The 56,216-nt window shown below is 72.7% G+C and carries 53 protein-coding genes (1 of these 53 running past the window's edge); 25 read left to right on the top strand and 28 right to left on the bottom strand.

Annotated features, from left to right (window positions below):
* The 3 genes from ACX6XY_RS16660 to ACX6XY_RS16650 all read left to right on the top strand — a co-directional run.
* Positions 1-419, top strand: the end of a protein-coding gene (locus tag ACX6XY_RS16660; RefSeq protein WP_460331126.1) for an MFS transporter. Its footprint begins 1,168 nt before the window's first position; the window shows 419 of its 1,587 coding nt (coding positions 1,169-1,587); the start codon falls outside the window, past its left edge; the stop codon is at positions 417-419.
* Positions 420-509: 90 nt separating this feature from the next.
* Positions 510-1,310, top strand: coding sequence for an NAD(P)H-dependent oxidoreductase (locus ACX6XY_RS16655; protein WP_460331124.1), 801 nt, complete (start codon positions 510-512; stop codon positions 1,308-1,310).
* A 238-nt stretch (positions 1,311-1,548) separates the two neighbouring features.
* Positions 1,549-2,880 carry a radical SAM protein gene (locus tag ACX6XY_RS16650; protein ID WP_460331121.1) on the top strand — a complete coding sequence of 444 codons (1,332 nt, stop codon included), beginning with the start codon at positions 1,549-1,551 and terminating at the stop codon, positions 2,878-2,880.
* A gap of 51 nt (positions 2,881-2,931) precedes the next feature.
* Here the strand turns inward: ACX6XY_RS16650 and ACX6XY_RS16645 are convergent, their stop codons facing one another.
* Positions 2,932-4,308 (bottom strand): aminopeptidase P family protein, encoded by a 1,377-nt coding sequence (locus tag ACX6XY_RS16645; RefSeq protein ID WP_460331119.1) that lies wholly within the window; start codon positions 4,306-4,308, stop codon positions 2,932-2,934.
* Positions 4,309-4,441: 133 nt separating this feature from the next.
* Between ACX6XY_RS16645 and ACX6XY_RS16640 the strand changes: the two genes are divergently transcribed.
* Both ACX6XY_RS16640 and ACX6XY_RS16635 read left to right on the top strand, forming a co-directional pair.
* Positions 4,442-6,814 (top strand): collagenase, encoded by a 2,373-nt coding sequence (locus ACX6XY_RS16640; RefSeq protein WP_460331117.1) that lies wholly within the window; start codon positions 4,442-4,444, stop codon positions 6,812-6,814.
* A 228-nt stretch (positions 6,815-7,042) separates the two neighbouring features.
* On the top strand, positions 7,043-8,542 hold the full coding sequence (locus tag ACX6XY_RS16635) for a PP2C family protein-serine/threonine phosphatase (protein WP_460331115.1): 1,500 nt from the start codon (positions 7,043-7,045) through the stop codon (positions 8,540-8,542).
* 75 nt (positions 8,543-8,617) lie between these two features.
* On the opposite strand, the gene ACX6XY_RS16630 is transcribed toward ACX6XY_RS16635, so the two are convergent.
* Positions 8,618-10,114: a DNA-binding protein NsdB gene (locus ACX6XY_RS16630; protein WP_460331112.1), complete on the bottom strand. Its 1,497-nt coding sequence runs from the start codon at positions 10,112-10,114 to the stop codon at positions 8,618-8,620.
* A 235-nt stretch (positions 10,115-10,349) separates the two neighbouring features.
* Here ACX6XY_RS16630 and ACX6XY_RS16625 point away from each other — a divergent pair, with 235 nt between their 5' ends.
* Both ACX6XY_RS16625 and ACX6XY_RS16620 read left to right on the top strand, forming a co-directional pair.
* Positions 10,350-11,486, top strand: coding sequence for an aminoglycoside phosphotransferase family protein (locus ACX6XY_RS16625; protein WP_460331109.1), 1,137 nt, complete (start codon positions 10,350-10,352; stop codon positions 11,484-11,486).
* A 194-nt stretch (positions 11,487-11,680) separates the two neighbouring features.
* Positions 11,681-13,693, top strand: coding sequence for an N-acetylmuramoyl-L-alanine amidase (locus tag ACX6XY_RS16620; protein WP_460331106.1), 2,013 nt, complete (start codon positions 11,681-11,683; stop codon positions 13,691-13,693).
* 6 nt (positions 13,694-13,699) lie between these two features.
* Here ACX6XY_RS16620 and ACX6XY_RS16615 read toward each other — a convergent pair whose 3' ends face one another.
* From ACX6XY_RS16615 to ACX6XY_RS16585, 7 genes are all read right to left on the bottom strand, one after another.
* Positions 13,700-14,200, bottom strand: a complete 501-nt coding sequence (locus ACX6XY_RS16615) for a hypothetical protein (protein WP_460331103.1) — start codon at positions 14,198-14,200, stop codon at positions 13,700-13,702.
* A gap of 50 nt (positions 14,201-14,250) precedes the next feature.
* Complete coding sequence (locus ACX6XY_RS16610; protein ID WP_460331100.1) at positions 14,251-14,847, bottom strand: CGNR zinc finger domain-containing protein; 597 nt, start codon at positions 14,845-14,847, stop codon at positions 14,251-14,253.
* Between the two features lie 74 nt (positions 14,848-14,921).
* Positions 14,922-15,164: a DUF397 domain-containing protein gene (locus ACX6XY_RS16605; RefSeq protein WP_460331097.1), complete on the bottom strand. Its 243-nt coding sequence runs from the start codon at positions 15,162-15,164 to the stop codon at positions 14,922-14,924.
* 122 nt (positions 15,165-15,286) lie between these two features.
* Positions 15,287-16,453, bottom strand: a complete 1,167-nt coding sequence (locus ACX6XY_RS16600) for a thiolase domain-containing protein (RefSeq protein ID WP_460331094.1) — start codon at positions 16,451-16,453, stop codon at positions 15,287-15,289.
* Positions 16,450-17,514, bottom strand: coding sequence for a thiolase domain-containing protein (locus tag ACX6XY_RS16595; protein WP_460331091.1), 1,065 nt, complete (start codon positions 17,512-17,514; stop codon positions 16,450-16,452). The genes ACX6XY_RS16600 and ACX6XY_RS16595 overlap by 4 nt, the downstream gene beginning before the upstream one ends.
* Positions 17,515-18,483 (bottom strand): Zn-ribbon domain-containing OB-fold protein, encoded by a 969-nt coding sequence (locus ACX6XY_RS16590; protein WP_460331088.1) that lies wholly within the window; start codon positions 18,481-18,483, stop codon positions 17,515-17,517.
* A 30-nt stretch (positions 18,484-18,513) separates the two neighbouring features.
* On the bottom strand, positions 18,514-19,314 hold the full coding sequence (locus tag ACX6XY_RS16585; RefSeq protein WP_460331085.1) for a crotonase/enoyl-CoA hydratase family protein: 801 nt from the start codon (positions 19,312-19,314) through the stop codon (positions 18,514-18,516).
* 176 nt (positions 19,315-19,490) lie between these two features.
* Between ACX6XY_RS16585 and ACX6XY_RS16580 the strand changes: the two genes are divergently transcribed.
* From ACX6XY_RS16580 to paaK, 3 genes are all read left to right on the top strand, one after another.
* A complete protein-coding gene (locus tag ACX6XY_RS16580; protein WP_460331082.1) occupies positions 19,491-21,116 on the top strand; it encodes an acyl-CoA synthetase in 1,626 nt (541 codons plus the stop codon).
* Positions 21,117-21,221: 105 nt separating this feature from the next.
* Positions 21,222-21,467, top strand: a complete 246-nt coding sequence (locus tag ACX6XY_RS16575; protein WP_460331079.1) for a hypothetical protein — start codon at positions 21,222-21,224, stop codon at positions 21,465-21,467.
* Positions 21,468-21,650: 183 nt separating this feature from the next.
* The gene (paaK, locus tag ACX6XY_RS16570; protein ID WP_460331076.1) at positions 21,651-22,934 is read left to right on the top strand and encodes a phenylacetate--CoA ligase PaaK; all 1,284 of its coding nucleotides are present in this window, start codon (positions 21,651-21,653) and stop codon (positions 22,932-22,934) included.
* Between the two features lie 46 nt (positions 22,935-22,980).
* Here paaK and ACX6XY_RS16565 read toward each other — a convergent pair whose 3' ends face one another.
* Complete coding sequence (locus ACX6XY_RS16565) at positions 22,981-23,883, bottom strand: peptidoglycan recognition protein family protein (protein WP_460331075.1); 903 nt, start codon at positions 23,881-23,883, stop codon at positions 22,981-22,983.
* A 219-nt stretch (positions 23,884-24,102) separates the two neighbouring features.
* Between ACX6XY_RS16565 and ACX6XY_RS16560 the strand changes: the two genes are divergently transcribed.
* The 4 genes from ACX6XY_RS16560 to ACX6XY_RS16545 all read left to right on the top strand — a co-directional run bounded on the left by ACX6XY_RS16560 (position 24,103) and on the right by ACX6XY_RS16545 (position 27,758).
* Positions 24,103-24,912 carry an SAM-dependent methyltransferase gene (locus tag ACX6XY_RS16560; protein WP_460331072.1) on the top strand — a complete coding sequence of 270 codons (810 nt, stop codon included), beginning with the start codon at positions 24,103-24,105 and terminating at the stop codon, positions 24,910-24,912.
* Between the two features lie 243 nt (positions 24,913-25,155).
* Positions 25,156-25,626: a cation:proton antiporter regulatory subunit gene (locus tag ACX6XY_RS16555; RefSeq protein WP_460331069.1), complete on the top strand. Its 471-nt coding sequence runs from the start codon at positions 25,156-25,158 to the stop codon at positions 25,624-25,626.
* A gap of 2 nt (positions 25,627-25,628) precedes the next feature.
* Complete coding sequence (locus ACX6XY_RS16550) at positions 25,629-26,849, top strand: cation:proton antiporter (protein WP_460331067.1); 1,221 nt, start codon at positions 25,629-25,631, stop codon at positions 26,847-26,849.
* A gap of 132 nt (positions 26,850-26,981) precedes the next feature.
* The gene (locus ACX6XY_RS16545; RefSeq protein ID WP_460331064.1) at positions 26,982-27,758 is read left to right on the top strand and encodes a mechanosensitive ion channel family protein; all 777 of its coding nucleotides are present in this window, start codon (positions 26,982-26,984) and stop codon (positions 27,756-27,758) included.
* Between the two features lie 106 nt (positions 27,759-27,864).
* Here the strand turns inward: ACX6XY_RS16545 and ACX6XY_RS16540 are convergent, their stop codons facing one another.
* Entirely contained in the window at positions 27,865-28,176 is a 312-nt protein-coding gene (locus ACX6XY_RS16540) for a DUF6401 family natural product biosynthesis protein (RefSeq protein WP_460331060.1), read from the bottom strand.
* A gap of 245 nt (positions 28,177-28,421) precedes the next feature.
* On the opposite strand from ACX6XY_RS16540, the gene ACX6XY_RS16535 reads away from it, so the two are divergent.
* On the top strand, positions 28,422-29,303 hold the full coding sequence (locus tag ACX6XY_RS16535; RefSeq protein ID WP_460331058.1) for a S1 family peptidase: 882 nt from the start codon (positions 28,422-28,424) through the stop codon (positions 29,301-29,303).
* A 229-nt stretch (positions 29,304-29,532) separates the two neighbouring features.
* Here ACX6XY_RS16535 and ACX6XY_RS16530 read toward each other — a convergent pair whose 3' ends face one another.
* The 7 genes from ACX6XY_RS16530 to ACX6XY_RS16500 form a co-directional block, all read right to left on the bottom strand.
* Positions 29,533-31,155: an acyl-CoA synthetase gene (locus ACX6XY_RS16530; protein WP_460331055.1), complete on the bottom strand. Its 1,623-nt coding sequence runs from the start codon at positions 31,153-31,155 to the stop codon at positions 29,533-29,535.
* Between the two features lie 11 nt (positions 31,156-31,166).
* Positions 31,167-32,285, bottom strand: coding sequence for an NAD(P)H-dependent flavin oxidoreductase (locus ACX6XY_RS16525; RefSeq protein WP_460331053.1), 1,119 nt, complete (start codon positions 32,283-32,285; stop codon positions 31,167-31,169).
* Positions 32,286-32,339: 54 nt separating this feature from the next.
* Positions 32,340-33,947, bottom strand: coding sequence for a phytoene desaturase family protein (locus ACX6XY_RS16520; protein WP_460331051.1), 1,608 nt, complete (start codon positions 33,945-33,947; stop codon positions 32,340-32,342).
* Positions 33,948-34,066: 119 nt separating this feature from the next.
* Positions 34,067-34,702 (bottom strand): MBL fold metallo-hydrolase, encoded by a 636-nt coding sequence (locus tag ACX6XY_RS16515; RefSeq protein ID WP_460331049.1) that lies wholly within the window; start codon positions 34,700-34,702, stop codon positions 34,067-34,069.
* Positions 34,702-35,790 carry an S-(hydroxymethyl)mycothiol dehydrogenase gene (locus ACX6XY_RS16510; RefSeq protein ID WP_460331047.1) on the bottom strand — a complete coding sequence of 363 codons (1,089 nt, stop codon included), beginning with the start codon at positions 35,788-35,790 and terminating at the stop codon, positions 34,702-34,704. The genes ACX6XY_RS16515 and ACX6XY_RS16510 overlap by 1 nt, the downstream gene beginning before the upstream one ends.
* A 171-nt stretch (positions 35,791-35,961) precedes the next feature.
* Positions 35,962-38,301 carry a serine/threonine-protein kinase gene (locus ACX6XY_RS16505; protein ID WP_460331045.1) on the bottom strand — a complete coding sequence of 780 codons (2,340 nt, stop codon included), beginning with the start codon at positions 38,299-38,301 and terminating at the stop codon, positions 35,962-35,964.
* A 75-nt stretch (positions 38,302-38,376) separates the two neighbouring features.
* Entirely contained in the window at positions 38,377-39,192 is an 816-nt protein-coding gene (locus ACX6XY_RS16500; protein WP_460331178.1) for an oxygenase MpaB family protein, read from the bottom strand.
* An 89-nt stretch (positions 39,193-39,281) separates the two neighbouring features.
* Between ACX6XY_RS16500 and ACX6XY_RS16495 the strand changes: the two genes are divergently transcribed.
* Complete coding sequence (locus tag ACX6XY_RS16495) at positions 39,282-39,770, top strand: GNAT family N-acetyltransferase (protein ID WP_460331175.1); 489 nt, start codon at positions 39,282-39,284, stop codon at positions 39,768-39,770.
* A gap of 58 nt (positions 39,771-39,828) precedes the next feature.
* On the opposite strand, the gene ACX6XY_RS16490 is transcribed toward ACX6XY_RS16495, so the two are convergent.
* From ACX6XY_RS16490 to ACX6XY_RS16480, 3 genes are all read right to left on the bottom strand, one after another.
* Positions 39,829-40,581 carry a GNAT family N-acetyltransferase gene (locus ACX6XY_RS16490; RefSeq protein ID WP_460331042.1) on the bottom strand — a complete coding sequence of 251 codons (753 nt, stop codon included), beginning with the start codon at positions 40,579-40,581 and terminating at the stop codon, positions 39,829-39,831.
* A 286-nt stretch (positions 40,582-40,867) separates the two neighbouring features.
* Positions 40,868-41,005: a hypothetical protein gene (locus ACX6XY_RS16485; RefSeq protein ID WP_460331039.1), complete on the bottom strand. Its 138-nt coding sequence runs from the start codon at positions 41,003-41,005 to the stop codon at positions 40,868-40,870.
* A gap of 42 nt (positions 41,006-41,047) precedes the next feature.
* Positions 41,048-41,290 (bottom strand): hypothetical protein, encoded by a 243-nt coding sequence (locus ACX6XY_RS16480; protein ID WP_460331037.1) that lies wholly within the window; start codon positions 41,288-41,290, stop codon positions 41,048-41,050.
* Between the two features lie 115 nt (positions 41,291-41,405).
* Here ACX6XY_RS16480 and ACX6XY_RS16475 point away from each other — a divergent pair, with 115 nt between their 5' ends.
* Positions 41,406-41,987: a TetR family transcriptional regulator gene (locus ACX6XY_RS16475; protein ID WP_460331036.1), complete on the top strand. Its 582-nt coding sequence runs from the start codon at positions 41,406-41,408 to the stop codon at positions 41,985-41,987.
* Between the two features lie 112 nt (positions 41,988-42,099).
* Here the strand turns inward: ACX6XY_RS16475 and ACX6XY_RS16470 are convergent, their stop codons facing one another.
* Positions 42,100-43,290, bottom strand: a complete 1,191-nt coding sequence (locus tag ACX6XY_RS16470; RefSeq protein WP_460331034.1) for an acyl-CoA dehydrogenase family protein — start codon at positions 43,288-43,290, stop codon at positions 42,100-42,102.
* A 123-nt stretch (positions 43,291-43,413) separates the two neighbouring features.
* Between ACX6XY_RS16470 and ACX6XY_RS16465 the strand changes: the two genes are divergently transcribed.
* Together ACX6XY_RS16465 and ACX6XY_RS16460 are read left to right on the top strand one after the other, a co-directional pair.
* Positions 43,414-44,007 carry a DedA family protein gene (locus ACX6XY_RS16465; protein ID WP_460331032.1) on the top strand — a complete coding sequence of 198 codons (594 nt, stop codon included), beginning with the start codon at positions 43,414-43,416 and terminating at the stop codon, positions 44,005-44,007.
* Positions 44,008-44,411: 404 nt separating this feature from the next.
* Positions 44,412-44,843 carry a subtilase-type protease inhibitor gene (locus ACX6XY_RS16460; protein ID WP_460331030.1) on the top strand — a complete coding sequence of 144 codons (432 nt, stop codon included), beginning with the start codon at positions 44,412-44,414 and terminating at the stop codon, positions 44,841-44,843.
* Between the two features lie 144 nt (positions 44,844-44,987).
* On the opposite strand, the gene ACX6XY_RS16455 is transcribed toward ACX6XY_RS16460, so the two are convergent.
* Complete coding sequence (locus ACX6XY_RS16455) at positions 44,988-45,572, bottom strand: ankyrin repeat domain-containing protein (protein WP_460331173.1); 585 nt, start codon at positions 45,570-45,572, stop codon at positions 44,988-44,990.
* A gap of 460 nt (positions 45,573-46,032) precedes the next feature.
* Between ACX6XY_RS16455 and ACX6XY_RS16450 the strand changes: the two genes are divergently transcribed.
* From ACX6XY_RS16450 to ACX6XY_RS16435, 4 genes are read left to right on the top strand one after another with little or no spacing between them, the layout of a single operon-like run.
* The gene (locus ACX6XY_RS16450; RefSeq protein WP_460331028.1) at positions 46,033-46,434 is read left to right on the top strand and encodes a DUF488 domain-containing protein; all 402 of its coding nucleotides are present in this window, start codon (positions 46,033-46,035) and stop codon (positions 46,432-46,434) included.
* Positions 46,435-46,492: 58 nt separating this feature from the next.
* A complete protein-coding gene (dhaK, locus tag ACX6XY_RS16445) occupies positions 46,493-47,485 on the top strand; it encodes a dihydroxyacetone kinase subunit DhaK (RefSeq protein ID WP_460331026.1) in 993 nt (330 codons plus the stop codon).
* Positions 47,486-47,506: 21 nt separating this feature from the next.
* A complete protein-coding gene (dhaL, locus tag ACX6XY_RS16440; protein WP_460331023.1) occupies positions 47,507-48,103 on the top strand; it encodes a dihydroxyacetone kinase subunit DhaL in 597 nt (198 codons plus the stop codon).
* On the top strand, positions 48,100-48,510 hold the full coding sequence (locus tag ACX6XY_RS16435; protein WP_460331021.1) for a PTS-dependent dihydroxyacetone kinase phosphotransferase subunit DhaM: 411 nt from the start codon (positions 48,100-48,102) through the stop codon (positions 48,508-48,510). The genes dhaL and ACX6XY_RS16435 overlap by 4 nt, the downstream gene beginning before the upstream one ends.
* A gap of 176 nt (positions 48,511-48,686) precedes the next feature.
* On the opposite strand, the gene ACX6XY_RS16430 is transcribed toward ACX6XY_RS16435, so the two are convergent.
* Together ACX6XY_RS16430 and lnt are read right to left on the bottom strand one after the other, a co-directional pair.
* Positions 48,687-49,172 (bottom strand): NUDIX hydrolase, encoded by a 486-nt coding sequence (locus ACX6XY_RS16430; RefSeq protein ID WP_460331018.1) that lies wholly within the window; start codon positions 49,170-49,172, stop codon positions 48,687-48,689.
* A 317-nt stretch (positions 49,173-49,489) separates the two neighbouring features.
* Complete coding sequence (gene lnt / locus ACX6XY_RS16425; protein ID WP_460331015.1) at positions 49,490-51,103, bottom strand: apolipoprotein N-acyltransferase; 1,614 nt, start codon at positions 51,101-51,103, stop codon at positions 49,490-49,492.
* 240 nt (positions 51,104-51,343) lie between these two features.
* Between lnt and ACX6XY_RS16420 the strand changes: the two genes are divergently transcribed.
* Positions 51,344-52,357 (top strand): O-antigen ligase family protein, encoded by a 1,014-nt coding sequence (locus ACX6XY_RS16420; protein ID WP_460331013.1) that lies wholly within the window; start codon positions 51,344-51,346, stop codon positions 52,355-52,357.
* A gap of 426 nt (positions 52,358-52,783) precedes the next feature.
* On the opposite strand, the gene ACX6XY_RS16415 is transcribed toward ACX6XY_RS16420, so the two are convergent.
* Both ACX6XY_RS16415 and ACX6XY_RS16410 read right to left on the bottom strand, forming a co-directional pair.
* Positions 52,784-53,341 (bottom strand): hypothetical protein, encoded by a 558-nt coding sequence (locus ACX6XY_RS16415; protein ID WP_460331011.1) that lies wholly within the window; start codon positions 53,339-53,341, stop codon positions 52,784-52,786.
* A 75-nt stretch (positions 53,342-53,416) separates the two neighbouring features.
* Positions 53,417-54,202, bottom strand: coding sequence for a glutamate racemase (locus ACX6XY_RS16410; RefSeq protein ID WP_460331009.1), 786 nt, complete (start codon positions 54,200-54,202; stop codon positions 53,417-53,419).
* Positions 54,203-54,279: 77 nt separating this feature from the next.
* Between ACX6XY_RS16410 and ACX6XY_RS16405 the strand changes: the two genes are divergently transcribed.
* Positions 54,280-55,470 (top strand): glycosyltransferase, encoded by a 1,191-nt coding sequence (locus ACX6XY_RS16405; protein ID WP_460331006.1) that lies wholly within the window; start codon positions 54,280-54,282, stop codon positions 55,468-55,470.
* A 46-nt stretch (positions 55,471-55,516) separates the two neighbouring features.
* Here the strand turns inward: ACX6XY_RS16405 and ACX6XY_RS16400 are convergent.
* A partial coding sequence (locus tag ACX6XY_RS16400) for a TerD family protein (RefSeq protein ID WP_460331004.1) occupies positions 55,517-56,216 on the bottom strand: 700 nt, incomplete at its 5' end.

Here is a 56,216-nt window from a genome sequence, read left to right as displayed (position 1 = left end):
CGGCCACGGTGCTGGCCTCGGTGGACACCGCGCGGGCCGGTCTCGCCAGCGGGATCAACAACGCGGCGGCCCGCGCGGCCGGGCTGATCGCGGTCGCCGCGCTGCCCCTGCTGGTCGGCATGGGACCCGAGGCGTACCGCTCGGCCGACGCGTTCGGTGCGGCCTTCCGGCGCGCGATGCCGCTGTGTGCGGGGGTGCTGGCACTGGGGGCGCTGATCGCCTGGGTGACCGTGCGCAGGCCGGTCACGGGCGCGGCCGAGCCGTGCCACCCGGAGTGCCACACCAACTGCGCGGCGGCGGCCCCGCCGCTGGAGCAGCCGTCGCCCCCGGCTCAGCGGCCTGAACCGTCCGGGCCGTCCGAACCGCCTGGGCCGCCGGAGTCACCGGAGTCGCCGGAGTCGCCCGCGCCGCCGCGCTGACGCGCTGTGACACACGGCTGGCCAGATGCTTTCGTTTCATGTCCGCCTGGCCACTGGTCGCCTCGTGCGCGGCCGCGCACGATCGAGGGCATGAGAATTCTTTGGATCTTCGCGCACCCCGACCGCGGCTCCCTCAACGGCTCGCTGCTCACCGAAGGACTGCGCGCCCTGGACGAGCTGGGGCACCAGCACCAGGTATCCGACCTGTACGCGATGGGCTTCAAGGCCGTACTGGACGCCGACGACATGAACGGCGCCGACCCCGGACGGCTGCTGGTCGGCGCCGAGCAGGAACGCGCCTTCCACGACGGCGGCCTGAGCCAGGACATCCTGGCCGAACAGGCGAAGATCGCCTGGGCCGATGTGCTGGTGCTGCAGTTCCCGCTGTGGTGGTTCGGGCCGCCGGCGATCCTCAAGGGCTGGTTCGACCGCGTCCTGGTCCAGGGCTTCGCCTTCGGCCTCAAGGACGCCGACGGACGCACCCCGCGCTACGGCGACGGCGGCCTGGCGGGCAAGCGCACGCTGGTCGTCACCTCGGTCGGCGCGCGGGAGTCCGCGTTCGGGCCGCGCGGCATCCACGGGCAGCTGGACGAGGTGCTCTTCCCGGTGCTGCACGGCGTGTCCTGGTACACGGGCATGGCGGCGCTGCCGCCGTTCGCGGTGTACGGCGCCGACCGGCACACCGCGGCGGACTTCTCCCGTGCCGCCGACGCGCTGCGCGCGCGGCTGCGCGCTCTGGACAGCACGGACCCGCTGCCGTACCGGCACGAGAACGGCGGCGACTACGACGAGAACCTGGTGCTGCGCCCCGAGGTCGCGCCGGGCCGCACCGGCATCGCGGCGCAGCTGGCGAACGAGCCGCACGCGCTCCCGTACGCGGCGGTGGCGTGACGGGGGCGCGAGCGGCCCGGCCTCGCGGCTGTGATCCAATGTCCGCAGGGCATTTGTCGCGCCCGCCCTGGGATGGAGCAGCAGGTGACTCCGCTCCCCGCCTGAAGGAGGGGGCTTCCAACCCGAGGGTTGCGGTCCAGCCCGAACCGGCCCCTCACGGGGTGTGACGAGATCATCACAGGCCAGGGAAGCGATTCCCCCACCGGCTGAAGCCGGTGGTCCCCTCGCTAGGAGACTGATGGAGACCCGGAGTCGTACCGCGCTGGTCGAGGAGCTCATGGAGCGCTTCGCCCATGTGCCCCGAGAGGCCGTGATCAAGGAGGACCTGCTGCGCGGCGGCATGGCCTTCGACGAGTCGGCGCTCAGCGGCAGCGCCGAGGGCGCGGCGGGCGAGGGCGACGTCAAGCCGAAGTCGTACTTCATCTTCTCCTTCGACCACCGCACGCTGCCGGAGCTGGGCGCGGCGGCGCTGAACCGGCCGCCCGAGGAGATCGTCCTCACCGGCGGCCCGTACGACCTGCGCCGCACGGTGGTGTCCGTACGCGTCAACCCGGAGTCCCCGTACCGGGTGCGGGCCGGTGAGGACGGCGCGCTCGGGCTGTACCTGGACGGCGCGCGGATCGCGGACGTGGGGCTGCCGCCGATGCCGGAGTACTACCGGCACAAGCTCTCGAACGGCAAGTCGGTGATGGAGGTCGCGCCGACGATCCAGTGGGGCTATCTCGTCTATCTGACGGTGTTCCGGGTCTGCCAGTACTTCGGCGCCAAGGAGGAGTGCCAGTACTGCGACATCAACCACAACTGGCGCCAGCACAAGGCCGCGGGCCGCCCGTACACCGGGGTGAAGCCCTCGGACGAGGTCATCGAGGCGCTGGACATCATCAACCGGTACGACACCGACCGCGTCTCGCAGGCGTACACGCTCACCGGCGGCTCCATCACGTCGACCGTCGGCGGCCGCGACGAGGCGGACTTCTACGGCAGTTACGCCAAGGCCATCGAGGAGGCCTTCCCCGATCGCTGGATCGGCAAGGTCGTGGCCCAGGCGCTGCCGCGGGACGACGTGCAGCGGTTCCACGACTACGGCATCAAGATCTACCACCCCAACTTCGAGGTGTGGGACCGGCGGCTGTTCGAGCTGTACTGCCCCGGCAAGGAGCGCTATGTCGGCCGCGACGAGTGGCACCGGCGCATCCTGGACTCCACCGAGGTGTTCGGCGCGCGCAATGTGATTCCGAACTTCGTGGCGGGCGTGGAGATGGCCGAGCCGTTCGGCTTCACGACGGTGAAGGAGGCGATCGACTCGACCACCGAGGGCCTGCGGTTCTTCATGTCCCACGGCGTGGTGCCCCGGTTCACCACCTGGTGCCCGGAGCCCACGACCCCGCTGGGCAAGGCGAATCCCGAGGGCGCGCCGCTCGAGTACCACATCCGGCTGCTTGAGTCCTACCGGGCGACGCTGGAGGAGTACGGTCTGACCTCGCCGCCGGGGTACGGTCCGCCGGGGCCGGGGCGGGCCGTGTTCTCGGTCAGCTCGTTCATGGACAGCATCCCGGCACAGGACGACTGACGGGCGACTGGCTGACGGCCGCTCGGCGGGCGCCTCGCCTCAGCGGCCGGTTCAGCAGTCGGTTCCGCCTTCGGCGAGTTCGCCCATCCACGCCTCGATCGCGTCGGGGGTGCGCGGCAGCGCGCCCGACATCAGCTGGGCGCCGTCGGCCGTGATCACCAGGTCGTCCTCGATGCGGACGCCGATCCCGCGCAGTTCGGGCGGGAGGGTCTCGTCGTCGGGCTGGAGGTAGAGGCCCGGCTCCACGGTGAGGACCTGGCCTTCCTCCAGTACGCCGTCGAGATAGACGTCCGCCCGCGCCTGGGCGCAGTCGTGGACGTCGAGGCCGAGCATATGCCCGCTGCTGCACAGGGTGTAGCGCCGGTGGAAGTCGCCGTCCGCGTGCTTCAGCACGCCCCATTCGGTGAGGCCCTCCGCGATGACCCGCATCGCGGCGCGGTGGAAGTCACGGAAGCTCGCGCCGGGCTTGAGCGCGCCGATCCCGGCCTCCTGGGCCGCCAGGACCAGGTCGTACACCTGCCGCTGGACCGGTGAGAACCGTCCGGACAGCGGCAGGGTGCGGGTGATGTCGGCGGTGTAGAGGCTGTCCGTCTCCACGCCCGCGTCCAGGAGCAGCAGGTTTCCGGGGTCCAGCGGGCCGTCGTTGCGTATCCAGTGCAGGACGCAGGCGTGGGCGCCGGACGCGGCGATGGTCTCGTAGCCGGTGCCGTTTCCCTCGGCGCGGGCGCGCAGGCCGAAGACGCCCTCGATCCAGCGTTCGCCGCGCGGGTGCGCGAGCGCGCGGGGCAGCGCGCGCACGACGTCCTCGAACCCGGCGGTGGTGTGGTCCACGGCGAGTTGCAGCTGACCGACCTCCCAGGCGTCCTTGACCAGGCGCAGTTCGCTGAGCGCGGCGGCGAGTTCGGCGTCGTCGGCGGCGTCGCGGCCCTCGGTCGGCAGGCCGTCCAGGGGCGCGCAGCGGACGCCGGTCATCCGCTCGGCCTCGGCGAGGTCGGCACGGCGGCCGACCCAGAACTCGCCGTAGCGCCGGTCCCGGTAGAACGCGTCTTCGGTGCGCGGCGACCTCGGCCGCAGATACAGCACGGCCTCGTGCCCCGCCGGGCCGTCGGGCTCCAGGACGAGGACGTGGCCCGCCTGGTCCTCGCCGGTCAGACCGGTGAGCCAGGCGTACCCGCTGTGCGGCCGGAAGCGATGGTCGCAGTCGTTGGAGCGGACCCGCAACTCGCCCGCCGGGACGATGAGTCGTTCGCCGGGGAAGCGTGCGGAGAGCCGGGCGCGGCGTGCGGGCGTCAGCCGGGCGACGGGCAGCCGGATGTCGTCGGGCAGCGGAGTCGCGGCCCAGCCGCCCGCCATAAACGCCTCGAACTCCCCTGAAACGGGCAGGTCGTGGCTGACGGTGCGGGGCGCGGTGGTCCGTGGATTCTGCACGAGGTTCCTCCTCGGTCTTGTCAGTGCAATTTCACATTACTACGTTACGCATGACATGGCGTCGAACGGCCCATCGAACCACGGACCACAGAGCCGTTGGCGCCACCCTGCCCAGACCCCCACGGAGACCTCAGTGTTCCTGTCGAGAACCCTGCTCAGACCCCTGGTCACGGTGACGACGGCGGTGACGCTCTGCGCCACGGCCGTCTCGTCGTCGGCGGCGTTGACCCCGTCGGCTCCCGCCCCCTCGTCGCTCCCGGCGGCCTCGTCGGCCTCGTCGCCCTCGTCGCCTTCGTCGCCTTCTTCGGCGGCGCGGGGCTCCGCCGCCCCCGACCCGACCGACACGGTCGAACGGCTGGCCAGGGCGCCCAAGCCCGGCAGCGTGAAACTCCCCGCGCCCGACGGCCTGACGGACGGCCGGGTGCCGGGACCGGCCACCGACACGCCGGGAGTCACGGCCAGGGCCCAGCGGGCGACCGTCGCACCCTGCACCCTCGACGGCGTCACCGGGCTGTCCCCCGAGCAGCTGGCCGACTTCCTCGCCGATCCGGCCGTCACCGCCGACGGATGCCTGCGCACGCTGATCTGGACCTGGGACCAACGGCTGGCCCCCGTGATGTCGCGGGAGCACGTCCAGGCCGTCGCACAGCGCATATCGCGGCTCGCCAGCGCCCACGACGGTAAGAACGGCAGCCATCTGCTGGAGATGTTCACCTATCTCCACGCCGCCTGGTACCACGACTTCGCACGCGACGAGATCGACCTGAGCGACCCGCAGACCGTGGCCGCCCTGCGCGAGGCCATCGACGCCTACGGCTCGGCCGCCCGCACCTTCGACGCCACCGACGCCAACGCCGCCACTCTCCGCGAGGCGCTCTACACCGGCACCATGCCCGGACTGCGGCAGCACCAGCTCCCGCTGGTCAAGCGGGTCCTGAAGACCATGGACGCCGCGCACCCGGACACCGCCCTGGACACCGCCTGGGCCGGGAGCGCACTCGCCGCCCTCTCGCTCAACTACCTCGGCGTCTACCCCGGCAACCGGGACACCGCCTTCCATGACGCGGTGGCCGCCGACGCCTCCTACCGGGCCGCCTTCAAGGCCTTCGCGGGCCACACCCACCTCAAGGACACGGCCAACGCCTGGGTGGTGCGCGACGCGCTCAGCGAGTACGGCCGGATGGGCCAGATCGACTCGCTCAACCGCGAGATCGTCACGGGCCTCGGCGGCCTCCTGGACACCACGACCCGCAACTTCGGCGAGGGCAGCGCCCCTTGGGCGAAGCTCGCCGCCTGGCTCATCTTCTTCGAGGCCTGCGCACCGTACGACGTGTGCAAGGACGACATCGAGCGGCGCATCTTCCCGCACACCTACACTTACGACCGGGGCGGGATCACGGTCCGCACCGCGCTCGACCGGGACACCGTCGACCAGCTCTACTACGCGAGCAAGCAGGTCAAGGCGCAGTTCCACCGGGTCATCGGCACGGACGAGCCGCTCGCGGACGACCCCAACTCCAGCCTCACCACGGTGCTGTACGCCTCCCGTGCCGACTACGAGAACTACCACCCGCTGCTGACCGGCATGGGCACCAACAACGGCGGCATCTACATCGAGCGGGGCGCGACCTTCTACACCTACCAGCGCCGGGTTCCGCAGGACTCCCGGCTGACGCTGGAGGAACTGTTCCGGCACGAGTACACGCACTACCTCAACGGCCGGTGGGCGGTGCCCGGTTTCTTCGGCGAAGGGGCCTGGTACGAGGACGACCGGACCACGGCGATGGACGAGGGCACCGCGGAGTTCTTCGACGGCGCCACCCGCGACGACGGCGTCAAGGTCCGCAAGTCCCTGGTCCAGAGCATCATCAGCGACACCGCGGGCGGCGGACCGCGGATGACCGTGAACGAGCTGCTGCACGCCACCTACGACGGGGACGGCTTCCGCTTCTACTCGTACGCGGGCACGTTCTTCGAGTTCCTGTGGCTCGAACGGCCCTCGCTGCTCCAGGAGATGTACGGCTATCTGCGGGCCGACGACCCGGCGGGCTTCGACGCCTGGCGGGCCCGGCTCGGCAAGGACGCCGGACTGCAGCGCGCGTACGACGCCTTCCTGGACGAGCAGATCAAGAATGTCGACGACCTGTTCGTCCCCGACACCTCCCACACTCCGGTGAACGAGCTGCGCGAGCGCTCGGCCTCCCGAGTCCAGTCCGCCTTCGCCGCGTCGACCGGGGCCACGCCCGACTGCACGTCCGTCAACGCGCCGCAGCGCCCGCGGTTCGTCTGCACCGGGAAGGTCACGGCACGCCTGAGCGACGCGGGCGACGCCGACCGCGTCTTCAAGGACATGTCCGAGACGGTCGACTACTTCCTCCTGGAGCGAGCGGGGAAGTGGACCAATAACCTGGCCGACATGAACTGCTCGTTCGGCCCGGTGGACATCTGGTCCGACGGGCGTGGCGGGACGTCGGACTACCGCTGTGAGGGGCCGTTGCGGAGCTGATCCGCCGCGCGCGCCGCACGAAGGTCACCGGTGCCCCGCCCCCTGGGCGGGGCACCTCGCGCCGTAAGGACTCTGGCATATGACATAAGCACCACCGGATCGTGTGTTGCCAAATGGCTTACAGGGCTCCGCAGGCTGTGCAAGAGTCGTAACCGGTCCTCCGTCAGACTTGTCCGAGCTGTCAGGGCTTTCAGAGCTGGTCGTACCGCGCCTGTATCGGAGTACGTCATGCCGTCGTCCCCCCCTTACGCGGAGCCCCCCGCACCGCAGCCGCCGGAGCGCGGCACAGTCGACGCGCTCATCTCGCAGACCCGGCAGCTGCGCGGCGGCGTCGACGCCGTACGCCAGGACGCCGTGCTGGACGACGACGACCCGCAGGTGCGATGGCAGCGTGCCCTGTGCGAGCTGGCGATGCATCAGCTCGACGACCTGGACGGCCACCTCGGCCAACTGCGCGAAGGCCTGCCCCCGCAGAACTCCACGGACACCTCGGACACCTCGGACGCCTCCGACGCCTCGGAATCCGCGCGGGCCGCGGGCGCTCAGGCCGCACCCCGCGCCGCGTCCCGGCTCAGCGCTGTACCCGAGCAGCGGCGCGGATCGCTGCTCAGCCGGGTGGGCAGTGCGGACTGGAACCTGCTCACCGACGAGGTCAGCTGGTCGGCCGAGCTCTACCAGATCTTCGGGCGGGACCCCGAGAGCCCGGCCCCGACCCTGGACGAGCTGCCCGCCCTGGTTCTCCCCGACGACCAGCCTTTACTCACCACGATGGTGACGGACTGCCTGGTCGACGGCAGGCCCATCGACGGCGAGTTCCGCATCGTACGCCCCGACGACACGCTGCGTACGGTGCATATGACGGGCGAGCCCGTGCTCGACGCCGACGGCTCCACCGCCTCGATGTGGGCGGTCCTGCGGGACGTCAGCGAGCTGCGCCGCAGCCAGCTCGCGGTGCGCGAGACCCGTGACTCCCTACGACACCAACGGCACCTCGCGCAGACGGAGCACCGGCTCGCGGTGGAGTTACAGGAGGCCGTGCTGCCGCCGTGGCGCGGCGCCCCGCGGTTCCCGCACGGCGGGGCGCACGCTCTGGACCTGGCCGCCCACTATCTGCCGTCCGCCGACAGCGCGCTGATCGGCGGCGACTGGTACGACGCGATGCAACTCCCGGACGGCGAGTCGCTGCTGAGCGTCGGCGACCTCACCGGACATGGCGTCACCGCCACATCCGGGATGGCGACGCTGCTCGGGGCGCTGCGCGGGATGGCCATCGCCGGCGCCCGGCCAGGGCCGCTGCTCGGCTGGCTGAACGACCTCCTCGACGCCTCGGCGCAGCCCTCGCTGGGCAGCGCGGTGTGCTGCCGCTACCGCCCCGAGGATCACACCCTGACCTGGGCGCAGGCCGGACACCCCGCCCCGCTGCTGTTCCGCGACGGGACGGGGCGCGCGCTCACGCCACCGGACGGCGTCCTGCTCGGCGCGACCTCGGGGGCTCGCTACGGCCAGTCCGTGGAGCGCCTCGAGCCCGGCGACCTGCTGTTGCTGCACACCGACGGCCTGGCGCCACGGCGCGCCGGAGGCGATGCCGTGGGCCGACTGCTCGCGCTCGCCCCCCGGTTCGCCACGGCCAGGTCCGCGCAGGACTGTGTGCGCACGGTGGTCGAGGCGTTCGATGAGACCGAGCGGGAGGACGACGCCTGTGTGCTGATCGCCCGGATCGACGCGTAGGCGTTCCCCCTGTCGCGGGGGCTGTACGTGATGGGCTCACGTACAGCCCCCGTCAGGTGGGTACGGCGGACTCGGTCATGCCTGGTCAGCGCCTCCCCTCGTACGGGACGGGGCCTTGGGGAGGGCGAGTTGGATCTCCTCGCGCAGGTCCTGGATCCGCGGATAGCCCGCGTACTGGCCGGTGAGCCGGTACATCTCACGCAGCCGGTCCCAGGTGCGGTGTGAGGAGGTCTCGCCCATGGACACCAGCGCCAGGCGTGCGTACCGGTCGGCCTGTTCCGGGTCGTCGGCGATGAAGCAGGCCGAGGCCAGCGACAGATAGTCGAAGATCTTCGACCGCTGGCGGCCCTTCTCCCGCAGGGCGAGGGCCTCCTTGGCGTGCCGCTGGGCGGTGGCCGCCGCCGAGGGGTCGTGCTCGGCGAGCGTGCGGTAGGCCAGGGCCTGCATCCCGTGCAGGTCGGCCTCGTCGAACATCTGCATCCAACTGGGCGGCGGTACATCCCCCTTGTCCGACACGAACAGGTCTTCCGCCTCGCCGAGGGTCCGCCGCATGGCCTGGCCCTTGCCCATCGAGGCCTGGGCCCAGGCCTCGATGGTGTGCAGCATGGCCTGGGTGCGCGGCAGCACCTGGTCCCCCGAACCGGACTTGGCGAGCTTCATCAGGTCCAGCGCGTCGTCGGGCTTGCCGAGGTGCACCATCTGGCGGGCGGCTCGGGACAGGGCCTCACCGGCGCGAGGGCGGTCGCCGCCCTCGCGCGCGGCGTGCGCGGCGATGACGAAGTACTTCTGGGCCGTGGGTTCGAGGCCGACGTCATGGGACATCCAGCCGGCGAGTACGGCCAGGTTGGCGGCGACGCCCCACAGGCGCCGCTGGAGATGGACAGGGTGTCGGTAGGCGAGCATGCCGCCCACTTCGTTGAGCTGGCCGACCACTGCCTTGCGTTGCAGCCCGCCGCCGCGGGACGCGTCCCAGGCGCGGAACACCTCGACCGAGGCCTCCAGTTCCTCGATCTCCTGGGACCCGATGGGGGCGGCCTCGTAGCGGTCGAACCCAGCGGGGTCGGCGTGCAGGGGGTCGTCGATGCGGGGTGCGTCGGCCGTCAGGGCCGGATCGGTGTGCAGCCAGTCGTGCATGGCGCTGGTGAGTGCGGTTCCCGCGGCAAGCGCGGCACCCGCGCCCACCAAGCCGCGTCGGTTGAGCATGAGATCCATTCCCGTGAATTCGGTGAGGACCGCGGCGGTCCGACCGGGCGCCCACGGCAGGGAGTCGGGATGGCTGAGCTCCCCGTCGCGCTGCCGTCTGCCCGTGCGCCCGTGCCGGACCAGACCGAGGTCCTCGATGGTCACGACACGGCCGAGTCGCTCGGTGAACAGCGCCTCCAGCACCTGGGGCACCGGATCGCGCGGGATCTCTCCCATGTCGATCCAACGCCGCACTCGCGAGGTGTCGGTCGCCAGCTGGGGGTGGCCCATGGCCGCCGCCTGCCGGTTCACGAGTCTGGCGAGTTCGCCCTTGGACCAGCCGGCCAGGCCGAACAGATCTTGCAGGCGGGTGTTGGGTTCGTTGCTCACGTCAAGCCCCCAGGTTCTCGGCTGTGTTGACAGTAACCGCCTGTCAGTTGCTGAGCGACTATTCGCCAGGGTTCGCCAGGGTGCGCCAGATGGTGTGCCATGCGCGCGCGGGTGTCAGGTAGGAGTGCGCCACCCCGGCCCGGCAGCCGAACGGCATTCCCCAGGGTGCTCCCGCGGCCACCGGGTCGGGTCGGCGCACGCAACCTGTCGGCGCACGAAGGGATCTGTACCGCCCATGTACGCAGCATCGTCCTCCGTGTCCGCCCCGCCCCGGCCGCTGGTTCCGCGTCAGGGCAGCGGCCCGTACCTCGCCCCCAACCGCCCGGCGGCCACCGCGCTCGGTACCGGTCGGCCGCGGCGCGGTCCGGGGCACGGCGCTCCGTCCCTCAGCGGGAGACTCGACTTGTCCGGCCCCCAGGGCGCCCAACTGCGCACCGCCGTCGCCTCGGTGCAGCGGATCTGCCCGGAGTTCCAGCCGGTGCAGGTGCTGCGCCGCAGCGGCCGCCATGTGCTGCTGGTCGGCACGACAGGCCGCAGCACCGCGGTGGCCAAGTGTTTACTGGACCACTCCCCCGTATGGACCGATCGGCTGCGCAACGAGATAGCGGCCTACCGCTCGTTCGTCCGCCACCGGCCCCCGGTCCGGGCGCCCCGGCTGATCGCGGCCGACCCGGCGGGCGGCACCCTGGTCGTGGAGCGGATGCCGGGCCGGGTGGCGGCCCTGCAACGCCACCCGGCCGACGCGCCGCCGCACGCGGACGTACGGGCCGCGCTCGGCGCGATCTGCCGCCTCAACAGCTGGCGGCCGCCGGCCGGTACGTTCGACGCCCCGCTGGACTACGCCGCCCGCATCTCCCGTTACCACGATCTGGGCCTGCTCACCGACCGGGACCTGGGCGACCTGCAGAAGTTGCTGCACGGCATCGCGCAGGCGTCGGGGCGCGGCGGGATGGGGCAGTTCTGTCACGGCGACGCCCTGCTGTCGAACATCCTGCTGTCGCCCGCCGGTCCGGTACTGGTGGACTGGGAGCACGCGGGCTGGTACCTGCCCGGCTATGACCTGGCCACGCTCTGGTCGGTGCTGGGCGAGTCGCCGGCGGCGCGGCGGCAGATCAGCCAGCTCGCGCAGGCGGCGGGTCCGACGGTACAGGACGCTTTCCTGGTCAACCTGATGCTCGTACTGACGCGGGAGATCCGGACGTACGAGACGGCCGTACAGCGCACCATGCACGAGACGGCCCCGGCGGCGCCGGGCGCGGCCGCGCCCGGCGGGGCGCCGTCCGGCGAGGAACAGCGGCTGCTGCTGCGGCGGCTGCACGACGACTGCGCGATGGCCCGCCGGGCCCTGCGCGCGGCGGTCGGCACTCGCTGACGGACACGGCGGTCCTCGACGCGGCCACGCGTATGGCGCGTCGAGGACCGCCGTACGTGTGGCCGCGAGCGTGGTAACCAGGGAATTCCCTTGGCCTGATGCATGATTGACGGATCGTCTGGGAGCGGGTGACCCTGAGTCAGCCACGCCCGCCCCGCACGCCCCACCGCGAACCGTCGCCCCAGGAGGCTGCCTTGCGAGATTCCGCCCCGGACCGAGCCGCTCCCGTACGCCGTCGGCCGCGCCGGACGCTGGGCGCCGCGGCGTCCGCCGTGCTGCTGCTGCCGCTGCTCGCCGCGGCGCCATCGGACGCAACCGGGGTCGGCGCCGGGGTCACTGGCGGGGACGCTCGCGGGGGCGCCGGCGACGCGCGGCTCCAGCGCGCGTTCACCGCCGCCGCGGCCGAGTACCGGGTACCGCGGAGTGTGCTGCTCGGCGTCTCCTATCTGCAGTCGCGGTGGGACGCCCACGGCGGAGCGCCCAGTGTGACCGGCGGCTACGGCCCGATGCACCTCACCGACGCGCGCACCGCGCTGGCCCGCGCCCCGCACCACAGCCATGGCGCGGAGGACGCCCGCGGCGACACCGCGCGCCCCGCGGCCGTACCGGACACCGCGCTGCCGGAGCCCGGACAACTGCCGGAGCGCCTGCGGACCTTGCCACGGGCCGCCGAGCTGACCGGACTGTCCGCGGAGCGGCTGCGCGACGACCCGGCGGCCAACGTCCGCGGCGGCGCGGCGCTGCTCGCCGACGCGCAGCGGCAGTCGGGACGCGCGCCGAGCGGCGACCCCGCCGACTGGTACGGCGCGGTGGCCCGTTTCTCCGGCGCCGACGACCGGACCGCGGCGGCGGCGTACGCGGACGAGGTGTTCGCCGTGCTCAGAGGCGGCCAGCGGCGCACCACCGACGCCGGTCAGCGCGTCGTCCTGGACGCGGCGCCGGATCTCGAACCGGACACCGGGCAACTGGCCGGGCTGGGGCTGCGGCACGCCCGACGAGGGCCGGTCGAGTGCCCCAAGAGCGTGTCCTGCGAGTGGATTCCGGCCCCGTACGAGGAGTTCGGCGACGACGACTACGGCAACCACGACCTGGCGGACCGGCCGTCGTCCCAGTCGATCGACTACATCGTCATCCATGACACCGAGGGCAGTTGGGACACCGCCCTGAAGCTGGTGCAGGACCCGACGTATGTGTCGTGGCAGTACACGCTGCGCTCGACCGACGGGCACATCGCCCAGCACCTGGACCTGGCGGACGTGGGCTGGCACGCGGGCAACTGGTTCGTGAACGCCAAGTCGGTGGGCCTGGAGCACGAGGGCTTTCTGACCTCGCCGGACGCCTGGTACACGGAGGCGATGTACCGTACGTCGGCGCGGTTGGTGAAGCATCTGGCGCGGAAGTACGGCATTCCGCTGGACCGGCAGCACATCCTGGGCCATGACACGGTCCAGGGCCCGGTGTCGTCCCTGGTCCCGGCGATGCACACGGATCCGGGCCCGTACTGGGACTGGGAGCACTACTTCGCGCTGCTCGGCAAACCGCTGAGGCGCACCGCGGGCCCGGACGGCGGCCTGGTGACGGTGCTGCCGCGGTACGAGCGGCACCGCCCCGAGTTCACCGGCTGCGCCGAGCCCGGCGAGCCCTGCCCGCCGCACGGCTCCAGCGCGGTACGGGTGCGCACCGCGCCCCGCGACGACGCGCCGCTGGTCAAGGACATCGGGCTCAGGCCGGGCGGCGGCGACTCCACGACCGGCGTGAACGACGTGGGCTCGCGGATCTCCACCGGACAGCAGTACGCGGTCGCCGGGCGCAGCGGCGACTGGACGGCGATCTGGTTCCTCGGGCAGAAGGCCTGGTTCAAGAATCCGCGGCAGCGTCGTACGGCGGTCGACGCGGCCGGAACGGTGGTCACGCCCAAGGGCGGCCGGGCCGGGATCCCGGTGTACGGCCGGGCCTACCCGGAGGCGGCGGCGTACCCGGACGGCGTGCCGGTGCAAGCGGTCTCCCCGCTGCCGTACAAGCTCCCGGCCGGGCAGGAGTATGCGGCGGGGCGGAAGATTCCGGGTGAGTACTACTACGCGACGACCTTCGACCCGGCCGGTCACCGTGTGGTGCGCGGCGAGGACATGTACTACGAGATCCAGTTCGGCCACCGGGTGGCGTACGTACGCGCCGCGGACGTCGACGCGGGCCCCTCGGGTCCGTAGGCCGGGTCAGCCCTGCTGGAAGAGTTCCGCGGGCAGCGGCTTCAGCAGGGCGTACAGGTCGTCGGTGATGGGACGGTCCCAGGCCGCGATGGTGACCAGCACCTTGTCGCTGCGGTCGAACTGCACGCAGGAGATGCGGCTCTCGGAGAGTTTGATCCGCCGCACGATCAGCAGATTGTCGCCCTGCATCACCGGGACGTCCTCGGTCTCGACGACCTCGATGTCCTCGTCGTTCTCCAGCGCGAGGAGCAGCTGCGCCACCTCGAAGGGCACCTGCTTGTCCTCAAGCTCGCGGGCCGGGGATCCCTCGGGGAGGTTGCCGATGATCATCGCAGGGCCGCGGCCGCCGAACAGGTCGTACCGCAGGAACACGCCCTGGCAGCTGCCGTCGGGGGCGGGCAGCAGGCCCGCGCCCAGATTGCCGGGCCAGTCACCCGGATCCATGGCCAGGACATCGAAGTCCGGGCCCGCGGGCGTGGCGGAACTGCGGCGGCGGAGGAAGGACATGCCGCCATGGTACGTGGCTCCGCGGGGGTGACGGATTCGGCCCCGTGCGGTCACCGGCCGCTCGCGCGCTGCCGCTCGTGGTGGCGGGCCACGCGCGCGCGGTTGCCGCAGGACGGCTTGCACCACTCCTGGCGCGGGTGCTCCTTGAGGAAATAGCGCACGCAGCGCGGCCCGTGGCAGGCCCGCAGTCTCCCCCGGTCGGGGCCGGTGAGGAAGGCGATGGCGGCGCGCGCGATGGCGGCGGTGAGCCGGTCGCGGGCGGGGGCGGCGCCGGAGGGTTCGTGCCGTACGGCGGGGCCGGCGCCGGCGGGCCAGCTCAGGACCGGGACCGCGGGGGCGAGCGCGGCGCCCGCGTTGATCCGGGCGAGTGCCTGGTCGTCGGGCAGCAGCCGCCCGGCGTCGGCGGGGCTGGGCTGACCTGGGCGTACGGCACGGGCGAACAGGGCACGGACGGCGTCGCGCAGTTCGCGTACGGCGGTCAGGTCCGCGCCGTCGGCGGTGAAGCCCGCACCGCCCGGCAGCACGGCCCGCCGCTCACGGACCCAGGCGGTGAGCCCCGCGGGTTCGGCGAGGTCATCGGCGACCCCGCCCTGCCCGTCGTGGCGGACGGTGACGGCGAGATCGATGACCAGCTGCGCTTCCGACATAGAGCTAATGATAGCCTCGCCCGCAACCATTACCTTCTGCGACGCGGGCGGGCCGGCCGTGCCCCGGATCGACCTCAGGTCAGGTCGAACTCGCCGTCTCGCGCTCCCAGGACGAATGCGCGCCACTCGGCTGGTGTGAAGATCAGGGACGGCTTCTGGGGGCTGCCCCCGTTGCGCATCGCGATGAAGCCCTCCACGAAGGCGATCTGCACATCGCCGCGTCCCTGGCTGCTGGACTGCCAGTCCGCGTTGCTGAGGTCCAGCTCGGGCTTGTCCCAGCCCGCAGGCGGCTGCTGGGCGGTGGTGCTCTCGGCCACGTTCCGCTCCTCCCGGTCGTCGTCCGTGGCCAGCCTAGCGATCGCCGCCGGTGCCCGACAGGCCCCCGACAAGCCCCCGGCGCGCCCCGGAGCGCACCCAGGACGCGGGCCCGGCCGTCCGGTCAGCTCATGGGCGGTTCGGCGCCGACCAGCCACATGGCGAAGAACTGCGCCCCGCCGCCGTAGGCGTGTCCGAGCGCGGTGCGGGCGCCGTCCACCTGGTGCGCGCCCGCCCGGCCGCGTACCTGGAGCGCGGCCTCGGCGAAGCGGAGCATGCCCGACGCGCCGATGGGGTTGGTGGAGAGCACGCCGCCCGAGGGGTTCACGGGCAGGTCGCCGTCGAGTTCGGTGACGCCGGACTCGGTGAGCTTCCAGCCCTCTCCCTCGGCGGCGAAGCCCAGGTTCTCCAGCCACATCGGCTCGTACCAGGAGAACGGGACGTACATCTCGACCGCGTCGATCTGGCGTCTGGGGTCGGTGATGCGGGCCTGCCGGTAGACGTCGGCGGCGCAGTCCTTCCCGGCCTGCGGTGAGACGAAGTCCTTGCCCGCGAAGAGGGTCGGCTCGCTGCGCATCGCGCCGCCGTGCAGCCAGGCGGGCGGGTGCGGTGAACGCGCCGCGCCCGCCCGGTCGGTGAGGATCATGGCGCAGGCGCCGTCGGACGACGGGCAGGTCTCCGAGTAGCGGACGGGGTCCCACAGCATCGGGGACGCCTGGACCTTCTCCAGGGTGATGTCGTGTTCGTGGAGGTGCGCGTACGGGTTCTTCAGCGCGTTGCGGCGGTCCTTGTACGCGACCAGGGCGCCGACGGTGTCGGGCGCGCCGGTGCGCCGCAGATAGGCGCGGATGTGCGGGGCGAAGAAGCCGCCCGCTCCCGCGAGGAGCGGCTGCTGGAAGGGGACGGGCAGGGACAGGCCCCACATGGCGTTGGATTCGGACTGTTTCTCGAAGGCGAGGGTGAGCACCGTGGTGTGGACGCGGGCGGCCACCAGGTTCGCGGCGACCAGGGCGGTGGAGCCGCCGACCGAGCCCGCGGTGTGCACCCGCAGCAGGGGTTTGCCGACGGCGCCGAGCGCGTCGGCGAGGTACAGCTCCGGCATCATCACGCCCTCGAAGAAGTCGGGGGCCTTGCCGATCACGACGGCGTCGATGTCCGCCCAGGCGAGCCCGGCGTCGCCCAGGGCGCGCCGGGCCGCCTCGCGGACCAGGCCCGCCAGTGAGACGTCGCGGCGGGCGGAGGCGTGCTGGGTCTGTCCGATGCCGGTGACGGCGACGGGTTCCTTGCTCATCGCGCCTCTCCTTCGAGTACGGCGACCAGGTTCTGCTGCAGGCACGGCCCCGAGGTGGCGTGGGCCAGGGCCCGGTCGGACTCCCCGCGGTGGACGCGGGTCGCGGCCTCGCCGATCCGGATCAGGCCCGCGGCCATCACGGGGTTGGCGGCCAGCGCCCCGCCCGACGGGTTGACGCGTACGGTGTCGTCCAGCCGGAGCGCCTTGCGCAGCACGACCTCCTGGGAGGTGAAGGGGGCGTGCAGTTCGGCGGTGTCGACGGGGTGCTCGAAGGCTCCGGCGCGTTCGGCGGCCAGCCGCGTGGACGGGGAGTCGGTGAGGTCCCGTACGCCGAGACTATGGGCCTCGATCCGGTGGTCCATGCCGCGGATCCAGGCGGGCCGGTCGCACAGGTCGCGCGCCCGGTCGGCCGCGGCGAGTATCACCGCGGCCGCGCCGTCGCTGATCGGCGGGCAGTCGCCGGTGCGCAGCGGCTGGACGACGTAGTCGCCCTGGGGGCGGGCGCCGCGGAGTTGGGCGTGCGGGTTGGTTTCAGCGGCGGTGCGGCTGCGGGCGGCGACCTGGGCGAGTGCCCGCTCGTCGGTGTCGCCCGCGTCGATCGCCGCCTGCGCCTGGAGTGCGGCGAGCGCTACCGCGTCGGGCCACAGCGGGGCGACGTAGTACGGGTCCAGCTGGCGGGTGAGGACGTCCCGTACGGATCCGGGCGATGACGTGCCGAAGGCGTAGACGAGCGCGGTGTCCGCCTCGCCGGTGAGGATCTTCACCCACGCCTCGTACAGCGCCCAGGCGCCGTCCATCTCGACATGGGACTCGGAGATCGGCGGCCAGGCGCCGACGCCGTCGAGTGCCATGGTGAAGGAGAAGGCGCGGCCCGCGAGGTAGTCCGACGAGCCTGAGCAGGTGAAGCCGATGTCGCCGGCGGTGAGCCCGGTCTGCCGCTGGACGTCGTGCAGCACCGGCATCAGCGTCTCGACTTCGGAGAGTTCGTCGGTGGTGCGCCGGTGGTCGCTCTGCGCGAACGCGACGACGGCCACGTCGGGGAAGTCGCTGGCCGGCCTCATCTACAGCAGCTCCTTGTACGCGTCGTAGTCGGCGTCGGGCTCGCCGGTGGGCCGGTAGTGGTCGGGGTAACGGCTGTCACCGGTCGGGGAGTCGGTCCAGACGGGCTCCACACGCAGGCCCATCCGCACTTGGTCGTAGGGGATGCCGCCGATGCGTCCGTGCAGGGCGAGGTCGGCGCCGTCCAGGGCGATGTGCCCGTAGACGTAGGGCACTTCGATGTCGAGATTCGCCGTATGCGCGGCCTTGATGTTGACGACGCAGTACGTGGTGAGGGTGCCGCGCGGGCCGACCTCCACCCGCTCGTCGGTGGCGACGCCGCAGGTGGGGCAGGCGCCGCGGGGCGGTACGTACACCTTGCGGCAGGACGGGCAGCGTTCCCCGACGGTCTTGTGCGCGGCGAGGGCGTCCAGGTAGGCGGACTGGGCGCGGCCGGGCGTGTAGGTGTAGTCGAGGCGGGCCGGGGCGACGATGCCGGTGACGGGGTCCGCGAAGTCGCCGTCGTGGGCGCGGGGCCGGCCGCCGCCGTCCGGGTTCTCGCAGGGCTCGAAGCAGGCGATGTCGGTGATGGCGCCGGTGCGTTCAGCGGCCCAGCGGACTCGGACCCTGAGGCCGGTGTGCACGGCGCCGGCGTCTGGCGCGTCCAGGGCGTGCAGCAGCGCGGTGTCGGCGCCGTCGAGCCGTACGAGGACCCAGGCGAAGGGCGTGTCCAGGGGCTGGCCGGGGCGGGGGGCGGGGTTCCAGGCCCAGGTGGTGACGGTGCCGGTGGCGTCGACCTCGACGAGGTCGCGTATCTCGTCGGCGGTGACGGGGTCGTACTCGACGGGCGGTACGAGCACCCGCCCGTCGGAGGTCCTGACGCCCAGGACGGTGCGCTCGCGCAGGCCGGTGAGAAAGGCGCTCTGCACCGGGCCCAGGGAGCGGGTGAAGGGGAACTCGACGACGAGCGGGGCTTTGAGGAGTTCGGGCACGGGCTTCTCCTAGCGGTCCTGGGCTCAGGCTCAGGCGCGGCGGTAGACGGGGGGTCGTTTCTCGGCGAACGCCTTGGCGCCTTCCTTGGCGTCGTCGGTGGCGAAGACGGGCCAGCCGCGCTCCAGTTCGGACTTCAGGCCGTCGGCCTCGGTCAGGTCGGCGGTGTCGTACACCGACGCCTTGACCGCTTCGACGGCGAGCGGCCCGCAGGCGTTGATCCGTTCGGCGATCTCCAGGGCCTTGCCGAGCGCGGCGCCGTCGGGGACGACCTGGCCGATCAGGCCGATGGCCTGGGCCTCGGCCGCGGTGTACGGGCGGCCGGTGAGCAGCATCTCCAGGGCGTGGGTGCGGGGTATCTGGCGCTGGAGCCGTACCGTGGAGCCGCCGATCGGGAACAGGCCGCGCCTGACCTCGAAGAGACCGAATGCGGCGGACTCTCCCGCGACCCGGATGTCGGTGCCCTGGAGCATCTCGGTGCCGCCCGCGACGCAGTAGCCCTCGACCGCGGCGATCACCGGTTTGCGCGGGCGGTGGTGGCGCAGCATCGCCTTCCAGTGCAGGTCGGGGTCGGCCTTGAGGCGGTCCCGGTAGGCGTCGCCCGCCATGCCCTGGCCCGCGAGTGCCTTGAGGTCCATGCCCGCGCAGAAGTCGCCGCCCGCTCCGGTGAGCACGATCGAGCGGATCGCGTCGTCCTCGTCGGCCTCCAGCCAGCCGTCGTGGAGTCCTACCAGCAGCGGCAGCGAGAGCGCGTTCTTCGCCTCCGGTCTGTTCAGCGTGAGTACCAGTGTGGCGCCTTCGCGCCGCACGGTGAGGTGTTCCGTTCCGCCCATCGCCCGTCCTCCCGTCTCGCGACTAGAACAGGTTGCAGTAGGTGGGGGTCCAGTTCAATAGTTTTCTGACAGTCAGTCAGTTTTCTTCGCGGAGCCTCTTCCCAGTTGCTCCCGGCGGCGCTCTAATGACCGCCAGACACCCCCGAGCCAGCCCGCCGACGGCGTCAGGAGGAGCGGTGGAGTACAACCTTGCCGACCTGTTCGAGTCGGTCGTCGATGTGGTTCCCGACCGCGAGGCCCTGCTGTACGTCGACCATCCGGGCACCGGCGCGGAACGCCGTCTGACCTACGCGGAGCTGGACGCGGCGGCCAACCGGATCGCCCATCACCTGCTCGACAGCGGGATCGGGCCGGGCGAGCATCTGGGCCTGCACCTCTACAACGGCGTCGAGTACCTCCAGACCGTGCTGGCCTGCCTCAAGGCACGGGTCGTACCCGTGAACGTCAACTACCGCTATGTGGCGGATGAGTTGGTCTATCTCTACCGGGACGCGGATCTGGCGGCTCTCGTCTTCGACGCGGAGTTCACCGAGCGGGTCGCCGCCGCCCTGCCGCGGACGGAGAAGCTGCGGCATCTGATACGGGTCGGCGGGGCGCCCCCGGACGCGCCCGGACTCCCCGTGACGGCCTTCGCCGACGCCGAGGCGTCCGGGGCGCCGACGCGGGGATTCGGGCCGCGTTCCGCGGACGACCTGTTCATCATCTACACGGGCGGCACCACCGGCATGCCCAAGGGCGTGATGTGGCGTCAGGAGGACTTGTTCTTCGCGGGCCTGTTCGGCGGCGAACCGTCGGGAGAGCCGGTGAAGCGCCCCGAGGAACTCGCCGAGCGGGTCGCGGCGGGCGGCGCGGGGCTCACCTTCTTCCCCACTCCCCCGCTGATGCACGGCACGTCGACGCTGACCTCGTTCGTCGCCTTCAACTACGGCCAGCGGATCGTCATCCACCGCAAGTACGTGCCCGAGGAAGTACTCCGCACGATCGAGAAGGAGCGGGTCTCCAGCGTGTCGCTGGTGGGCGACGCGATGCTCAGACCGCTCGTCGACGCGCTGCGCGGCCCGCTCCAGGGCACCGATCTGTCCTCGCTGTTCAGCCTCTCCTCCTCCGGGGCGATCATGTCGGACACGGTGCGCGACCAGTTCCGCGAACTGGCGCCGCATGTGCTGCTGCTGAACAACTTCGGATCGTCGGAGTCGGGTTCCAACGGCCGGGCGACGGATGACTCGGGCCCGGAGCGGGGCTTCAGGCTGCTGGTCAACGACCGTACGCGGGTGGTGGACCCGGTGACCCACGAGCCCGTGCCGGTGGGCGAGCCGGGCCGTATCGCCCAGCGCGGACACGTGCCGCTCGGCTACTACAACGACCCGGTGAAGACCGCGGAGACCTTCTTCCAGCGGGACGGCGAGCGCTGGGTGCTGCTCGGCGACATGGCGACCGTCGACGACGAGGGCGTCGTGACCGTGCTCGGCCGCGGCTCACAGTGCATCAACACCGGTGGCGAGAAGGTCTATCCGGAGGAGGTAGAGCAGGCGCTCAAGTCCCACCCGGACGTCTATGACGCCCTGGTGGCGGGCGTCCCGGACACCACCTGGGGCCATCGCGTGGCGGCCGTGGTGCAGCTGCGCCCCGGCGCGGCCGCGCCCTCGCTCGACGCCGTCCAGCGGCACTGCCGTACCCGGCTCGCGGGCTACAAGGTCCCCCGCCAGCTGGTCCTCGCGGACAGCATCCAGCGCTCCCCCAGCGGCAAGGCCGACTACCGGTGGGCGCGCTCGGTGGCCGCGGAAGCGGCGGGCGGCGACTGAGGCGCCGGTGCGGCACGGCCGAGACGCGGCCCGACCGGGACATGGCCCGTGTGGCCCGGCGTGGCCTTGGCCGCCGGGCCCGTGGCGCGCCTAGGATCTCGGGGCGTGGCTGATATCGAGATCCCTGATGACCTGCTCCAGCTGGAACGCTCGGCCGAGCAGGAGCGTGCGAAGCTCGCGGGCCTCGCGGGTGCGGCGTACGAGGCGCAGCGCCGCCGGTGGCGTACGGCCGCCGACGCCTTCCGGGCCGCCGTGAGCGCGTACGCGGCGCGCGCGGACGTCGACCCGGACGAGCTGGAGCGGGCCGTGCAGCGCGCCGTGCGCCACACGTACGAGGACCCGGCGGACTAGGCGCACTAAGCGGACTAGGCCCACTGAAGCGTCAGGCGGGTGACGCCACCGCTTTCGCGCCCGCGCCTTGACGCCCGTGCCCGCGCCCTGGATTACTGAACCCCAGCACCTCGACCGAATGATCGGTCGAGGGTCGGCCGATCCGCACACGACCGGAACGGGGGCGTCCCTCCTGTGCATCCCATGAATCCCCCGCTGGACGCGGCGGAGCGGCTCGACCGGGACGAGCTGGCGACGCTGCAACTGGAGCGGCTGCGCGCCACCTTGCGGCACGCCTACGACAACGTGCCGTTCTACCGGGAGTCCTTCGACAAGGCGGGGCTGCGGCCCGACGACTGCCGGTCGCTCGCCGACCTGGCCCGTTTCCCGTTCACGACCAAGGCCGATCTGCGCGACACCTATCCGTTCGGCATGTTCGCCGTCGGCCGGGAGCGGGTGCGCCGCATCCACGCCTCAAGCGGCACCACCGGCCGCCCGACGGTGGTCGGCTACACCGAGCGCGACCTGGACATGTGGGCGGACGTGGTGGCCCGTTCGCTGCGCGCGGCGGGCGCGCGGCGCAGGGATCTGGTCCATGTGGCCTACGGGTACGGCCTGTTCACCGGCGGGCTCGGGGCGCACTACGGCGCGGAGCGGCTCGGCTGCACCGTCGTGCCCGCGTCCGGCGGCATGACGGAACGTCAGGTGCGGCTGATCCAGGACTTCCGGCCCGACGTCATCATGGTGACGCCCTCGTACATGCTCACCCTCCTCGACGAGTTCGAGCGCCAGGGCGTCGATCCGCGGTCGACGTCCCTGCGCGTCGGTGTGTTCGGCGCGGAGCCGTGGACCGAGGACATGCGCGGCGAGATCGAGGAGCGGTTCGCGATCGACGCGGTCGACATCTACGGGCTGTCGGAAGTGATCGGTCCGGGCGTGGCGCAGGAGTGTCTGGAGACGAAGGACGGGCTGCACATCTGGGAGGACCACTTTCTGCCGGAGGTCGTCGACCCGGTCACGGGTGAGGTGCTGCCGGACGGTGCGCGCGGTGAGCTGGTGTTCACCTCGCTCACCAAGGAGGCGATGCCCGTCGTGCGCTACCGGACCCGCGATCTGACGCGGCTGCTGCCGGGCACGGCCCGGATGTTCCGGCGGATGGAGAAGGTCACCGGGCGCTGCGACGACATGGTCATCCTGCGCGGGGTGAACCTCTTCCCCACTCAGATCGAGGAGATCGTGCTGCGCACGCCGGGGGTGGCGCCGCACTTCCAGCTGCGGCTGACCCGCGAGGGGCGGCTGGACGCGCTGACCGTACGGGCCGAGGCGCGAGCGGAGGCGACGGACACCGAGCGGGCCGTGGCGGGGGCGCGGATCGCGGCGGCCGTCAAGGACGGGATCGGGGTGTCGACCGGGGTCGAGATCGTCGACCCCGGAACACTGGAGCGGTCGGTCGGCAAGGTCCAGCGGATCGTGGACGACCGGGCCTAGGGGACGGCACGGTTAAGGGATCGCGGGGGCTGGGGGACGGCAGCGGCTAGGGGGTGTCCTGGCCGGATGCGGCGGGGGCGCGTGCGCCCGGCACGTCGGCGTCGGGCGCGGTCTGCCCGGCGGCCACGGTCTCGGCGAGCTGGCCGACCGTGGCGCGCAGTTCGGCCAGCTGATCCTGGAGGGCGCGGACGCGGACCCCGGTGTCGACGAGGATGGACTTGGCCATCCACTCCGCGTTGGCCTCCGTGCCCCAGGGGACCTCGATGAAGTGGTCCTTCTCCCACACGCGTTGGGCGATCTTCTCGATGTCCGCCTTGGACAGGGTCATGTCGTCGTCCTTCGGGGTCGGAGTCCAGTCGGCGCGGTGGCGCAGGCGTTCGGCGACCTTGGCGCGGAACGCGTCCATGTCGAAGCTGGGGTCGATCTTGCGGCGGGTGCCTTCCTTGTGGCCGATCACCGAATGCTGGTTCCAGCCGTGCGCGCGGCAGATCGCCGCCGCCCACCGGACGGCCTGGTCGTACTGGACGGCCGGATACGGGTCGCTGCCGTCGCCCAGGTTCTCGATCTCCAGGCCGTAGGTGCAGCGGTTGCCGTCGACCGGCTCCGCCGCGTCGGGGCGCGGGTGGTGGCTCGACTCGGCGACCATCGCGTCGTACGCGTTGCGGGCCATCGTCCCGTAGTGGTTGGCCCGGCCCGCGCTGGTCAGGGTCGCGGTGCCGTTCTTGGCCAGGTGGGTGTGGGCCAGCGGGCCCGGCAGGCCGCCGGTCCCCGACCAGATCACCTCCAGGCTGTTCCGCCCGGCGGTGTGATGGATGGCGACGCCGTTCACGCCGCCCCACGGGCCCTTGTGGTTGCGGTTGTGCGTACGCCAGCCGGAGCGTTCCACCGCGCGTACGCCCTCCGCTCTGAGTGCGGCGAGTAACGCGGCGGCGCTGAGTGGGTGGGCCATGGTCGTCCTCCAGCCATGGGGTCTGCTGGTGCGCCGCTTGGTGAATCCCTTGGCGCTTGGAGCTGTTGTACCCACATGGGCCCAGGTCAGACCGTCTCGCCCCGTGATCCACCGCAGGGGTGAGGTGCTCGCACGGCTCTGCGAAGAAGTGATCCTCTTCGGGCCGTTGGCGCTAGGTTGGTAGGCGCAGGCCTGAGCGACGTTTCCCAGGAGGTTCCCGTGTCCGACCGTGACCCCAGTAGCGAAGCCGCGTCGATATCCGCGCGGATCGACACCGGCAAGCCGCACTCCGCGCGCTTCTGGAACTACTTCGTGGGCGGCAAGGACCACTACGAAGTGGACCGCGAGACCGGGGACCACATCAAGCAGATCTTTCCGGGGCTGGTCGACGTGGCCCGTACCAGCCGTCAGTTCCTGGGGCGCGCGGTCGAGCACCTGGCCGGAGAGCGGGGCGTCCGGCAGTTCCTGGACATCGGCACCGGGCTGCCGACCGCCGACAACACCCACGAGGTGGCGCAGCGTGTCGCGCCGGACGCCCGGATCGTCTACGTCGACAACGACCCGCTGGTCCTCACCCATGCCCGCGCGCTGCTCACCAGCACGCCCGAGGGCGAGACGGCGTATCTGGACGCCGACCTGTACGACCCCCAGGCCATCCTGCGGGACGCCGGGGACACGCTGGACCTCTCGCGGCCGGTCGCGTTGATGATCCTGAACACCCTGGGCCACGTCGAGTCGTACGAGCGGGCCAAGGACCTGGTGACCCGGCTGATGGCCGGTCTGGCGCCCGGCAGCTATCTGGTGGTCAGCGACAGCACCGCCACCAGCGCGGGCATGATCGCCGCGTCGGAGGCGTACAACGCGAGCGGGGCGGTCCCGTACTACGTGCGCGATGTCGAGGAGATCGCCGGGTTGTTCGACGGGCTCGAACTGGTCGAGCCGGGGGTCGTCCCGGTCACCCAGTGGCGTCCGGCCGCCGACGGCCCGGCGGCTGTCGACGCGTACGGCGGTGTGGGCCGCAAGCCCTGACCCACCGGCCACGGCCACGGCCCCGCTCCCGTCACGCGCCGCGGGCTCCGCTGGGCTCCGCTGGGCGGCGGGCCGCCGCGTACATGATCGTGGCGGCCCGCTGGCTGGAACGGCCCGGCCGATAAAGTGCCGGTGACACCGCCGGGCCGGTCAGGGCGCGTTTCCCTGGCCGCACGGGCTCAGTGGCGCACTGCCGGAGACACGCTTACCGCGAGACAGGAGACCGTTGTGCCCGCTTCACGTATGAGCCGTACCCCCTTGCCGGGTATCGGTGTCCGCTACGACCTCACCACCCGTGAGCACCGGGCCATCTCGGTGATCGCGCACCGCGATGGCGGCCGCACCCTCAACGCCTACCGCGAGGACGACCCGGACGCCTGCTCGCTGTCGCTGCGCCTGACGGCCGGCGAGTCGGACGCGCTGATCGACGCGCTGATGCCCGCCCACCACAGCCCGAACCTGCTGCACACGACCGACCTGGGTCTCGTCGCCGAGCGCATAGAACTGTCCGCCACCTCGCACTGGAACGGACGCGTCCTGGGCGAGACCCGGATGCGGACCGAGACGGGCGTGTCCATCGTCGCCGTGCTGCGCCGCTCCGAGGCGATCCCGTCGCCGGGACCGGAGTTCCGGCTCGCGGGCGGTGACACCCTCATCGTGATCGGCACCCGAGAGGGCGTGGAGACGGCCGCGGACATTCTGGGACGGGAGTAAGCGTGCACTCAGCGGTGTTCCTCATCGAGTTCGGGGCGATAATCCTCGGTCTCGGACTGCTCGGCAGGATCGCCGGCCGGTTCCACTTCTCCCCCATCCCGCTGTATCTGCTGGCCGGGCTCGCCTTCGGCGAGGGCGGCCTGCTGCCGCTCGGCACCAGTGAGGAGTTCGTCGAGATCGGGGCCGAGATCGGCGTCGTTCTGCTGCTGCTGATGCTGGGCCTGGAGTACACCGCGACCGATCTGGTCACCAACCTCAAGACCCACTACCCCGCCGGGCTGGTCGACGCCGCCCTCAACGCCCTGCCGGGAGCCGCGATGGCGCTGCTGCTCGGCTGGGGTCCGGTGGCCGCCGTCGTGCTGGCCGGGGTCACCTGGATCTCGTCCTCCGGGGTGATCGCGAAGGTACTCGGAGACCTGGGGCGCGTCGGCAACCGCGAGACACCGGTGATCCTCAGCATCCTCGTCGTCGAGGACCTGGCCATGGCCGCCTATCTACCCGTGATCACCGCGCTGCTCGCCGGGGCCGGACTCGCGGCGGGCGGTGCCACGCTGGCCATCGCCCTGGGCGCGGCGGGTCTGGTGCTGTTCGTGGCGCTCCGCTACGGGCGGGTGATCTCCCGCTTCGTCTCCAGCGACGACCCGGAGAAGCTGCTCCTTGTGGTACTCGGGCTGACCCTGCTGGTCGCCGGGGTCGCGCAGCAGCTGCAGGTGTCCGCCGCGGTCGGCGCGTTCCTCGTCGGAATCGCCCTGTCCGGTGAAGTCGCGGAAGGTGCCCACACCCTGCTGAGCCCGTTGCGGGACCTGTTCGCCGCGGTGTTCTTCGTCTTCTTCGGTCTGCACACCAACCCGGCCAGCATCCCCCCGGTGCTGCTGCCCGCGCTCGCGCTGGCCGTCGTCACCGCCTGCACGAAGATCGCCACCGGTTACTGGGCGGCCCGGCGGTCCGGGATCTCGGTACGGGGCCGGTGGCGTGCCGGTGGTGCGCTGGTCGCCCGCGGCGAGTTCTCGATCGTCATCGCGGGGCTCGCGGTCAGCGCGGGCATCGAGCCGTCGCTGGGGCCGCTGGCGACCGCGTACGTGCTGATCATGGTGATCGCCGGTCCGCTCACCGCCCGCTACACCGAGCCGCTGGCCAGCGCGATCAGCCGACGGCGCGGGGCTCCGCCGGGTCCTGACCGGCACGCGTCACAGCCGGGCGACCCGACGGCCGCGGCGCGCTGAGCGGGCCGCCGCGCTCTCCCGCCTCCCCGGTACAGGCCCGGTCATCCGTTCGGCGGTGGTGAGGCGGTAGCGGTCGGTACCCCCTGTTAGACACGGAGACAGGGGGCGTATCCGACGAAAGAAGGCCCGCTCATGACCACCCTCTCCATCGAGTTCACTCAGGGCCTGAACGACGCCTGGTCGAAGATCGCTCAGTTCGTGCCCAAACTGGTCGGCTTCCTGATCATCCTGGCCGTCGGCTGGTTCGTGGCGAAGGTGATCGCCCGCGTGCTGGACAAGGTGCTGCGCAAGGTGGGATCGGAACGGCTGGCGGAGCGGGCCGGGACCGACCGCCTGCTGCGCGACTCCGCGTACGACCTGACCGGGATCATGGTCAAGATCGTGTATTACGCGCTGATGCTGATCACCCTGCAACTGGCGCTCGGGGTCTTCGGCGCCAACCCCGTCAGCACGATGATCAACGGCATCGTGGCCTGGCTGCCGCGGGCGGTCGTGGCCGTGGTCCTGATCGTCGTCGCGATGGCCATCGCGAACGCCGTGCGGTCCATCGTGGGCGGTGCGCTGTCCAGCGTCTCGTACGGCACCACGGTCGCCAGGATCGTGTGGGCCGTCATCGTCGCCCTCGGCGTCATCGCGGCGCTCGGCCAGGCCGGTATCGCCACGACGGTCACCCAGCCCGTCCTGTACGCCGCGCTGGCGACCGCGGCGGGCATCCTGATCGTCGGCGTGGGCGGCGGCATGATCATGCCGATGCGGCAGCGCTGGGAGCGCTGGATGGACACCGCGGAGCGCGAGACGGCCAAGGCCAAGGACAGCGCCTCCGCGTATCAGGCCGGACGCGATGACGCGCTGGCGAACCAGCCGGTCCAGGAGCGGGAGCGGGAGTCGGGTCCCGGCCAGCAGATGTGAGACCGGTCCGGACTCTGAGGTCGGTGCGGACCTGAGAACCGGCGCGGACCCTGAGAACCGGCGCGGACCCTAGACCGGTCGGACCCTAGACCGGTCGGACCGGACGTCAGTCCCGGACCTCCGGCAGGAGTCCGTGCCGGTGCACCAGCCAGCTGATGGCCGTCAGTCGGCACACCGCGTAGTCGTGTCCCACGGGTTCACGCCAGTCGATCTCGGTGAGCGCGTCCAGGAAGCCGAGCGCGTAGTCGGCCAGCAGCTCGGCGTCAGGGCTCCGCGGAGTGAGCTCCGGGCCACCGGCGTCCAGCCGGTCCCGGAGCTCTGCCACGTGCTGGTCGACCGCGGCGGTGAACGCGGGCTCGAACGCGAACTCGGCGAAGCGCGGCCGATAGGCGTCGCTGATCTCGGACAAGGGGGGCACCCTCTCACCGTAGAAGCCGTCTCCGCGCCGCGGTGACGGTCTGGCGATGAGTTCCGTCACAGGGCGCGCGGGCCGTGGAGCCGTACGGCGCGTCCTCGGCCGGACGCGACAGGGCGCACGCACGGGGTCTTGTGCGTGTTCGGCCGTCTCCTCATACTCACCGTGAGCACTGTCAGGGGCATGTCATCTGAGGGTGCTTCACCGGACCCCCACCCATCGGGTCCACACTCCCGAGGAGGAGATCAGTGAGGAACACTCGCAGCACCCTCCGCACCGGCGTCAGACGACGCGCCGGGCTGCTCACCGTCGCCGCGGGCCTGCTCGCGACCAGCGCGATCGCCCTGCCGAACGCGGGTGCGGCCACCCCCCAGACGTACAGCGCGACCCAGCTCGCCAAGGCCGACCGAGCGGTGCTCGGGGCCGACGTCGGCGGCACCGCCTGGTACACCGACCAGACGGCGGGTCAGGTCGTCGTGACGGCCGACAGCACGGTCTCCGCCAAGGACATCGCGAAGATCAAGAAGGCGGCGGGCGCCGAGGCCGGGGCACTGCGCATCAAGCGCACACCGGGCACGTTCACCCGGCTGCTCAGTCCGGGGGACGCCATCTACGGCGGCGGCTACCGCTGTTCGGCCGGGTTCAACGTGGTCAAGGGCGGCACGTACTACTTCCTCACGGCCGGTCACTGCGGCAAGGTCGTCAAGACCTGGTACACCGACGCCGCGCAGAGCACCCTGATCGGCCCGACGGTCGGCGCCAGCTTCCCGAACAACGACTACGCGCTGGTCCGCTACGACAACACCTCGCTCAGCCACCCCGGAGGCTTCACCGCCGCCGACGCCTACGTGGGCGAGCCGGTCAAGCGCACCGGCTCCACCACGGGCACCAAGAGCGGCACCGTCACCGCGCTCGACGTCACGGTCCACTACAGCGGCGGCGGCACGGTCCGCGGCATGATCGAAACCGATGTGTGCGCCGAGCCGGGCGACTCCGGCGGCCCCCTCTACGACGGCGACAAGGCACTCGGCCTCACCTCCGGCGGCAGCGGCGACTGCAAGACCGGCGGCACGACGTTCTACCAACCAGTGCCGGAGGCACTCGCCAAGTACAAGGTCAGCATCTACTGATCCGCGCCACGCGAAGGCGTCCGCCCGGCCAGCACCGCCGGGCGGACGGTCGTCGTAGCCGAGCTTGATCCGCGGCGGCACCTTGGCGGCGACCCGCACCTCGGGGGCGTCGCCGCCCAGTTCGCGCAGGGCCCGTCCCACGATCCGCTCGCTGTGTCCGCATCCGCGTGCGGTGTCGGAATTAGCCGATCAGGCCGCCAGACAGTCCGTCTGTCTGTCTCTCTGTCTGTCAGACCATCCGCTGGCGTCCCGCCCAGTACGGGTCGCGCAGCCGGCGCTTGTAGAGCTTGCCGTTCGGGTCGCGCGGCATCGTGTCGACGAAGTCGACGCTTTTCGGGCGCTTGTAGCCCGCGAGACGGCGTGCGCAGTGGGCCAGGATCCCGGCCGCGAGCGCGTCCGACGCCGGGTGGCCGGCGGCGGGTTCGACGACCGCCTTCACCTCCTCGCCCCAGTCGCTGTGCGGGATGCCGAAGACGGCGGCGTCGGCGACCGCGGGGTGGGCGAGGAGCGCCGATTCGATCTCGGCCGGATAGATGTTGACCCCGCCCGAGATGATCATGTCGATCTTGCGGTCGCGGAGGAAGAGATAGCCGTCTTCGTCGAGTATCCCGAGATCGCCCACGGTGAAGAAGTCGCCGATGCGGTTGCTCGCCGTCTTGGCCTGGTCCTTGTGGTAGCTGAAGCCGCCCGTCGTCATCCTCATGTAGACCGTGCCGAGTTGGCCGGGCGGCAGCCGGTTGCCGTCGTCGTCGAATACGGCGAGTTCGCTGATCGGCCAGGCCTTGCCGACGGTGCCGGGTTTCTTCAGCCAGTCGTCGGCGGTGGCGAAGGCGCCGCCGCCCTCGCTGGCCGCGTAGTACTCCTCGACACAGCCGCCCCACCAGTCGATCATCGCGCGCTTGACGTGGTCGGGGCAGGGGGCGGCGCCGTGGATGGCGTGCCGCATGGAGGACACGTCGTAGGCGGCGCGGACGGCGTCGGGCAGTGCGAGCAGGCGGTGGAACTGGGTGGGGACCATGTGCGTGTGGGTGCACCGGTGGGCGTCGATGAGGCGGAGCATCTCCAGGGGCGTCCACTTGTCCATCAGCACCAGCCGGTGGCCGATGTGCAGGGACGCGCCCGCGAACTGCAGTACCGCCGTGTGGTAGAGCGGCGAGCACACCAGGTGGACGTTGCCGTCGTACGGCCTGATGCCGAAGATGGCGAGGAAGCCGCCGAGATGCGCCTCCTCGGGGCGCTGGCCCGACAGGGGGCGGCGGATGCCGCGTGGGCGGCCCGTGGTGCCCGATGTGTAGTTCATGACCCAGCCGAGGGTCCGGTCGGACGGGGCCGAGTCCGGTTGTCCGTCGAGGAGTTCGGCGTACGGGCGGAAGCCGCCGAGGACGTCGGCCCCGTCGCCCCGGCCCACCTCTCCGGCCTGGCTCGCCTCGCCGACCGCGTACCGGTGACTCGGTGGCAGCTTCGCCTCGTCGGCGGCCTCGGTCGCCACGTCGGCGAAGCGCTCGTGCGCGATGAGCACCTTGGCGCCCGAGTCCGACACGATCCAGGCGATCTCCGGGCCGACCAGATGGTGGTTGACGGGGACGAGATAGAAGCCGACCTGGGCCGCGGCGAGATAGGCCGTGAAGAACTCGACGCCGTTGGGCAGCACGACCGCGAAGGCGTCGCCGCGCTCCAGGCCCGCGGCACGCAGCCCGTGCACCAGCCGGTTGGCGTCCGCGTGCAGCCTGCCCGCGGTCCACGGCTCGCCGTCGGGGGCGATCAGTATCGTGCGCTCCGGGTCCGCCGTGGCCTGCGCCCAGAAGCCGTTCGGCGCGGTGGATCCGGTCGGCGTCGGTGTCGGTGTCGGCATGGGCCCGCTCCTCAGGCTCGTCCGGCGATGCGGTTGACGCGGTCGATGGCGCGCTCGAAGCCGCGGGTCAGGTCGTCGAAGACCTGCCGTACGCTGCGCTCGGCGTTCATCCTGCCGACGATCTGGCCGACCGGTGTGCCGAGCAGCGGCTCGACCTCGTGCTTCTGGATGCGGGACACGGCCTCGGCGACCAACAGGCCCTGAAGCGGCATGGGCAGGGGGCCCGGGCCCTGGGGGTCGTCCCAGGCGTCGGTCCACTCGGTACGCAGCTGGCGTGCGGGTTTCCCGGTCAGGGCGCGGGAGCGGACGGTGTCGCCGGAGCCCGCCGCCAGGAGCTTCTCGGTCAGCTTGCGGGAGTGGAGTTCGGCCTCGGTCGTGGTCAGCCACAGCGAGCCGAGCCAGACGCCCTGCGCGCCGAGCGCGAGAGCGGCGGCTATCTGCTCGCCGCTGCCGATGCCGCCCGCGGCGAGCACCGGCAGCGGGGCGACCGCGTCGACGGCCTCCGGGGTGAGGACCATGGAGGCGATCTCGCCGGTGTGGCCGCCCGCCTCGTAGCCCTGGGCGACCACGATGTCGATGCCCGCGTCGGCGTGTTTGCGGGCGTGCCGCGCGCTTCCGGCCAGGGCGGCGACCAGGACGCCTCGCTCGTGGGCGCGTGCGATGACGTCGGCGGGCGGTGAGCCGAGCGCGTTGGCGAGCAGTTTGATCGGGTAGTCGAAGGCGACGTCGAGCTGGGTGCGGGCGACCTGTTCCATCCAGCCGGTGATGCGCCAGCCGGACGCCTCCCCGTCGGCGAGTTCGGGGACCCCGTGCTTGGCGAGGGTCTCCCGGACGAACTCACGGTGCGCGGCGGGGATCATCGCCTCCACGTCCGCCTCGGTCAGCACCCCGCCCCCTGGGGCTTCCGCCTTCTTGGCGGGCATCACGACGTCCAGGCCGTAGGGCTTGCCGTCCGTGTGGTCCTGCATCCAGTCCAGGTCGCGGGTGAGGTCGTCCGGCGCCGTGTAACGGACCGCGCCGAGCACGCCGAAACCACCGGCGCGGGTGATGGCGGCGGCCACGGCGGGGAACGGGGTGAAGCCGAAGACTGCGTGCTCGACTCCCAGTTGCTTGCTCAGCTCCGTCTGCATGAGCGCAGGATGCCGCAGCGGCCGCGCCGAGGGAAGAGACTTTCTGATGGACTGTCAGATCAGTTGCCCGTTCTGGCCGTTCTGGCCGTCCTGGAGGCTCTGACTGTTGCTGTCGGATTCCAGGATCGCCATCGCCGCGTTGTGTCCGGGGACACCGCTCACGCCACCGCCGCGTACCGCGCCCGCGCCGCACAGCAGGACGTTCGGGTGCGCGGTCTCCACGCCCCACCGGCCGCTGTCCTCGGTGGCGTAGGGGAAGGCCAGGTCGCGGTGGAAGATATGGCCGCCGGGCAGGCCCAGCTCGCGCTCCAGGTCGAGGGGGGTTTTGGCTTCGACGCACGGCCTGCCGTCCGCGTCGGCGGCCAGGCAGTCGGCGAGCGGCTCGGCCAGGTGGGCGTCCAGCTGCGCCAGCGTCGACGTGAGCAGTTCCTCGCGTACGGCGTCGTGGTCACGGGTGAAGAGTCGGGCCGGGGTGTGCAGGCCGAAGAGGGTGAGCGTCTGGTAGCCGCGCGCCACGAGGTCGGGGCCGAGGATGGAGGGGTCGGTGAGCGAGTGGCAGTAGAGCTCCGACGGCGGGGCGGCGGGCGGTTCTCCGGCCGCGGCCTGGGCGTGGGCGGTCGCCAACTGCTGGTAGCCCTCGGCGACATGGAAGGTTCCGGCAAAGGCCTCGTACGGGTCGACTGCCGTGTCGCGCAGCCTCGGCAGCCGCTTGAGCAGCATGTTGACCTTGAGCTGGGCGCCCTCTGCGGGTGGTGGGGACGCCTCGCCGAGCAGGGCCGCGAGTGCCTCGGGCGAGGCGTTGACCAGGACGTGCCGGGCCGTCGCGGTGGCCTCCCCGTCGTCGGTCAGGTAGGTGACGTCGGCGTGGGCGCCGTCGGTCTCGATCCGGGTCGCCTCGCGGCCGGTGACGATCTCGGCACCGGCCTCGCGGGCCGCGCGGGCCAGGGCGTCGGTGAGCGCGCCCATGCCGCCGACCGGTACGTCCCAGTCCCCCGTTCCGCCGCCGATCACGTGGTACAGGAAGCAGCGGTTCTGCTTGAGCGAGGGGTCGTGCGCGTCGGCGAAGGTGCCGATCAGGGCGTCAGTGAGGACGACGCCGCGCACCAGGTCGTCGGCGAAGTGCCGCTCGACGGCGGCGCCGATCGGCTCCTCGAAGAACATCCGCCAGGCGTCCTCGTCGTCGACGCGGCGGCACAGCTCCGCGCGGGTCGGGAGCGGCTCGGTGAGCGTCGGGAAGACGCGCCGCGCGAGGCGCGCGGTACGGGCGTAGAAGGCCTTCCAGGACTGGAACTCACGGTCCGAGCCGGTGAGCTGCCCGAAGGCCTCGCGGTTGCGGGCCGCGCTGCCGGTGACCAGCAGTCCGGTGGCCCGGCCCGCGCGCTCGGTCGGCGTGTACGAGGACACGTCCCGCTTACGGACCGCGAAGTTCAGCCCGAGATCCCGGACGATCTTCCGCGGCAGCAGGCTGACCAGGTACGAGTAGCGCGAGAGGCGGGCGTCGACCCCGGCGAAGGTCCGGGCCGACACGGCCGCGCCGCCGATGTGGTCCAAGCCCTCCAGGACCAGGACGCGGCGTCCGGCGCGGGCGAGGTAGGCGGCGGCGGTGAGTCCGTTGTGTCCGGCGCCGACGACCACGGCGTCGTAAGGGCGTGCGACAGGCATGCCTCTTGGTAGCACGCGGGGCCCTGACGGCGACACCGGAACACTCCGGCCCGCCGGACGCGGGGGGCGCGTTACCCGGCGGGCGCGCCCGTGGGGTGACGGGCCTCGTACGCGCGGTGTCAGTGGCCGCGGGCGATCCACTCCGCCAGGTGGGGCGCCTCCGCTCCGATCGTCGTCGAGTCGCCGTGGCCGGTGCGGACCACCGTCTCGGGCGGCAGGCTCAGCAGCCGGTCCCTGATCGAGTCGACGATCGTCGGGAAGTGCGAGAACGAGCGGCCGGTCGCGCCGGGGCCGCCCTGGAACAGCGTGTCACCGCTGAAGACCGTGGACAGCTCCGGGGCGTACAGGCAGACCGCTCCGGGCGCGTGGCCCGGCGTATGCAGCACGGTCAGGGACGTACCGGCGACCGGGATCCGCTGCCCGTCGGACAGGGCGTCGTCCGGGAGGCGTTCCGGGTGGGTCCGCTTCCACAGCGGGAGGTCGTCCGGGTGCAGCAGGATCGGGGCGCCCGTGCGGGCGGCCAGGTCGGGGGCGGCGTCGATGTGGTCGTTGTGGGCGTGCGTGCACACGACGGCGCGCAGGGCGCGGTCGCCGAGCGCGGCGACGATCGCGTCGGCGTCGTGGGCGGCGTCGACGACGACCGCCTCGTGGTCGTCGCCGACGATCCAGACGTTGTTGTCCACCTCCCAGGAGCCGCCGTCCAGGCGGAAGACGCCGGAGGTGACGACCTGCTCGACACGGGCCGCGGCGGTCATCACAGCATCACCACCGAACGCAGCACATCGCCCTGGTGCATCCGCTCGAAGGCCTTCTCGACCTCGTCGAGCGCGATGGTCTCGGTGACGAAGGCCTCCAGGTCGATACGGCCCTGCTGGTGCAGGTCGATGAGCATCGGGAAGTCGCGTGACGGTAGACAGTCGCCGTACCAGGAGGACTTCAGCGCGCCGCCGCGGCCGAACACGTCGAGCAGCGGCAGATCGAGCCGCATATCCGGCGTCGGGACACCGACGAGGACGACCGTGCCCGCCAGATCCCGCGCGTAGAAGGCCTGTTCGTATGTCTCGGGGCGACCCACCGCCTCGATGACGACGTCCGCGCCGAAGCCGTCGGTGAGCGCGCGGATCGCCTCCACCGGGTCCGTGTCACGGGAGTTGACGGTGTGGGTCGCGCCCAGCGAGCGGGCGGTGGTGAGCTTGCGGTCGTCGATGTCGACCGCGATGATCCGCGCCGCCCCGGCGAGCCTGGCCCCCACGACGGCGGCCGCGCCGACGCCGCCGCAGCCGATGACGGCGACCGAGTCGCCGCGTCCGACGTCGCCGGTGTTCATCGCGGCGCCGATCCCGGCCATCACACCGCAGCCGAGCAGCCCCGCGACCGCGGGCGACGCGGTGGGGTCCACCTTGGTGCACTGCCCGGCGGCGACCAGGGTCTTCTCCGCGAAGGCCCCGATGCCCAGGGCCGGGGAGAGCGGCGTGCCGTCGGCGAGGGTCATCCGCTGCTCGGCGTTGTGGGTGTCGAAGCAGTACCAGGGGCGGCCGCGGCGGCAGGCCCGGCACTGGCCGCACACGGCACGCCAGTTGAGGATGACGAAGTCGCCGGGCGCGACGTCGCGTACGCCTGCGCCGACCGACTCCACGACGCCCGCGGCCTCATGACCGAGCAGGAAGGGGTAGTCGTCGCTGATGCCGCCCTGCTTGTAGTGCAGATCCGTGTGGCAGACGCCGCAGGCTCGCACCTGGACGACGGCCTCGCCGGGGCCGGGGTCCGGGACCAGGATCGTCTGGACCCGCACGGGTTCGTTCTTGCCGGGTGCGATGACACCGCGTACCTGCTGGGCGGCCATGTCGCGCTCCTTTCGCCTGGCGGGCGCTGCTCCGTTCGGACAAGGATCAGGGTGTCACGCCTGGCCGCCCGGCGGGCAGCGGGCAGCGGGTGGCGGGGGGCGGGGCCGTCTGGTCGGAGCCGCCCGTCCACGCCGCCTGATCCGCGCCGTCGGACGGGTGCCGCGCGCCGTCTACGGGGTGCCGCGCCGCTGGCGCAGGGCCGCGACGCGGCGGTACAGCGCGACGGCCTCGGCGCCGCGGCCGAGTTGTTCCAGGCAGTGGGCCTCGTCGTTGCGGCTGTCCAGGGCGTCGGGGTGATCGACGCCGAGCACCCGCTCGCGGGCGGCGGCGACCCGCCGGTACTCGGTACGGGCGTCCGCCCAGCGGCCGAGCCAGCCCAGGCACACGGCCACCTCGCGTCGGCTGACGAGGGTGTCCGGGTGGTCGGGGCCCAGCACCTGAGCGCGCAGCGTGCTGACGTCACGCGCCTCGTCCAGGGCCTGCGCCCAGCGGCCGACGCGGCCGAGGTTGACGCCGAGGCCGTGCCGGGCGCGGAGCGTCTCGGGGTGGCGGGGGCCCTGTATCCGGGTACGGTCGTCGACGAGTTCGCGGTAGAGGGCGAGTGCCTCGGCGGCGCGGCCGAGACGGCCCAGGCTGATGCCGACCTCGTAGCGGGCGGCGAGGGTGTCCGGGTGGTCCGGGCCCAAGGCCCGGCGGCGGGCGTCGGCGACCTCGCGGTAGGCCCACAGGGCCTCGCCCCAGCGCCCTAACTGTCCCAGCGCATAGGCGACTTCGTACCGGGTGACCAGGGTGTCGGGGTGGTCGGGGCCGAGTATCCGGGCGCGGGCCGCGGCCACCTCGCGGGCCATGCGGTACGAGTCCTCCAGGCGGCCGAGCCTGCTGAGGTTGAAGGCCAGGTTGTGGCGGCAGCGCAGGGTGTCGGGGTGGTCGGGGCCCGCCGTGCGCTCGCGGGCGGCGAGCACCGCCGCGTACACCTGGTGCGCCTCGAAGTGCCGGGCGAGCTGGCCCAGTACGTAGGCCGTCTCCTGCCGGGCGGCCAGTGTGTCGGGGTGGTCGGGGCCCAGGGCGCGCTCGCGGCCGTCGGCGACGCGGGTGTACTCGCGCAGCGCGTCGGCGGGGCGGCCGGTGCGGCTGAGGGCGAAGGCGGCCTCGTAGCGGCTGGCGAGGGTGTCGGGGTGGTCGGGGCCGAGCGCGTGCTCCCGTTCGGCGGCGACCGCGCGGTGCACCTGCCCGGCCTCTTCCCAACGGTCCAGGCGGCCCAGGCTCAGGCCCGCGTTGTGCCGGCCGGCCAGTGCGGCCAGGAGTTCGGGGGACGGGGTGGGGCGCGGCTGTGGCGGGGGCGCGGTCGGGGCGCGCCGGTCGGGGCGCGGGGTCCACTCGCCGGTGAGTCCGGCCGCGTCCAGGGGTGTGCCGTGGGGGGTCGCGGCGCCGCTGGCCTTGTGGCCGCTGGTCATTCCGCGGGTCCAGGACGGCAGCCGGGGCTCGCGCGCGGCGGGGCGCGGGTCCGCGGGACGGAGGTCCACAGGGCGGAGGTCCGCGCCGGGACGTACGTCTGCGGCGCGTCGTACGTCCGTGGCGGGGTGTGCGTCCGCGGCGGAGCGCGCGTCCGTGGCGGGGCGTGTCGCCACGGTGGGCGTCCACACGGCCGCGGGCGGCTGGCCCGCGCGGCCTTCGGCGAGCTGGCGGGCCAGTTGCCGCGCGTCGGGCGGGCGGGCGTCCGGCTCCTTGGCGAGCAGGCTGAGGACGATCCGCTCGAAATAGCCGGGCAGTTCCGGGCGGTGGTCGCGTAGCGGCGTGGGCAGGGTGTCGCGGTGCCCGACGAGCACCGCCCAGGCGTCGCCGAGGTCGAACGGCGGTGCCCCGGTGGCGATTTCGTACAGCACACAGCCCAGCGAGTACAGGTCGCTGCGGTGGTCGACCGGCGCACCGCCGATCTGCTCGGGCGACATGTAGTGCGGGGTGCCCATGGCGATGCCGGTGCCGGTGAGCCGGGCGGTGAAGCCGATGTCGCGGCCGATGCGGGCGATGCCGAAGTCGCAGATCTTCACCGTGCCGTCGGCGAGCCGCATGATGTTGGCGGGCTTCAGATCCCGGTGCACGATGCCCTGTTCGTGGGTGTAGGCCAGGGCGTGCGACACCTGCTCGGTGATCTCCACGAGGTCCGGTACGGCCAGCGGACGCGCCTTGTTGTCGTCCAGGAGCTGGCTGAGGTTGCGGCCCTCGAGGAGCTCCATCACCAGGTACGGCACACCGTCGTACTCGCCGAAGTCGTGGACCACGGTGACCCCGCGGTGCTGGAGCGCCGCCGCGACCCGTGCCTCACGTCTGAACCGCTCGCGCACCACCTGTGTGGCCGACGGGTCGCGCAACGGCCCCAGTGGTTTCAGGCACTTGACGGCGACCCCACGGCCCAGCGACTCGTCGCGGGCGCGCCACACCTCCCCCATGCCGCCGCGCCCGATCAGTTCAAGCAGCCGGTAACGGCCGTGGATCAGCCTGGTGTCCGCCATCGCGTGCCGTCGCCCCCGTCGCCTCGCCGCCCTCCCCGGCTGAGTCCTGCCCAGGGCGGGCCCGCTCGGCAGGACTCAGTCCAGTATGGCCGTCCGGCCGGGCGGTGGGTACGGTGCCGGGCGGCTCGCCGGGCCGAGGCGGTCCATGGCGCGCAGGATGTGCCGGGGCGGCAGCCGCCACCGGACCCTGTCGGGTATGCAGCGCAGCAGGTTGCCGGTCGCCCGCAGCCGCAGGTCCACGGTCTCGGGCGGCGGGGTGGGCCTGCCGTACAGCGTGTGCGCCCAGGGCGGCAGCGCGTTGTAGGCGAGGTTCGCCACCCGCCGCCACAGGAGTTCCCGCGCGGGGGTGAGCAGCGGGTGGCTCGGCGGGCGGCGCAGGAAGGCGTCGACGTCGCGGGCCTCGGGTCCGGCGGCGAGCTCGGGGCGTACCGTCGCGAAGTACGCGGCCAGCTCCGCCCGGTCGGCGGGTACGCCGTGTGGGTCGAGGCCGACGAGGCGGGCGCTGACCCGCTGCTCGTCGATGTACCGGTCGGCGTGCGCGTCGTCGATCGGCAGGCCCGAGCGGCGGGCGACGTCCAGGTACGAGTCGATCTCGGCGCAGTGCACCCAGAGCAGCAGCGCGGGTTCGTCTACGCCGTACCGCTCGCCGGTGTCCGGGTCGGTGGCCTTGAGGCGGCGGTGGATCCCGCGTATCCGGGCTCCGGCCCGCTCGGCCGCGTCGGTGGTGCCGTAGCTGAGCGTGCCGACGAAGTCGGCGGTGCGCAGCAGACGGCCCCAGGCGTCCCGGCGGAAGTCGGAATTCTGGACCACTCCGCGCACGGCGCGCGGATGCAGCGCCTGGAGGTAGAGCGCCCGCACTCCGGCGATCCACATGACGGGGTCGCTGTGCATCCGCCAGGTGACGGACGAGGGCCCGAAGAGCCCCGGATCCGCCGCACTCACGGGATCCGTCGCACTCACGCGCGCGCCTCCTCCCCCGCCTGCCTCCCGGACGTCCGGTCGCCCGGCGTCTCGGTCGCCCGGCGTGTCGATGGCCGGGCTTCTGCCTCCAGGTTAGGGCCTGCCGAGTCGCGAGCGCCGGTGAGTACGCGCATGATCGGTTCGATCGGCTGATCGGTGCCGGTGGCAGGAGCGCCAGCGACGCCGCCGGACGCGGGAGGCGCCGTATGAACGCCGTGGTCACGGACGCCGAGACGGCCCAGCGCTTCGAGGCGCGGGTCGACGGGGTACTCGCCGGGTTCGCCGAGTACCTCCGTACGGACGCGCTCGTCGTCTACCCGCACACCGAGGTCGACCCCGCCTACGAGGGCCAGGGCGTCGGCGGTGCGCTGGCCCGTGCCGCCCTGGACGACGCGCGCGAGCGCGGCCTGCGGGTCCTGGCCACCTGCCCGTTCGTCTCGGGCTGGCTGGCCCGGCACCCCGAGTACCAGGACCTCGCCTACCAGAGCCGCAGCCGGGCGACGGACTAAGGCCTGTCCGGCGGATCAGGCCCCGGGCGAGGCGGGCCCGCGGCGGTCGCCGGGGGCGTCAGGGCGTGCGGAACCCGCGGAACGTCACGTGTTTGCGGGTCTCGAAGCCGAGGCGTTCATAGAGCGCGATCGCGCCGGTGTTCTTCTCGGCCACATGCAGAAACGGGCGTTCGCCGCGCGCCACGACGCGCTCGACGAGCGCACCCACCAGGCGGGCGGCGTAGCCGCGTCCGCGGGCCTCGGGCGCGGTGCAGACGGCGCTGATCTCGGTCCACCCCGGAGGCCGGAGCCGCTCGCCCACCATGGCCGTCAAGACGCCGCTGTCGCGGATGCCGAGGTAGGTGCCGAGTTCGTGGGTGCGCGGCCAGAACGGCCCCGGCTGGGTCCGGGCGACGAGGTCGAGCATCTCGGGCACGCTGTCCGCGCCCAGTTCGACCACGTCCGGAGCGGCGCCGTCCGGAACGACCCTGTCCGGGGCGACCCCGTCGCCGGAGCGGTCGGGGCGGTACCGGTCCGGCCAGATCATCTGACGTCCTTCGAGGACGAAGACCGGCTCCCAGTCCGGCGGTGGGACGGCGGGACAGCTGAACATGTCGGCGAACGCGTCCCGGCCGAGCAGCCGGGCCAGGTCGGCCCACTCAGCCGGGTCCGCGTCGGCGGACACCGAGGAGAAGGTCGCGACGTCCGGCAGGTACGTGACGGCCCGGCCGACCTCGCGGGCGAGACGCGCGTGAGGCCCGCGCAGTGACTCACCCACGGGGTCGTCGAGCGCGACGACGTCGCGGTTCACCAGGACGTCGCGGTTCGTCATCGAGCTGCACCTCTTGTGTCGTGTACGGGCGCCAGCCGCCCAGGAGAGCAGCCCGATCATGCCAAACCCGCGTGCCCCGGATAACGCCGGGGCACGACAAGGCGCGGGGGAACCGGGTGTGGGCGCGCGTTTCCGGGGATGGAGCGCGGCAGCGGGGCCCAGGAGTTCACGCCTGGGCCTGGACGACAGGGCCTAGCGAGCGGAGCAGTCACCGCCCTCGATGTGGACAGCGGCGGCATGGTGGGGGCGCGGCGTCTGCCGTGCGACGGCGAGACGTCGGTCGCCGTCAGCGACGAAGGCGCCGGGACCAGCGAGGCGTGCCGTGGTCGGCGTCGAGGACGGTGAGAGTGACGGCGGCGATCTTCCGGTGGCCGGTCGTGACGAGGGTGAGGTAGTCCTCGTCGAGGCTGGGCGGTGTGCGCACCGGTGTGTCGGTACGCCATCTCCGCCGGTCTCGCCTACTGCGTCAACGGGTGCGGCGGGCGAGCGCGGCGTTGGCCTTCATCAAGGCGGGGATGAGGCTGTAGGCAGCGACGGGGACGACGATCACGGTCAGGATCAGCGTCCTCAGCGGCAACGGCAGGTGTTCGGTGGCCGGGCCGAGCAGCCCCAGGGCAACGGTGATCGTGGGATAGACGGCCAGCCAGGTGATCAGCGCCCGGCGGTGAACGGACGGGGCGGCGGGGGCAGCGGGCGTGTGTGCGGACATGCGTATCTCCTGGTCAGACGGGCTGAACTCGAAATCTCCAACCGATTGGTTGGAGTCTTGCACAGGCTCCGGCCGAAATCCAACCGTGAGGTTGGGGATGGGTTAGAGTCAGGGCATGGCCTGGGACACCGCACGCACGAAACAGCTGCTGCTCGACGCCGCGGTCGAGGAGTTCGCCGACCATGGCCCCGAGGGCGCCCGCGTCGCGCGGGTCGCCACCCGTGCGGGCGTCAACAAGGAGCGGATCTACCAGTACTTCGGCAGCAAGGAAAAGCTGTTCGTGGCAGTGCTGGAAGCCGAGTTGCAGAAGCTCGCCGCGGCGGTGCCGCTGACCGGCGAGCAGGCCGCCGACCTGGGCGACTACGCGGGCCGGGTGTTCGACTACCACCGCGCTCACCCGCATTTCGTGCGGCTGCTGGCCTGGGAAGGTCTGCAGTGCCAGGACCGGGTGGCGGCCGAGTGCGAACGCACCGACCACTACGCCGAGAAGATCGCCGCCGTCGCCGCCGCTCAGAAGGCGGGCGTGCTCACCGACACGGTGGAGGCGGGCCAGCTGCTGCACGCGGTGATCGCACTGACCGTGTCCTGGTTCACGCTGCCCCAGCTGGCCCGGATGCTGGCGCCCGCAGCCGTGGCCGCGGGCCCCGCCGCCCAGCGCGAAGCCCTGGTCACCCACGCGCGCCGCCTGACCGCGTGACCGTCTGACCGCCCGCCCCCGCTCCGCCCGCGCCCGGCGATCGCGACCCCAGGTGTGGACCCGAGCGCGACCAGCCCGTTTACGTACTGACTAAAACCTCGTCGCAACCGCCTCACCTGCGCACCCTGGGCATCCCCAGGCCGATCCAGGAGATGATCTCGCGCTGGATCTCGTTGTTGCCGCCGCCGAAGGTGAAGATGACCGCGGAGCGGTAGCCGCGTTCCAGTTCGCCGTGCAGGACCGCGCCAGCCGACGCCTCCTTCAGCGGGCCCGCGGCGGCTACGACCTCCATCAGCCAGGCGTAGGCGTCGCGACGGGCCTCGGAGCCGTACACCTTGACGGCGGAGGCGTCCTGCGGGGTGAGGGTGCCCTCCTGGACGGCGTTCACCATCTGCCAGTTGAGGAGTTTCATCGCGTCCAGTGCGGTGTGAGTCCTGGCCAGGCGCTGGCGCACCCAGCCGAGGTCGATGACGCGGCGGCCGTCGGTGAGTTTGGTGTCGGCGGCCCAGCGCTGGACGTCGTGCAGGGCGCGGATGGCCATGGTGCCGTGCGCGGCGAGGGTGACGCGCTCGTGGTTGAGCTGGTTGGTGATCAGTCGCCAGCCCTGGTTCTCCTCGCCCACGCGGTGTGCGAGCGGGACCCGGATGTTCTCGTAGTAGCTGGCCGTGGTGTCGTGCGAGGCGAGCGTGTTGATGAGGGTGCAGGAGTAGCCGGGGTCGCTGGTCGGGACCAGGAGCATGGTGATGCCCTTGTGCGGCGGGGCGTCGGGGTCGGTGCGGACGGCGAGCCAGACCCAGTCGGCGGTGTCGCCGTTGGTGGTCCAGATCTTCTGTCCGTTGACGACGTACGCGTCACCGTCGTCACCGCTGTCGCGTACCGCGCGGGTCTTCAGTCCGGCGAGGTCGGTGCCCGCGTCCGGCTCGCTGTAGCCGATCGCGAAGTCGATCTCGCCGGAGAGGATCTTCGGCAGGAAGTACCGCTTCTGCTCGTCGGTTCCGAACCGCATCAGGGTCGGGCCGACGGTGTTCAGCGCCATCAGCGGGAGCGGCACCCCGGCCTGGGCGGCCTCGTCGAAGAAGATGAACTGCTCCATCGGGGTCAGGCCCCGCCCCCCGTACTCCTTGGGCCAGCCGACGCCGAGCCAGCCGTCGGCACCCAGACGGCGGACCGTCTCGCGGTAGAAGCGCTTGTGCGCCGCGGGCTCGGTGCGCCGGGGGTGAGAGCCGTCCGGCACCAGCTCGGCGAAGTACGTACGCAACTCGGCGCGCAGCCGCTGCTGCTCAGGCGTGTATGCGAGGTGCACGGCCCCTCCTGGCTCTCGCTGACCGTCAGGCGACGGCGCACACGGTAGAACCTGTTTCAGTAATGTGGAAGGGCGGTGAACGGCCGGAATGCCCCGGCCGTGCCGCGCGGCGACGATGGTGGGGTGATCGACACCGCCCAGCTGCTCGCCGCCTTCGGGACGCTCGGGGTGTTCGTCGTGCTGTTCCTGGAAGCGGGCGTGCTGGTCGGCGTGGTCCTGCCGGGCGGGACCACGCTGTTCACGGCCGGGATGCTGGCCGCCGCGGGAGAGAGCGGGTTCTCGCTGCCCTGGGTGCTGCTGGCCGGGTCGGCGGGCACGGTGCTGGGCGTGCAGGTCGGGTACTGGACCGGGCGGCGGGCCGGGCCCCCGCTGCTGGCCCGGCTGCGCGGGGAGCGGCTGCGCGCCGGGGTCGCCCGCGTCGAGGAGCTGCTCGCGGTGCACGGCCCGGTCGCCGCGGTGCTGGTGGCCCGGTGCGTCCCGGTGGCGCGGACGCTGTCAGGTCCGGTCGCGGGGGCACTGGGCGTGCCCGTGCGCGCGTTCACGTTCTGGCAGTCGGTGGCCGGGGTGGTGTGGGCGTCGGCCACGACGGCGTGCGGGTACTTCCTGGCGTCGGTACTGCCCAGCCTGGGGGCTTACCTGCTGGTGTTCGGGGTGATGCTGCTGATCGCGCTGGTGATCTCCGGGGTGCGGCGGCACCGGCGCGTCAGGCGCCGCTGAGGCTCGCGCCAGAACGACCTCCCTTCAATGCCGGTGGCACATCCTGCCACCGGCATTTTTCGGCACATCGAAGCGATGCTTTCCGGTCGATGCCAGCCGTCCCGAACGAGAACGCGCCAGGCGTTTCACGAGGTCAGGCGGTCGTTTCTGATTTTACTATCGCATCGCTTGCGCACTTTGGGCCGTCCGTGAACACCCGCATCACCCGCTCTGAGCTGCCCGAACGTCTCTTCGCCTGCCGCTGAGCGGACGACCGCGTCCGATAACCGACCATCGATGTGGCACTCACTCTCCGCACCCGCAAGACTCCCGTCCGCGAAGAGCAGCCCGCACTGCCATCCGCATCTGCACCCGCACACGCACCCGCATGTGCACCGTGCATTCGCGTCAAAGGAGAGTTCCACGTGCGTTACGTACTGAAGACCATCGGCGTGGCCGCCGCCGCGGCCGCCTGCGCCCTGACCGCGGCGACCGGCACCGCGCAGGCGGACGCGGCCAGCCTCTACCCGCCGTCGGATCTGGTACTCGCCGTCGGACAGGGCGAGGAGGCCGCCACCATGACGGCCGAGCGCGCCGTGACCCTGACCTGCGCGCCCCGGCCCGGCGGCAGCCACCCGGACGCCAAGGCCGCCTGTGCCGAACTGAGGGCCGTCGACGGCGCGTTCGCCCAGCTCGTCACCGCCCAGCCGCACATCGCGTGCACCATGGAGTGGCGGCCGGTCGTGATCACCGCGGACGGCTACTGGGAAGGCCGACGCGTCGCGTGGTCCGCCACCTTCGCCAACGCGTGCCAGATGAAGGCGCATCTGTCCGGCAGCTCTGCGCTGAACATCTGACGCACCGCACCCGCTCCGGGCGCGTCGCGCCCGGCGAGACCCTCGGCAGCCTTTCGTGGGGGAAGGCAGTCGAGCACGGAGCCCTCGTTGTCCCGTGGTCCCGGACAACGAGGGCTCCCTCATGTTTCCTGATGCTTCCGGCGTTCAGCGGACGGCGGCGCGCAGCGTCCGGACGATGGCGCCGTAGCCCGCGCGCTCGGCGTGCTGGAGCGGGGTCACCCCGTCCTTGTCGGCCAGTTCCGGGTCGGCGCCCGCGTCCAGGAGGAGGGAGACGATCCGCTGATGGTCCGTGCCTCCGTCACCGAGGATGACCGCCTCCAGCAGCGCGGTCCAGCCCAGGTTGTTGACGTGGTCGATGTCGACGGCGATGGCGTCGTTGGCGGTGACCTCACGGACGTAGGCGACGTGGCCGCGTTCGGCGGCGGGGATGAGGGAGGTGCCGCCGTAGCGGTTGAGGATGGTGTAGTCGGGCTCGGCCTCGGCCAGCACCCGAGCCATCCTGGCGCTGCCGGTGACCCCGGTGACCAGCCACGGGGTGTCGTGCTGGTGGTCCAGGGCGTCGGGGTCGGCTCCGGCCTTCACCAGGGCCTCGGCCGCGTCGACATGGTCGCCGGTCACGGCCAGCAGCAGCGGTGTCTGGCGACGGCCGTTACGGGTCCCCAGGTCCGCGCCGCGCGCGATGGCCTCGCGTACGGCGGCGGCGTCACCCGCGGCGGCGGCCTTGAGCAGCGCCCGGTCGGCCTCCGGATCGGCCGACGGGCGGGCGGGCGGCGGCGAGGAAGACGGAGCGGGAGACCGGGGCGGAGCGGCGCCGCCGGAACCGGAGCCCGCCGGGGACCCGGACGCGGCGGGCTCCTCGCCGCCCGCGCCGGACGTCGTCGAGCCGCAGCCGACCGCCAGCACGGCGACGGCCAGTGCCGCGCTCAGCGCAGCCGTCTGCCGGAACCCTCCCGGACGGGGACACTTCATGACGCGGGACCTCCTCGCGCGCTCAACGATGACCGACGAGCGCGGCGGGGCGCGCTCCCCTCCATCATCGAGGCGCCGCCAGCCCCTGGATGTCCCCCGGGCGGGCCCCAGTCGCCGCGAGACGGCTGATGCGCGCATCAACCGATCGGTCGATGCGCGGGCGGGCGGCAGACAGCCCTCCCAGGCTGCCGCGGCACCCCGCCCGTGGTTAACCTGAGGCATGACCAGACCCGCGCGGTCCGCCGGGGACCGGGACCAGGACCGGATCCGGGTGCGCCGCGTCTACGACCCGCCTCGCCCGGACGACGGGGCCCGCGTCCTGGTCGACCGGCTGTGGCCCCGTGGCGTGGCCAAGGCCGACGCGCACGTCGATCTGTGGCCCAAGGAGGTCACCCCGTCGACGGAACTGCGGCGCTGGTTCCACGGCCCTGAGGGGACGTACGACCTGTTCCGCCGCCGCTACGAGGCCGAGCTCACCGCGCCCGACGCCGCGGCGGCGCTGGAGCGGCTGCGCGAGCTCGCCGCCACCGGCCCGCTCACCCTGCTCACCGCCGTCAAGGACCCCGCCCACAGTCATACCGCGGTGCTCGTGGATCATCTGCGCGGCCGTCATCCGGCGTGACCTCCGCCTCCTCAGGGTCGATACTGCCGACATCTGCTTGGCTTCCCTGGAGGTAGGCGTGAGAATGCTGATCAATGTCGCCGAGACGGTGGTCCCGGACGCGCTGCGGGGCATGGCCGTGGCCCACCCTGAGCTGACCGTGGACGTCGAGAACCGGGTGATCGTCCGCAGGGACGCCCCCGTCGCCGGCAAGGTCGGGCTCGTCTCCGGCGGCGGCTCGGGGCACGAGCCGCTGCACGGCGGGTTCGTGGGTCCTGGCATGCTGTCGGCGGCCTGCCCCGGTGAGGTGTTCACCTCACCCGTGCCGGATCAGATGGTGCGGGCGGCGGCGGCCGTGGACAGCGGCAGCGGCGTGCTGTTCGTCGTGAAGAACTACACCGGCGACGTACTGAACTTCGACATGGCCGCCGAACTCGCCGAGGACGAGGGCATCCAGGTCGCCAAGGTCCTCGTCAACGACGATGTGGCGGTGACCGACAGCCTCTACACGGCGGGGCGGCGCGGTACCGGCGCCACCCTGTTCGTCGAGAAGCTGGCGGGGGCCGCCGCCGACGAGGGGGCTCCCCTGGAGCGGGTCGAGGCGATCGCCCGTCAGGTCAATGAGAGCTCCCGGAGTTTCGGGGTCGCGCTGAGCGCCTGCTCGACGCCCGCCAAGGGCGGACCCACCTTCGATCTCCCGCCCGGAGAGCTGGAGTTGGGCATCGGCATCCATGGCGAGCCGGGCCGTGAGCGGCGCGCGATGATGACCTCTCGGGAGATCGCGGATTTCGCCGTCGGCGCCGTACTCGACGATCTGCGACCGCGGAACCCGGTGCTGGTGCTGGTCAACGGCATGGGCGCGACCCCGCTGATCGAGCTGTACGGCTTCCACGCCGAGGTCCAACGCGTACTGACTGAGCGTCAAGTGGCCGTCGCACGGGTCCTGGTCGGCAACTACGTGACCTCGCTCGACATGGCGGGCTGCTCGGTGACGCTCTGTCAGGTCGATCAGGAACTGCTGCGGCTGTGGGACGCTCCGGTGCGCACCCCCGCCCTACGCTGGGGCGTGTGACGACCGATGCGAGGAGGACATGTGCTCGACGCCGACTTCTTCCGCCGCTGGATGACGGCCGCCGCGGCGGCCGTCGACCGCGCGGCCGACCAGCTGACCGAGCTGGACTCGGCGATCGGAGACGCCGACCACGGCAGCAATCTGAAGCGCGGGTTCGCGGCGGTGACTCAGGCCGTCGCCGCCGAGGACCCGCGGACGCCGGGAGCCGTACTGGCCCTGGCCGGACGCCAGTTGATCTCCAAGGTGGGCGGGGCGTCCGGACCGCTGTACGGCACGCTGCTGCGCGGTACGGGCAAGGCGCTCGGCGACGCCGCCGAGGTCTCCGCGGCCGAGCTGGCCGAGGCGCTGCGCACCGGCGTGGCGGCGGTGGGCAAGCTGGGCGGCGCGGTCGCGGGCGACAAGACGATGCTGGACGCGTTGATCCCGGCGGCCGACGCGCTGGACGAGTCGTTCGACGCGGCCAGCGCGGCCGCCGAGAAGGGTGCCCTGGCCACCACGCCTATGCAGGCCCGCAAGGGCCGTGCGAGCTATCTCGGCGAGCGCAGCATCGGCCACCAGGACCCCGGCGCCACCTCGTCGGCGCTCCTGATCGCCGCGCTGGCGGAGACGGCCCGATGAGCGCGGAGCAGCGGGTCGGCGTCGTCCTGGTCTCGCACAGCGGACCGGTCGCCGCCGCGGTCGCCGAGTTGGCGAAGGGGCTCGCGGGCGGCGGGGACACCGCTCCCGTGGCACCGGCCGGGGGTGTCGAGGACGGCGGGCTCGGCACCAGCGCGGAGCTGATCGCCGAAGCGGCGCGCTCCGTCGACCAGGGCGCGGGCGTCGCCCTGCTCGTGGACCTCGGCAGTGCCGTCCTCACGGTGAAGTCGCTGCTCGCCGACGGCGATGAGCTGCCCGGCGGCGCCCGGCTGGTGGACGCGCCGTTCGTGGAGGGCGCGGTCGCGGCCGTGGTCACCGCGTCCGCCGGTGCGGATCTGGACGCGGTGGAGGCCGCGGCCGGGGAGGCGTACGCGTACCGCAAGGAGTGACCGGGCCGCACAGGGCTCGCCTGAGCCGGAGCCGTCCCCGGACCGAACGCTTCCGGGGCGGCTCCGGCTCCGCGACGGCGGCTCCGGCTCCGCGACGGGCTGCCGCAGACGCGGCTGAGGCTCCTGGCGGCGGACAGGGGCGAGCGCTCGGCCGCGCCGCTCGGCGCCGCGGGCGTCTACTGGGCTGGCGCTGGCGCGGGGGCGAACCAGGTGGGCGCGTCGGCCAGGGCCTGCTTGATGCGGAACAGCCCGAACTCCTCCAGCTCGGGCAGCGCGTCCACCGCGAACCACGCCACGTCGAGGGATTCGTCGTCGTTCGCCCGCGCCTCGCCGCTCACCGCGCGGCAGCGCACGGTGATGTCCATGAACTGGCAGACGTCGCCGTTCGGGTAGGTGAGCGGCTCGCGGGCCTGCACCAGCACGATCCGCTCGACCTCGCAGCGTACGGCCGTCTCCTCGTACACCTCGCGGACGGCGCATGCCGCGGGCTGCTCCCCCGGCTCCGGGATGCCGCCGATCACCGCCCACCTGCCGGTGTCGGTCCGCCTGCCCAGCAGCACGCGGCCCTCGTCGTCGAAGACGATCGCCGTCACGCCGGGCAGGCTCAGCAGCTGGTGTCCGGCGGTGGCCCGGATGTCGCGGATGAAGTCGGGAGTTGCCATGCCCCCGACCCTAGGTCCTGTCGTCAAACTCCCGCCGTCGCCCGGAGGGCGGCCCTGCGCCCGCTGCGAAGCAGCTGATGTCACCGAGGTGCGTGCTCTCGGCGTGCCGGGGGCACGTCCTCGTACTGGACGTACTCGGGCTTGTGCCCGGTGCGGCGAGAGTGCGCCCGCCGCGAGGGGGGTACCTCCCGCTCGAGCGAAGCCGAGAGTGGGGGGAGGCTGATGTCACCGTGGCGTCGCGGGGCAGGCGGGAGTTTGACGACAGGGCCTAACCGGCCCTGGTGCGCCCCGGACCTGGTGTTCGGATCGTCCGGGGCTCAGGCGGTTCGGTCCCGCCGCGCGCGTACGGCCAGCGCTCCCGCCCAGCCGAGCCCCGCGACGCCCAGCGCCGCCAGGATCAGCTCCGGCACGACGCCGAGGCGCGTCGCGGGCGTGAGCGAGGAGCGCAGCGGCACCTCGGCCACCAGCGAGTCGGCCGTGAAGAGCTCCGTCTGCTGCACGATCTGGCCGTCCGGCATGATCACGGCGCTGACGCCGCTGGTGACGGGCACCAGCACGGGGCGGCCGTGCTCGACGGCGCGCACCCGGTCCATGGCGAGCTGCTGGTAGGTCATCTGGCTGCGCCCGAACGTCGCGTTGTTGCTGGGCACCGACAGGATCTGCGCGCCTGCCCGCACCTGGTCCCGTACGACGCCGTCGAAGGCGGCTTCGTAGCAGGTGACGGGGCCGACGGCGGCGCCCGCCATGTCGAAGACCTGGGTGCGGTCTCCGGGGACGAAGCGGCCCGCCCGGTCGACGTCGGAGCTGAAGATCCGGAAGAAGGACCGGTAGGGCATGTACTCGCCGAACGGCTGGAGCTGCCGCTTGTCGTAGTAGGCGCCGGGTCCGGTCTCCGGATCCCAGAGGATCTGGCGGTTGCGGGGGGTGCCGTCGTCGGCCTCGGCGACCGCGCCGACCGAGATCGGCGCCTTGATCGCGCGTGCGGCCCGGTCGATCACCGCGCGGGCGTCGGGGTTGGCGTACGGATCGATGTCGGAGGAGTTCTCCGGCCACAGGACCAGGTCGGGCTGCTCGGCCTCGCCCCGCTCGACGCGCTCGGCGAGCCGCTCGGTCTCCCGTACGTGGTAGTCGAGTACGGCGCGGCGCTGGGCGTTGAAGTCCAGGCCCAGACGCGGCACATTGCCCTGGATCACCGCGACGGTGGCGGTGCCGTCCTCCGCCGTGGTGTCGACCAGCGGCAGCGCGGCCACCCCGGCGACGACGGGGGCCGCGGTCAGCGCGGCGGCGAGTGCGACGCCGCCGTCCCGCACGCGGCGTGACCGCGCCAGCCGCCGCACCAGATCGCTCAGGCCGAAGCCGCACAGCACGACGGCGAAGCCGAGCAGCGGGGTCCCGCCGAGGGCCGCGAGCGGCGTGAACACGCCTTCGGGCTGGCCGAAGGCGACCTTGCCCCAGGGGAATCCGCCGAACGGGAAACGGGCCCGTGCCGCCTCGGCCGCGATCCACACGCCCGAGGCCCACAGCGGCCACAGCGGCAGCCGCGCGACCAGGGCGACGCCCACGCCTGCGGCCCCCAGGAACAGCGCCTCGACCAGGGCGAGCGCGACCCACGGCAGCGGTCCGACGTCGGTGCCCGTCCAGGACAGCAGCGGCAGCAGGAAGCCCAGGCCGAAGAGCCAGCCGAGGCCGAACGCGGCCTTCCAGGCGCGGCCGCGCAGGCACCAGGCGAATCCGGCGAGCGCGGGCACCGCCAGCCACCACAGGGGGCGCGGCGGGAAGCTCGCGTACAGCAGCGCTCCGGAGAGCACCGCCGCGCCGGGCCGCCGCAGCCTCCGGAGCCGCCGCAGCGTCCGCTGGCCGCGCGCCACGGTCGCGGGCTCGGGGCGCGGGGCGGGCCGCTCGGGCACGTCTGTCGAGGTGGTGGCTGTCACCTCGCGGAGTCTACGGCGCGGGACTGACACACCCACACCCTGGCCCGCGCGCAGCCGGGCAGCGGCCCGTGGACGCGGTGCGCACACCACTGCCGCATCGTTCCTGCGCGATATCCGCACACATCCTGCCGCCAGCCGTTACGGTGTGCCCGAGTCCCTGCCCTCCGGCCGGATCGATCCGGCCACGGTGTCCGGGACCCGTCGGGGGCTGGGGTGGACGGGGTAGACGGGGGCGAGCGGATGGCTTCGGCCGCGCGACCGGGGGTACGGGAGCGGCGCGCCACGGCGGACAGCGCCGGTGTCGCCGTGCTCGGGGCCTGCGCGGCGTGGTCGCTGATCACGGCCGCGGCGAGCGGCGGCAGGCCGGAGGGGGTGCTGCTCGCGGTGCTCGCGGTGGCCGCGGGCTATGCGGGCGGGCGGATCTGCGGGGCGCTGCTGCCCGCCGCCGCCTGCGGGGCGGCGGCGCTGGCCGCGCTGGGTCTGGCGGCCTCCTCGTCACAGGGTGTCCCCGGCTCGGGTGCCGCTCCGCCGCTGGGACACACGGGCGCGGCCGCCGCGCTGCTGATCCTGGCGGCCGGTGCGGCCTGCTGCGGGGCGTGGGCGTCCCGGCGGCCCGCCGCGCGCGTGGCGCTGCGGCTGCTGGCGGTCGCGGTGGCGGGCGTCGCGCTGGCGCTGGGCTCGATGGCGGGATTCGCAGGAGCCGCAGGGGTGCTGCTGTGCTCCCTCGCCGCGGCCAGGATGCGCTACCGCGCGCTGGGTCTCGCGGGCTGCGCGCTGGCCACGGTCGTGGTGACGGGGCTGTCCTGGGCGGTCGCCGATGACGTACTGCCGGACGGCCTCGCGGTGTCCCTGGAGGGGCAGCTGACACAACACCGGGTGCTGTTGTGGCAGGACGCGCTGACGCTGGCCGGGAACGATCCGGCGCTGGGCGTGGGACCCGGCAGGTTCGGGGAGCTCAGTGACGCGGCCGGGCGGAGTCCGCACGGCGACAGCCGACCGCATTCGGCGGCGCTTCAGCAGGCCGCTGAGCAGGGTGTGGTGGGGGTGGTGCTGCTGGCGGCGGTGTTCGGGTGGCTGCTGTACGCCCTGTGGTGTTCGTGCCGCCCGACGCCGGTGGTGCTGACGGCGGCCGCCGCGCTGACCGGCCTCGCGGTGCTGGCCTCGGTCGGGAACGCGCTGAGCTTCACCCCGGTGACGGCGGGCGCGGGGCTGCTCGCGGGACTCGCGACGTCCCGCCCCTGGGCGACGCCCTGACTCCCCCGACGGACCCAGGCCACGCCACGCCTCCCCGGCAACCACCGCCACACGCTGGCCACACCCCGAGGCTGCACCCCGAGGCGACACCACGCGACGGCCGCACGCGACCGGGGCCGCGCGGTGGCCACCACGCGGCGGCACCGCGCGACAACTGCTGTACCCGACCGAAACTGCTGTACCCGACCGGGCACCGCACGATGGTCGCACCGCACGGGGCCGTGTGGTGGCCGCGCGTAGGGGTACCACGCCGTGGCCGCACGCGAACCCGTGCCGTGCGATGGCCATACGCGACCGACGCCACGCGGCAGCCACACCGCGCGGCAGCCGTACGCGACTGGCGGCACGCGATCGCCCGCGTGACCCGGCACCGTGCGCGGCCGGTCGCGTGGTGGTCGTACGCGGTGGGTGTGCGGGGGCCAGGGGTCAGGTTCCGGGGGCCGGGCCCGCGAGGGCGCGCAGGCGGTCGCGGATGACGCGGACCGCTGCTTCGGCGTCGTCCACGGTGACCGTGAACTTCCGGCCTTCGCCGAGGTCCAGGACCACGCCCTCACCGCGCCGCACCACCACGGCGGTGCCCTTCTCCGGCCGCCACCGGTACCCCCAGCCGCCCCACTGCCGCGGAGTCACCCGCGGCGCGAAGTCGGCACCGACGACATGGCTCAGCGGAATGCGGCGGCGCGGCAGACCCATATGACCGCAGCGCACCTCCAGGCATTCCTGGTCCACGCGCACGGCCACATGGACGAACGCGAGCGTCCCGAAGAGCATCAGCAGGCCCGCCGCCACACAGCCCACGACGGCCATCAGCAGCGGGGCGAGCGCGGACGTCCAGGCGGGGTCGACGGCCAGCTCGATGCCCAGCGCCAGACACGCGGCGCCGACCGACGCCAGCAGCCACTGCATGCGGTTCGTCGCACGCCCGGTCCAGACCTCGGCCGGGGGCTCGCTCGCGTCCCGGCCGCTCTGGGGGTGGTACGTCATGCGAAGCAGGCTACTCGCGTTCCGCGCCGAAAGCAGGCCCTGGGACAGGCCGTCACCCTCACGGACGGGGGACGTTCAGCGCGCCGTGCTGACGGCCGCGAGCCGCGCGCCGTCGGCGTAGGTCAGCGCGGGTCCGGGCAGCTCGCCCGCCCGGCCGCTGAGCAGCACGGTGAGCCGCCCGGTGGGGGCCGCGTCGGGCTGTGCGGACGCACCGGCCCTGCGCAGCGCCTGGGCGGCGACCGCGTCGGCGCTGCCGTGCAGCACGAGCGGCGCCAGGCCGGGGCCGCGCACCGCGGCGCGGATGCGCTCCGCCACCAGCTCGTAGTGCGTGCAGCCCAGGACGACGGCCCGGACGTCCGGCGGGGTGCGCCGGGCCGCGGCGGCGACGGCCTGCTCGACGGCGACCTCGTCGGCCTGCTCGACGGCGTCGGCGAGGCCGGGGCAGGGCACCTCGGTCACCTCGACGCCGCCGGCGAACTCGCGGATCAGACCCCGCTGGTAGGGGCTGCCGGTGGTGGCGGGGGTGGCCCAGATCGCGACCGGGCCGCCGCCGGCCGCGGCGGGCTTGATCGCGGGCACGGTGCCGATGACGGGCAGTTCCGGCTCCAGCCGCGCCCGCAGCGCGGGCAGGGCGTGTACGGACGCGGTGTTGCAGCCCACGATCAGCGCGTCGGGGCGGTGCGCGGCGGCCGCTTCGGCCACGGCCAGTGCGCGCTCGGTGAGGTCCTCGGGCGTACGCGGCCCCCAGGGCATCCCGTCCGGGTCCGAGGAGACGACGAGATCGGCGTCGGGCCGCAGGCGGCGTACCGCCGCGGCGGCCGGGAGCAGGCCGATTCCGGAGTCCATGAGCGCGATCTTCACCCGGTCACTTTAGACGATCGGCGCTGTCGGGCCCCAGGCGCGGGGCGCGCTCCGTCGCGTGGGGCACACTCCCGTCCATGAGCGCTCTCGCGTGGACCGCCGTCGTGTCGTTGACCGCCTGGCTCTGGCTGCTGCTGGGTCAGGGCTTCTTCTGGCGTACGGACGTACGCCTGCCGCCGCGCCGTGACCCGGCCGGGTGGCCGTCGGTCTGTGTGATCGTCCCGGCCAGGGACGAGGCCGCCGTACTGCCCGAGAGTCTGCCGTCGCTGCTGGCCCAGGACTATCCGGGGCGGGCCGAGGTCGTCCTGGTCGACGACGGCAGCTCGGACGGCACCGGGCGGCTGGCCCGTTCGCTCGCCGGGCTGCACGGCGGGCTGCCGCTGACCGTGACGTCGCCGGGCGAGCCGCCCGCGGGATGGACGGGGAAGCTGTGGGCGGTGCGGCACGGCGTCGCACACGCGCGTGCGGCGCGGTCCGGGACCCCGGAGTATCTGCTGCTGACGGACGCGGACATCGCCCATGCCCAGGACAGCCTGCGCACGCTGGTGGCCGCGGCCCGCACCGGGGGCTTCGACCTGGTGTCGCAGATGGCGCGGCTGCGCGTGGCGAGCCGGTGGGAGCGTCTTGTGGTGCCCGCGTTCGTGTACTTCTTCGCGCAGTTGTATCCGTTCCGGTGGGTGTCACGGGCGGGGTCCAGGACCGCGGCCGCGGCGGGCGGCTGCGTCCTGCTGCGCACGGAGGCCGCCGAACGGGCGGGCGTTCCCGACGCGATCCGGCAGGCCGTGATCGACGATGTGGCGCTCGCCCGCGCCGTGCGGCGCGCGGGCGGGCGGATCTGGCTCGGCCTGGCCGACCGTGTGGACAGCGTCCGGCCTTATCCGCGGCTGGGCGATCTGTGGCGGATGGTGTCGCGCAGCGCCTACGCGCAGCTGCGGCACAGTCCGGCGCTGCTGCTCGGCACGGTCGCCGGACTCGCCGTGGTGTATCTCGCGCCGCCCGTCGCGCTGGTCGCGGGCCTGCTCGGCGGCGACGGGCACGCGGCCGCCGCGGGGGGCGCGGCGTGGCTGCTGATGACGGCGACGTATCTGCCGATGCTGCGCTACTACGGCCAGCCGCCGTGGCTCGCGCCGCTGCTGCCCGCGACCGCCTCCCTGTATCTGCTGATGACCGTGGACTCCGCGGTCCAGCACTACCGGGGGCGGGGCGCGGCGTGGAAGGGGCGCACCTACGCACGCCCCGAACGCGCCACGCCGACGCCCGATCGCTAGCGGCGGCCCGTGCGCGGCCGTCGGCCGGGCACGGGCTGTCCGGGCGTCACTTTCGGCCGGGCGTCCACTGCATGCCCCAACCGTAGGTGTAGTCCATGGTGCGCTGCGGGCTGACGCCGCGCTCGGGGATCAGATAGCGGGCCTCGCGCCGCACCTGGAGGTCGCCGCCCTCGTTGGTGATCAGCGCGAGGGAGCACACCGGTGACGGGACGTTGCACTCGTCGAGGAAGAACTCGATCGGCGCGCCGTGCTGCGGCTGGAGGGTGACCGTGGCATTGAGGTCGGCGAAGCTGTTCGCGCCCTCGTAGATGGTCACGAAGATGACGATCCGTCGGAACTTGTCCTTGTGGTCGAGGTTGATCGTGAGGTTCTCGCCGGTGTCGACGGCTCCGGTGCGGTCGTCTCCGTCGAGTTGCATGAACGGCGGCTGGTGCAGCGCGCCGAAGGCGTTGCCCAGCGCCTGCACCACGCCCTTGGTGCCGTCGGTGAGTTCGAACAGGGCGCACAGGTCGAGGTCGAGCGGGGGCCGCATGGCCCGGCTCAGCTTGCTGCCCCAGCCGCCCTTGGTCTGCGGGCGCATCTGCCAGTTGAGGTTGACCCGCATCGCGCCGGATGTGCCGCCCTGCTTGGACAGCGAGACGGTCGGGGCCGCCTTGGTGAGCGTGACCTTGCTGAGGCTGACGGGGGCGGCGGCCGCGGGCGGCGGCACCGGGGGCTGCGCGGCGGCCGGCGGCGCGGGCGCGACC

This window comes from Streptomyces sp. O3 (assembly GCF_054788135.1).
This window is presented reverse-complemented; position numbering and strand designations above follow the sequence as displayed.

Excerpts from the sequence above, each read along its gene's own strand:
- ACX6XY_RS16655 (WP_460331124.1), top strand. The coding sequence starts at position 510 with ATGAGAATTCTTTGGATCTTCGCGCACCCCGACCGCGGCTCCCTCAAC.
- ACX6XY_RS16650 (WP_460331121.1), top strand. The coding sequence starts at position 1,549 with ATGGAGACCCGGAGTCGTACCGCGCTGGTCGAGGAGCTCATGGAGCGC.
- ACX6XY_RS16635 (WP_460331115.1), top strand. The coding sequence starts at position 7,043 with ATGCCGTCGTCCCCCCCTTACGCGGAGCCCCCCGCACCGCAGCCGCCG.
- ACX6XY_RS16625 (WP_460331109.1), top strand. The coding sequence starts at position 10,350 with ATGTACGCAGCATCGTCCTCCGTGTCCGCCCCGCCCCGGCCGCTGGTT.
- ACX6XY_RS16615 (WP_460331103.1), bottom strand. The coding sequence starts at position 14,200 with ATGTCCTTCCTCCGCCGCCGCAGTTCCGCCACGCCCGCGGGCCCGGAC.
- ACX6XY_RS16610 (WP_460331100.1), bottom strand. The coding sequence starts at position 14,847 with ATGTCGGAAGCGCAGCTGGTCATCGATCTCGCCGTCACCGTCCGCCAC.
- ACX6XY_RS16600 (WP_460331094.1), bottom strand. The coding sequence starts at position 16,453 with ATGAGCAAGGAACCCGTCGCCGTCACCGGCATCGGACAGACCCAGCAC.
- ACX6XY_RS16595 (WP_460331091.1), bottom strand. The coding sequence starts at position 17,514 with ATGAGGCCGGCCAGCGACTTCCCCGACGTGGCCGTCGTCGCGTTCGCG.
- ACX6XY_RS16585 (WP_460331085.1), bottom strand. The coding sequence starts at position 19,314 with ATGGGCGGAACGGAACACCTCACCGTGCGGCGCGAAGGCGCCACACTG.
- paaK (WP_460331076.1), top strand. The coding sequence starts at position 21,651 with ATGAATCCCCCGCTGGACGCGGCGGAGCGGCTCGACCGGGACGAGCTG.
- ACX6XY_RS16565 (WP_460331075.1), bottom strand. The coding sequence starts at position 23,883 with ATGGCCCACCCACTCAGCGCCGCCGCGTTACTCGCCGCACTCAGAGCG.
- ACX6XY_RS16555 (WP_460331069.1), top strand. The coding sequence starts at position 25,156 with ATGAGCCGTACCCCCTTGCCGGGTATCGGTGTCCGCTACGACCTCACC.
- ACX6XY_RS16545 (WP_460331064.1), top strand. The coding sequence starts at position 26,982 with ATGACCACCCTCTCCATCGAGTTCACTCAGGGCCTGAACGACGCCTGG.
- ACX6XY_RS16530 (WP_460331055.1), bottom strand. The coding sequence starts at position 31,155 with ATGCCGACACCGACACCGACGCCGACCGGATCCACCGCGCCGAACGGC.
- ACX6XY_RS16525 (WP_460331053.1), bottom strand. The coding sequence starts at position 32,285 with ATGCAGACGGAGCTGAGCAAGCAACTGGGAGTCGAGCACGCAGTCTTC.
- ACX6XY_RS16520 (WP_460331051.1), bottom strand. The coding sequence starts at position 33,947 with ATGCCTGTCGCACGCCCTTACGACGCCGTGGTCGTCGGCGCCGGACAC.
- ACX6XY_RS16515 (WP_460331049.1), bottom strand. The coding sequence starts at position 34,702 with ATGACCGCCGCGGCCCGTGTCGAGCAGGTCGTCACCTCCGGCGTCTTC.
- ACX6XY_RS16510 (WP_460331047.1), bottom strand. The coding sequence starts at position 35,790 with ATGGCCGCCCAGCAGGTACGCGGTGTCATCGCACCCGGCAAGAACGAA.
- ACX6XY_RS16505 (WP_460331045.1), bottom strand. The coding sequence starts at position 38,301 with ATGGCGGACACCAGGCTGATCCACGGCCGTTACCGGCTGCTTGAACTG.
- ACX6XY_RS16500 (WP_460331178.1), bottom strand. The coding sequence starts at position 39,192 with ATGCACAGCGACCCCGTCATGTGGATCGCCGGAGTGCGGGCGCTCTAC.
- ACX6XY_RS16490 (WP_460331042.1), bottom strand. The coding sequence starts at position 40,581 with ATGACGAACCGCGACGTCCTGGTGAACCGCGACGTCGTCGCGCTCGAC.
- ACX6XY_RS16480 (WP_460331037.1), bottom strand. The coding sequence starts at position 41,290 with ATGTCCGCACACACGCCCGCTGCCCCCGCCGCCCCGTCCGTTCACCGC.
- ACX6XY_RS16475 (WP_460331036.1), top strand. The coding sequence starts at position 41,406 with ATGGCCTGGGACACCGCACGCACGAAACAGCTGCTGCTCGACGCCGCG.
- ACX6XY_RS16450 (WP_460331028.1), top strand. The coding sequence starts at position 46,033 with ATGACCAGACCCGCGCGGTCCGCCGGGGACCGGGACCAGGACCGGATC.
- ACX6XY_RS16435 (WP_460331021.1), top strand. The coding sequence starts at position 48,100 with ATGAGCGCGGAGCAGCGGGTCGGCGTCGTCCTGGTCTCGCACAGCGGA.
- ACX6XY_RS16430 (WP_460331018.1), bottom strand. The coding sequence starts at position 49,172 with ATGGCAACTCCCGACTTCATCCGCGACATCCGGGCCACCGCCGGACAC.
- ACX6XY_RS16420 (WP_460331013.1), top strand. The coding sequence starts at position 51,344 with ATGGCTTCGGCCGCGCGACCGGGGGTACGGGAGCGGCGCGCCACGGCG.
- ACX6XY_RS16415 (WP_460331011.1), bottom strand. The coding sequence starts at position 53,341 with ATGACGTACCACCCCCAGAGCGGCCGGGACGCGAGCGAGCCCCCGGCC.
- ACX6XY_RS16405 (WP_460331006.1), top strand. The coding sequence starts at position 54,280 with ATGAGCGCTCTCGCGTGGACCGCCGTCGTGTCGTTGACCGCCTGGCTC.